Source organism: Kitasatospora griseola, assembly GCF_014648555.1.
GTDB classification, from domain to species: domain Bacteria; phylum Actinomycetota; class Actinomycetes; order Streptomycetales; family Streptomycetaceae; genus Kitasatospora; species Kitasatospora griseola.
Map to the genome: position 1 here is coordinate 17,875 of NZ_BMRI01000035.1, position 46,637 is coordinate 64,511.

A 46,637-nucleotide genomic window follows, 5' to 3' on the forward strand; every position below is an offset into this window, starting at 1 on the left:
TGGTGCAGCTGCTGCACCGGCAACTCGCGGGCTGACGGCCTCGACGCAAGAGCCATCGAACCATCCACCGATAACCAGGAGATCACCATGAAGTTCGCCTCCCCCAACCAGCTCGCCGAGGCCTACGTCGACCTGTGGAACGAGCGCGACGCGAAGGTGATGGCGGAGAAGGTCAAGGCGCTGTACTCCGACGACGCCTTCTACGTCTTCTACCGGCGCGACCCGTTCGTCGGCCACGAGGCGCTCACCGAGCAGGTCCTGTACACCCAGGGCATCTACTTCCCGCTGGGCTACCGCTTCGTCTCCGCGTACAACGCGGTGGGCCACCACAACCTGGTGCGCTTCAACTGGAACATGGTCCACACCGAGACCGGCGACATCCAGATGGCCGGCCAGGACACCCTGATCCTCGACGAGGACGGCCGGATCAAGGCCGACTACCAGTTCCACGAGAAGATCCCGACCGCCTTCGTCTACAACGACGGCTTCGACGAGACCGGTCGCGTCACCAAGGCGGCCAAGCCGACCCTGGTCACGCAGCAGGGCTGACTCTCCCCGCAGCAGGCCTGACCCTCCCCGCGTCACGGCCCAGCACGACGACCCCGCAGGCCCGGTCCGCCGGCCCTGCGGGGTCGTCGTGCTGCCACCACCGGTGCACACTCCCGGATCCCTGCGGTGACGGGCCGTCGGGCACGCGGAAAGGGGCGCCCGGCCAGGCCGGGCGCCCCTTTCCGCGTTCGCGGTCGAGAGCCTGTCAGTTCGCCTTTCCGGCCGCGCGGAGCGTCTCGTCGAGGGCGACCCGGATCGCGGCGATGGTGCGGTCCATGTCCTGCGCCGTGGTCCGCCAGGAGGTGATCGAGACGCGCATGGCGACCCGTCCGCCCCAGACCGTCTCACCGAACCAGCACTCGCCGCCGGCCTGGAGCCGGGCGATCACGCCGCGGGTGATCGCGTCGTCGTCGCCGAACCGGACCAGGACCTGGTTGAGCACGACCTCGTTGACGATCTCGACCTGCGACTCGCCGTCGAAGGCCTGGACGAACCGCTGGGCGTGGTCGCAGCAGCCCTCGATCATCTCGGCCACGCCGGACCGGCCGAGGCTGCGCAGGGCCGCCCACACCGGCAGGCTGCGGGCGCGCCGGGACAGCTCGGGCACCCACTCGATGCTGTCCCGCTCCCCCGGGGTGCCCGGCGGCAGGTAGTCGGCGCGGGTGTGCAGCATCGCGGACTGGTGCGCCTGCGGGTGCGCGACGAACACCAGGCCGCAGTCGTAGGGGACGTTGAGCCACTTGTGCGCGTCGGTCGCCCAGGAGTCCGCGCGCTCCACGCCGGCCACCAGGTGGCGCAGCTTGGGGCTCGCCGCCGCCCAGAGGCCGAACGCGCCGTCCACGTGGACCCAGGCGTCGTGCCGGTGGGCCACCTCGCAGATCTCCGCGATCGGGTCGATGGCGCCGGAGTTGACGTCGCCGGCCTGCGCGATGACGATGGTCGGCCCGTCGAGGCCGGCGAGCAGGCCCTCGAGTTCGCCGGCCTGCAGCCGGCCCTCGGCGTCCGCGGGCACCACGTGCAGCTGCTCCGTGCCGAAGCCCAGGTAGCGCAGCGCGAGGTCGACGGTGAGGTGCCGCTGGGCGCCGACGACGATGTTCAGGGTCGGCGCGGTCTGCAGGCCGAACCGTTCGACGTCCCAGCCCGCCCGGGCCAGTACGTGGTGGCGGGCCGCGGCCAGCGCGGTCATGTGCGCCATCGCGCAGCCGGTGGGGAATCCGACCGTGGTCCCCGCGGGCAGGCCGAACAGGTCGACGAGCCAGCCGGCGGCGACGTGCTCGGCGGTGGCCACGGCCGGCCCGAGGTCGAAGATCCCGGCGTTCTGGTCCCAGGCGGTGGCGATCCAGTCCGCGGCGACGGCCACGGGCAGCGTTCCACCGACGACGTACCCGAAGTAGCGCGGTCCCGAGCTGGCGACCACCCCGCCCTCGGCCGCCGCGCGGGCGAGCAGGCCGATCGTCTCCAGGGGGGCCGTCGAGGCGCCGGGCAGCGGGCCGCCCAGCAGCTTCATCAGATCGTCGGCTCCCGCGGTGGCGCCGACGTGCCGTTCGGACAGGCTGTCCAGGTAGTTCATCGCCTGGGCGGCCGCGTGGGTGAGGAACGCCCTTTCATCGTGATTCATTTCACCAAAAGTAATGACCGACGCTGACCGCACGCTGACGGATTGGTCCGGCACGGAATACCAGGATCAGCTGAGCGTCAGGAAGGCGTCAGTCGGCCGCTGACATAATCATGAACCGTCGCCGACTGTCCAGATTTGTCTCCGGATTTGAGGGGGAAGGCCACCAATGCGATTTCTGACGTCCGCGCGAGAGGCGTGCGAGAAATTCCAACCGAATCTTGCAGCGGCGCTGGAGGCCATACCGCTGGCCGAGCGCGAGGCCGCCGACAGCCAGGTCGTGGAGATATTCCGCGCCCACGGCGGGGCCGGTCTCCTGGTGCCCGCCGAATTCGGCGGCCAGGCCGCCGGCCCGCTCGAAGCGGTCCGCGTCCAGCGGATGCTCGGTGCGCTCTCGCCGTCGCTGGGCGTGGCCACCGTCATGCACCACTTCACGGTGGCCATGCTGTTCAAGCTCGCCGAGACGGCCGACCGGCTCACCGCGGAGCAGCGCAAGCTGCTCGGCTCGGTCGCCACGGACGGGCTGCTGCTCTCCTCCGCCTGGGCCGAGGGCCGGACCGACCAGAACATCCTGCTGCCCTCGGTGGTGGCCGAGCGCACCAGTGACGGCGGCTACCGGGTCAACGGCGTGAAGAAGCCGTGCAGCCTGTCCCGCTCGATGGACCTGCTGACCGCCAGCGTCGCGGTCACCGACGACGAGGGCCACGGGCACCTCGCCCTGCTGCTGATCCCGGCCGACTCCGCCGGCATCACCGTGGAGCCCTTCTGGGCCACGCCCGCCCTGGCCGCGTCGCAGAGCGACCTGGTCCGGCTGACGGACGTGCTGGTGCCGGAGGAGCTGGTGATCAGCAGCACGCCGGACGACCTCCACCGGCTCGACGACCTGCAGACCAACGGCTTCACCTGGTTCGAGCTGCTGGCCACCTCGGCCTACACCGGCGTGGCGGCGACGCTGGTGAGCCGCGTGCTGGAGCAGAAGCGGGGCAGCGAGAGCGACCGCGCCGCGCTGTCGGTCCGGCTCCAGGCGGCGATCGACCTCCAGGAGGGGGCCGCCCGCGCCATCGCCGCCGGCGTGCAGGGCGACGAGGCCGTCGCCCTGGTCCTGGTCGCGCGCTACGCGACGCAGGACCTGCTGGCCGCGACGGTGGACGCCGCCACCGAGATGCTCGGCGGCATGGCCTTCATCGGCTCCCCCGACGTCGCGTACCTGGCCTCGGTGATCCGGGCGCTGGCCTTCCACCCGCCGTCCCGCGGCAGCCTCGCCACCGAGCTGGTCGAGTACTTCGAAGGCAATGCCCTGCGGCTGTCCTGAAAACCCAGTCAACCGTCGGCCTCGGCCGCCCGGGAGGAAATCGTGGACCAGAGAAATCCGTTCGAGTCGCCGAATACGTTCAAGCTGCACCGCGCGGAGTACCTCGTCGGTTTCGCGCTGTCGATCGTCCTGATCATCGTGCACTTCGGGGAGATTCGCTGGATCCCCTTCGTGGCGCTGTTCGCGTACATCGACCTGATCGGATACATTCCGGGCGCCATCGCCTTCCGGCGGAGCGCGGACGGGCGTATTCCCAAGACGTACTACGTGCTGTACAACACCATGCACAGCCTGATCACCCAGACCGTGGTCATCGGCCTCTGGCTCTGGCTGGTGGGGCCGGAGTGGGCGCTGCTGGCGATCCCGTTCCACGTGCTCGGCGACCGCGGCCTGTTCGGCAACTTCCTGAAGCCGTTCGGCCTCCCGTTCGAGCCCGCCACCGACCCGTTCTACCCGAAGCTGGCCGCGCGGCTGAGCGCCCGCGCCCAGGGCGTCGGCGGGCTCGTGCCGGGCCCGGGCGCGGCCGACGAGTCGGACGCCCTCGTGCAGGAGGCCGGTCGGTGAACCCCGTCCCGGGGAGCGGTCGACCGACCCTTCCCCCAGACGATCGGATCGCCGGCCAGGACGAGAGCCGCCGGGCGCTGCGCCGCTTCGCCTCGGGCGTCACGGTCCTGACCGTGAGCGACGGCACGGTGCGGCACGGCACCACGGTGAGCGCGCTCGTACCGATCTCCCGGGACCCGCTCGTCCTGGGCGTGTGCCTGCGGACGCCGTCCACGTTTACTGCACTTGCCCGAAAAGTGGGTGCGTTTTCAGTCAATGTTCTGTCCACCGAACAGGCCACGGTGGCAAGGACGTTCGGCTCCTCGCGCGGTCGCGGGGACGACCAGTTCGCCGGAGTGGACTGGACGGCCGACCCGCTCACGGGCGCACCGCTGATCGGCGGCAGTCTCGCCCACCTGGCCTGCAACCTGACGGGCTGTCAGCTGATCGGCGACCACCACCTGATCATCGCCGAGGTCCTGTCCGGCCTGGCCGACGACGGAGCTCCGCTGCTCACGTTCGCCGGCGGGCTCCGCGACGAGGGGCTCGAGAACTTCCACACCACCCAGCTGTGACGACGAAGGAGTAGAGATGACGAACGGCATTCCGGTCGAGGCCGACTGGCACGACGCCCCCGGCCTGCTCGAAGGCGCCGGCTCGCTGCCGCTGACCCTCGAACAGTGCGACCTGGGCTACTGGTTCAGCGCGGTGGCCCAGGGCACCCTGGCCGGCCGCCCGCGGGGCTACTCCGCGGACGTCGTCACCCCCGAGTACATGCGGGAGCCCGGTCCGCTGCGCGAGGCGCTGCGCCTGGAGCTGGCGTACCGCGCCCTGGACGAGGAGGCCGCCACCAAGGTGCTGGCCGACTACGTGGCCACCGCGCCCGGCGTCAAGGAGCTGGAGTTCTTCTCCACCCAGCTGCTGGACGAGGCCCGGCACCACATGATCTTCCGGGACCACCTGCTCAACCTGGGCCTCCCCAAGGAAGGCCTGATGGACTGGATCCGCACCGTCGGCGCGGACTACGAGAAGCAGGTGCTGCGGCCGATCAAGGAGTTCGCGCAGCAGATCACCCGCACCGAGGGCGACTTCATCGGCGGCGTGGTGGCGTTCGCCATCATCATCGAGGGCGTGCTGGCCGCGTCCACCGAGCTCAGCGAGCGCAAGTGGGGCGTGCTCGACCCGGTGGCCGGCGAGATCGCCCGTGGCGCCGCGATCGACGAGATCCGGCACCTCGCCGTGGGCAGCTCGATCGTGCGCGAGCACCTGATCAAGCACCCCGAGGAGCGCGAGCACGTGATCGGCATCCTGCACCGCGGCCGCGAGCTGTGGGGCGAGATCAACGACCGCGAGTTCGTCATGCACCGCGAGGAGCTGTTCCAGGAGGGCATGCTCCAGCGCCGTGACGTGCTGGAAGGCTTCGAGCTCTTCCCCGGCACCATGCTGCTGGACACCACCGCGCAGTCCCGCTGGGACCTGGCGGCCAAGTGGAACGACGAACTGGCCGAATCTCGCCTGCGGTATATGGGGATTCCCGAGGCGATTGACCTCCTGCGTGCACAGGCACCCCGCATCCTGTAGACAGAGTGGCGAATGGGCCGAGCCGGACCGGCCCGGCCCGTTCGAATTGATGGGCAGCATCTGAGGAGGAATAGATGGGTATTCAGGTCAGCAACGTCTGCATCGACACCAACGACCTGAAGCGGGCCACGGAATTCTGGCAGGCGGCCACCGGCTTCTCGGTGTCCTCCGCGGACGATTCCACCGTGTACTTCGATGCCTCCGAGAAGGGCACTGCCGCGATTTCCCTGCAGCTCGTTCCCGAGCAGCGCGAGGGCAAGAACCGGCTGCACCTGGACTTCTCCACCGCCGACCTCGACGGTGAGGTCGCGCGCCTGAAGGAGCTCGGCGCCACCGAGGTCCAGGCCTACGACGGCTGGGTGGTCCTGAAGGACCTCGACGGCAACGAGTTCTGTATCTGCGCGGCCTGACGACAGCGCAACCACGGCGGCGGCAATCCGGTTCCTCCGGATTGCCGCCGCCGTGTTCGGCCCACGGGCCGGCCGGGGCGGACGAGGCGTGCGCCGGGGAGGACGAGGGGATCCACAGGACATGAAGCACGGGTTCACACTTTTCGACACCGCGATCGGCGAGTGCGGGATCGCCTGGAACGAGCGCGGCGTGGTCTGCGTGGCACTGCCGGGCGACGACCGGGAGAGAACCCGCGAGCACGCGGCCCGGGCCGTACCGGGAGCGGCCGAGGCGACGCCGCCGCCCCCCGTGCGGGCCGCGGCCGCCGACATCGCGCTCCACCTGCGGGGCGGCGACAGCGACCTGGCGGCCATCGGCCTGGACATGTCCGGCGTGTCGCCCTTCCACCGGCAGGTGTACGAGCTCGCGCGGTCGATCCCGCCCGGCCGGACCCTCACCTACGGCGAGGTCGCCGAGCAGCTCGGCCGCCCGGGCGCCGCCCGCGCCGTCGGCCAGGCGCTCGGCCGCAACCCCTTCGCCGTCGTCGTCCCCTGCCACCGCGTGGTCGCGGCCGGCGGCAGGCCCGGCGGTTTCTCGGCGAGCGGCGGGGTGACCACCAAGCTGGGCCTGCTGGCGCTCGAACGCGCCGCCGAGGCCGGGGCGCTGCCGACCGGCCCGGCGCCCGGCGGGTTCCGCTTCGACCCCGCCGCGGCCGTCGCCTACCTGCGCGGCTCGGACCCCGGCCTGGCCGGGGTGATCGACGCCGTCGGCCCCTTCGCGATGGAGCTCAACGCGACGGCGAGCGTCTTCTCCGCCCTCGCGGAGGCCATCGTGTTCCAGCAGCTGTCGACCAAGGCCGCGGCCACCATCCACGGCCGGCTGTGCGCGCTGCTGCTCCCCGGGCCGGGCCTCGTGCTGCGCCCCGAGCACGTGCTCGGCGCCACCGACGAGCAGCTGCGGTCGGTCGGCCTGTCCCGGCCGAAGATCGCCGCCCTCCGCGACCTCGCGCACAAGGTCGACTCCGGCGCGCTGCCGGAGCTGGAGGCGATCGGCGCGATGGAGGACGAGGGGGTCGTCGCCTGCCTGTCGTCGGTGCGCGGGATCGGCCGCTGGTCGGCGCAGATGTTCCTGATGTTCCGGCTGGGCCGCGCCGACGTGCTGCCGGTGGACGACCTCGGGCTGCGCAGCGGCTTCGCGCGGGTGTTCCGCCTCGCCGAGCAGGCGTCGCGTCAGCAGATCGAGGAGCGGGCCGCGCTCTGGCGCCCGTACCGGTCGGTGGCGACGTGGTACTTCTGGCAGTCCTTGGAACTCACCGAGCGGGGGCTCCCGGTCTGAGTCCGGAAGCCCCCGCTCGGGTCCCACGCCGGCGCCCTCGGGCGCCGGCGTGCTGTTTGCTACTGGGCGGCCAGCAGCGCGTCGAGCGCGGCGAGCGCCTCGTCCGCGAGCGCCCCGGTCTCCCGGTCGTCGGGCGCCGCGGCCACGGCGCCGAACATTTCGAAGACTCGCTGCCCCGCGGCGTCGATCTCCTCGGACATCTGGACCTCCTCCTGGGTTGGTCGGTCGGTGTGACCTTCTCGATCCGGTCTGCGGCTCCCGCCGGTGCGGGAGCCCGCCGTCAGACCGCGTTGCAGGCGCGGAAGATGTGGACCAGCGACGGGATGCTCGCGCCGTGCTGGAAGGCGATGTTCTCCGGGAGGACGATGCCCGGCGCCCACTTCTGCTTGTAGGCGAGCTGGGTCTGCGCCGGGTAGACGGCGGCGCCGTTCTCCCACAGGTGGCTCATGAACCAGTGGAACGCCTCGCTGTGCCCGGGCAGCTGCGGCCGCTTGTCCAGCGAGGTGAACGGCGTGAACCCGAAGTGCAGGAACTTCACGCCCTCCGCGGTGAAGACGTCGATGGCGGTCTTGTTGATCGCCTCCATCACCCCGGGCGGCCCGCTGGGAAGGCGGCGGGTCAGGTCGTGCAGCCAGCCGGGCTGCGCGCCGTAGACCGGCGAGTAGGTGATGTAGCCCGCCAGCTTGCCGTCCAGGATGCCGACGAAGAGCCGGCGCATCGACTGGTAGTGGCCGCCGTACTGGCCGACCAGGAACTCGAGCTGCTTGACGCCCTCGCCCTTGGTGCCGAGCCAGCTGGCGTCGAGGGCGCGCATCTGGTCCTCCCAGTCGTCCAGCGGCACCTCGCGGACCTCCAGGCCGCTGCGCAGGGAGCGGGCGATCTTGTTGCGCAGCTGCATGAACGCGGTGCCGCGCAGCGAGAAGGTGCTCAGGTCGATGGCGTACGAGGCGCCCATCTGGTTGATCGTGAAGCCCTGTTCGAGATACGGCTCGGCGTCCGCGTCCTGGACCTGCACGGCGACGATCGTCCGGTCCTGTTCGGCGGCGAACGCCACGAAGTCCTTCAGCAGCGCGGCCCTGGACTCGGCCGGTGCGAACGGGCCGCCGAACTGCACGAGGTAGCGGCCGGTCGGCCGGTAGACGATGACGCCCGGTGAACTCGGCGAACTGAAGTAGCTGTTCCCGCTGTTGACTGCGAGAAATGCGCTCGGGTTGTCCGCGACGGTGTATTTCTGAATTGCCTCGAGCGCCTTGTCCGACTCTGCATAATTATCGGCCATGCCGCTTCCGCCCTTCAAAGCTGGGATGCGTTACGAGTTTTCCACCAGTTATCGCACAGCCCCGAAGAGCACAGCAAGAGTTTCCGGAGGTCAACCTGGTCAGTTATGCATCAGCGGCCCGTCAGGTGCATTCGCCTACGGTGAGCTGGTCGATACCGCGAGTGGAATGTTTCCGGCCCGGTGAGGGCCCGGTCGAGCGAGTCGGCACCGGTCGACCAGATTAATCCGACGGAAGGCAGTGGGGCATGACGGAGAATGACGGGGGCCGTCGGTCCATGGAGGGCACGGACCTGGATCCGGGAGCGCTGGTCGCCGAGGCACGTCGCCTCCAGGGCGACGAGGAGACCCCGCTGGGCTTCCTCCCGGAACTGGAGCAGCTGGCCGGCGCGATCGACGCCGAGGCCGGGCTGCACCGGCAGGGCCGGGAGCGGGCCCGGGCCGCGCTGGTGGCCTCCCTGGTCACCCAGCTGCGGGTCCGGCGGATGACGCGGGAGGTCCCCGGGCTGGACCAGGTGCAGGTGCAGCCGGTGTTCATCACGGGCCTGCTGCGGACCGGCACCACTTTCCTCCAGCACCTGCTGGCCCAGCATCCGGACCTGCGCTCGCCGGCGCTCTGGGAGACCATGGCGCCCGGCTCGTCCGCGCCGGACGAGGAGCTGGTGGCCGCCTGCGAGGCGTACATCGCCGAGTACTACCGCGCGGCTCCGGACTTCCGGTCGATCCACCTGCTCCAGTCGCACCTGCCGGAGGAGTGCCACCGGCTGACCGCCAACTCCTTCCGCCACTTCATCTACGCGCTGCGCTACCGGATCCCGGGCTACGCCCAGTGGCTGCGCGAGCAGTCGATGGTCCCGGCGTACGCCTTCCACCAGGAGCAGCTGCGGACGGTGCTGTGGCGCCGGCCCGGCGCGCCGGTCCTGCTGAAGTGCCCGTCGCACCTGTGGTACGGCGACGACCTGGCCAAGGTCTACCCGGACGCGAAGCTGATCCGCCTACACCGCGACCCGTCCGTCGCGGTGCCCAGCGTGTGCAGCCTGACGGCCACAGTGCGGGCCGCGCGCAGCGACACGGTGGACCGCGAGGAGATCGGCAGCTACTGGCTGGACAGCGCCGCCGAGGCGCTGAACGGCCTGAAGCAGGGCCAGAGTTCGACCAGCACGCCGCCGCTGGACCTGCGCTTCCGGGACGTCGTCGGCGATCCGCTGGGGACCGCCGAGCGGGTCTGCGACTACATCGGCGTGCCGCTGACGGCGGAGGCCCGGCGGCGGATGACGGCCTTCATGGCCGCCGAGAACGACGCGACGACCGGCAAGCACCGCTACACCCCGCAAGAGTTCGGCCTCACCGAGCAAGGAATCAAGGAGCGGTTCGCCCCTTATCTCACCGAGTTCAGTCTGTGATCGCCACCATGCCAGGGGAGTTGACACTGTGACCACGACCGAGTCCACCTTCGAGAGCCGGGCCCGTGAGAACATCGCGGCCAGCAACCAGTACGCCGGGGAGAACCCCGTTCGCATCGGGATCATCACCCCGCTGAACGAGCCCGGCGACCCGACCGCCGGCGAGCTCGTCACCCGCGGAGCGGTCCTGGGCGCCGAGTACGTGCGCGAGCACGGCGGCACCCGCGGCGGCCGGCAGATCGAGTTCGTCCTCTACGACGACCAGGCCACGGCCGCCGAGGAGGGCATGGCCAAGTCCTCGGCCGCGCAGATGACCAAGCTGGCGCTGGTGGACGACGTGGTGGCCGCCATGGGGCAGTGGCACCTGCGGACCACCCCGTGGGTGGTCGACGTGGCCGAGCGCTACAACCTGCCGATCTTCGTCGAGAACGGCCACAGCCTGATCACCGCGCAGAAGCGCCGCAACGTGTTCCGCTCGTACTTCTCGATCGCCGACCGCGTGCCGGTGATGCTGGACTTCGCGGCCTCGATCGGCATGAAGCGGATCGGCCTGCTCGCGGCGGACACCGTGTTCGGCGGTCAGATGGCCGACACCCTGGTCGAGTACGGCACCCAGCGGCACGGCATGGAGTTCCTTCGGTTCGACTTCCCCCAGGACGACACCACCGACTTCCGCGAGCAGCTGCGCGCCATCAAGGCGTTCGAGCCCGACCTGTTCATCAACGGCGCGGTCATCAAGACCAACTACATGATCATCGAGCAGGCCCGGGAGGTCGGCCTGCGGCCGAGCACCCCGATGATGGTCACCTTCGGCTTCCCGCTGCGCTCGGACGACTTCTGGCGCCTCACCGGCGAGGAGGGCGTCGGCACCATGTGGCCGGCCATGCGCTACCGCCCGTCCTGGGACGGCCTGACCGACCTGGCGCACTGGTTCATCGACCGGTACGTCGAGCGCTACGGCACCTTCCCGCCGGACACCGCGCTCACCCACTTCACCGACGTCACCATCATCGCCAAGGCGCTCGACGCCGCCCGCTCGGACAGCCGCGAGGACCTCCTGGACGCCCTGGAGGCCATGGAGTTCGAGACCTGGCGCGGTCCGCTGCGCTTCGAGCGCGGCCCCGCCCACTGGCACCACAACGCCCCGGAGCTGCAGCTCCTCCAGTACCAGAAGCACGGCCAGAGCTTCGACGACTCGGCGATCATCTACCCGCCGTCGCTGGCGACCGCCGAGTACCTTCCGCCGTCCACCCCATCCGCGGGCTGATCCCCGCGCCTAAGGGCCAAGGAGTCCCACCATGGCGAACGCCGTGACCACCCCGGGCGGGCCGGACCGACCGCGCACCGTCGCCCACACGCTGGCGGCCAGCCTGCACCTGCACGGCGTCGACCGGGTGTTCTGCGTCGCTGGGGAGAGCTATCTCCCCCTGCTCGACGCGCTGTACGACATGCCCGAGGTCGATGTGGTGACCTGTCGGCACGAGGGCTCCGCCGCCTTCATGGCGGTGGCCGACGCCAAGCTGACCGGGCGGGCGGGTGTCTGCCTGGTCAGCCGCGGGCCCGGCGCCACCAACGCCGCGATCGCGGTGCACGCCGCCGCGGAGGACGCGACGCCGCTGGTGCTGATCGTCGGTGACGTCCCGCTGGCCGAGACGGACCGCGAACCCTTCCAGGGGATCGACCTGGGCCGGCACCTGGGCGGCATGGCCAAGGCGGTCTGGCGGCTGCACGAGCCCGCCGCCACGGCCGAGTTCGTGGCCCGGGCCGTGCAGGTCGCCGAGTCCGGCACCCCGGGGCCGGTGGTCATCGCCGTCCCCGAGGACGTCTGGTCGCTGCCCGACCCGCGGGCCGTCCCGTCGCGGCGCACCGTGCACGGCGCGTCCGTGCCGGACCGGGAGAGCAGCCGCCGGATCCAGGAGCTGCTCGCCGAGGCCCGGCGTCCGCTGATCCTCGCCGGTGCCCGGCTGGAGGGCCCGCAGGGCCGCCGGCTGCTGCGCGAGGTCGCGGAGGCGCACCGGATCCCGGTGATCACCAGCAACAAGAACCAGCACCTGCTGCCCAACCGGCACCCGGCCTTCGCCGGCCACCTGCACAACAACACCCAGCCGAGCCAACTCGCCGAACTGGAACGGGCCGACCTGGTGCTGGCGGTGGGGACCAGGCTGGACACCAGCACCACCGGGCGGCGCTTCCCGACGCCCGGCCCGCACCAGCGCCTGATCCACGTCCACCCGGACCAGGCCCGGATCGGCCTGTTCCACCAGCCCACCGTCGGCGTCGCCGCGGACCCGACGGCCTTCCTGCGCGAGCTGGTCGACCTCCCCCCGTCCGACCCGGACGGCGGGCGCGAGCAGTGGATGGCCGACCTGCACCGGATCGAGGAGCAGAAGGCCCGCTGGGAGCCGGTCGAGTCGCCCGACGGCGTGGTGTTCGGCGCGGTCGTCGCGGCCCTGGACGAACTCACCAACGGTGAGGTCACCGTGGTCGTCGACTCCGGGACGTTCACCAGCTGGACGTACCGCTACCTGAGGTTCGGCGAGGAGGGCCGGCTGCTCGGGATCTCGTCCAGCTCGATGGGCTTCGCCGTCGGAGCGGCCGTGAGCGCCGCGCTGCGCGGCGACCGGGTGCCCACCGTCGCCGTCGTCGGCGACGGCGGATTCCTCATGAACGGCGGCGAGTTGATGACCGCGTGCGCCCGGAAGCTGCCCGTCGTCTACATCGTCTCGAACAACAACTGCTACGGCACGATCCGGATGCACCAGGACCGGCACTACCCCGGCCGGACGATCGCCACCGGCCTGGCGAACCCGGACTTCGCGGCGCTCGCCGAGTCCTTCGGCGCCCTGGGCCTGACCGTGGACAGCCCGGCGGCGGTCCGTCCGGCGCTGGCCAAGGCGCTGGCCGCCGGGGGCCCGGTCGTGGTCGAGATCCGCACCAGTCTGCTGCACGCCAACCCGTACCGGCGGATCACGCCGCCGGCGACGGAGAACCGCACCGAGGAACAGCGAGAGGGGGGCCAGGGCGATGCCGTGGCATGAGTCGGTGGTGGAGCTGATCGGCGACACGCCGCTGGTACGGCTGCACCGGGTGAGCGAGGGGCTGGCCCCGACGATCGTGGCCAAGCTGGAGTCCTTCAACCCGGGCGGTTCGGCCAAGGACCGGATCGCCCTGCGGATGATCCGGGACGCCGAGCAGCGGGGGCTGCTGGCGCCGGGCGGCACCATTGTGGAACCCACCTCGGGCAACACCGGGGTCGGCCTCGCCCTGGTCGCCCAACAGCGCGGGTACCGCTGCGTGTTCACCTGCCCGGACAAGGTCTCCACGGACAAGATCTCGCTGCTGCGGGCGTACGGGGCCGAGGTCCACGTGTGCCCGGCCGCGGTGCCGGTCGACCACCCGTCGTCCTACCGGAGCACCGCCGCGCGGCTGGCCGCCGAGATCCCCGGCGCGTTCTCCCCCAACCAGTACGCGAACGCGGCCAACCCGCAGTCCCACTACCACACCACCGGGCCGGAGATCTGGGCGCAGACCGAGGGCCGGATCACCCACTTCGTCGCCGGCGTCGGCACCGGGGGCTCCATCTCCGGCACCGGCCGCTACCTGAAGGAGGTCTCCGGCGGGCGGGTCCGCATCGTCGGCGCCGACCCCTACGGCTCCGTCTACTCCGGCGGCGAGGGCCGTCCGTACGTGGTCGAGGGCGTCGGCCAGCCGTCCATCCCCGGGTCCTTCGACCCGGAGGCGGTCGACCGGATCCTCGCCGTGACGGACCGGGACTCCATCGCGCTGACCAGGCGGCTGGCCCGCGAGGAGGGCATCCTCACCGGCGGCTCGGGCGGCATGGCGGTGGCCGCGGCCCTCGACCTGGCCCGCGACCTGGGCCCCGAGGACCTCGTCGTCGTCCTGGTCCCCGACTCCGGGCGCGGCTACCTGTCGAAGATCTTCAACGACGAGTGGACCGAGCGCTTCGGCTTCACCGACGCGGCCGGGGAGGGCCTGCGGGTCGGCGAGCTGCTGTCCCGGCCCGGCCACTCCCGTCCGCTGGTCTTCGTCGACCCGCGCGAACGCGTGGCGAGCGCGGCCAAGCTGATGCGCGAGCAGGGGCTCTCCCACCTCCTCGTCGCCTCCGCGCAGGCGCCGGTGCGCCTGCCGGAGATCCTCGGCGCGCTGACCGAGTCCGATCTCGCCGCGGGCGTCGCCCAGGGCCTGATCGGCCCGGACGACGAGGTGGGGCTGCGCATGTCCGCCCCGTTGCCGCCGGTCGGCGTCGGCCAGCGGCTGTCCGACGTGATCGGCGTCCTGCGGGACTCCGGCGCCGCGGTCGTCGTGGACGCCGGACTCCCCCGCGCCGTGATCACCGTCAACGACCTCCTGGCCCTTCTCGCGTGACCGGCGGCAGGCCGGCGAAGAGAGGAAGATCATGACAGAGACGCTCAGCTACCAGGACCCCCTGACCGGCGCACGCGGCTGGCTGGCCTACGACGGCGGCACCGCGCGGCTGGCGGCCGGCGGCTGCCGGATGAGGCCCGGCCTCAGCGGGGCCGAACTCGGCGCGCTGGCCGCCCGGATGACGCTCAAGCAGCAGGTGCTCGGCCTGAACGTCCAGGGCGCCAAGTGCGGACTCGACCACGACCCGCGCGCGGCCGACGCCGAGCAGGTGCTGAGCGGGTTCCTCGGCTTCCTCGCCGAGGAGCTGCGCACCCGCTTCAGCATGGGCTCCGACATGGGCACCGACTGGAACCAGCTCCAGCGCCTGGCGGCCGGGCACGGCCTCCCGTCCGTCAAGTACGCCGTCAAGAACGCCCAGGGCCTGAGCGACGACGAGTTCCTGGTCCGGATGTCCCGACTCAAGGACCGGGTGGGCTTCCTGACGCTCAGTCAGCGCCGGGCCGGCCACATCCTCGGCCACGCGGCGATCGGCGCCGCCCGCGCCGCCCACCGCACCGGCCCGCTCACCGTGGCCCTGCAGGGCTTCGGCACGCTCGGCCGCGCCGCCGCGCACGCCTTCCTCGACGAGGGGGTGCGGCTGGTGGCCGTCGCGGACGAGCACGGCGCGATCGCGTCCCCCGGCGGCCTCGACCTGTCCCGTCTGCTCGCGAGCGCGCCGGGCTCCCCGGTGCCCGGGCTCGACCCGGCCCTCGCGCTGCCCTCGCGCGAGTCGCTGTTCGACGTGGAGGCGGACGTGCTGGTCCTGGCGGCCGGGGCCGACGCGTTCGACGCGGACCGCGCCGCCCGGCTGCGCTGCGCGGCGGTCGCCGTGGGCGCCAACCTCGGCCTGAGCGACGCGGTGGAGCGGGCGCTGCACCTGCACGGCGTGCTGGTCGTCCCCGACTTCATCGGCGGGATCGGCGGGTCCGCCTCGATGGAGGTCCTGTTCGGCCCGAAGCAGGCCCCGACCGCGGAGCAGGTGCTCAGCCGGTCCGCCCACCTGACCCGCCAGCTCGTCGACGAGCTGTTCCAGTCCGCCCGGCTCCGGGGCCTGACCCCGCGCGACGCCGCCATGGAGCTGGCCGCCCGCACCAAGGTCGACCCGGACGCGCCCGCCTACGGCCACTGCCCGTACCTCACGCTCAGCGACATCCGCGCCTGAACATCCCCGCCCCGGGAGCCGGACCTCCGCTCCCGGGGAGCCGTCGGGTGAACGACCCGGCACGCCGTACCCGCCCTCCTGGCCGCCACACCCTACGGAGCCCAACGATGAGCACCCACACCCACGACGCCGTCACCACCGAGTCCTGTCGCCACGACCGCGGCCACATCACCGACTCCCGCTTCTACGGCAACCGCTACGCCACGCCCGACAGCCGCCGCATCTTCTGCGACGTCTGCCGCAACCAGCGCTGGCTGGACATCGAGGCCGCGCTGGCCCTGGCCCAGGGCGAACTCGGCCTGATCCCGCAGGACATGGCCGAGAAGATCGCCGCGTCCGCCAAGCTGGAGCTCCTCGACCTGGACGCCGTCCAGGAGTCGATCGAGGACTCCGGGCACTCCCTCGTCGGCCTGCTGCGCGTCTTCGAGACCGTCTGCGGCCCGGAGGCCGGCCAGTACATCCACTACGGCGCCACCACCCAGGACATCCAGGACACCGCGCAGAGCCTGGAGATCCGCGACGTGCTGGACGTCCTCGAACCCCAGGTCGCCCGGCTCATCGACTGCCTGTCCGGTCTGGCCGCCGAGCACGCCGAGACCGTGATGCTGGGCCGCACCCACGCCCAGCCGGCCCTGCCGATCGGCTTCGGCCTGAAGGTCTCCGGCTGGACCGACGAACTGCTGCGCCACCGCGACCGGCTGACCGCGCTCCGCGAGCGGGCCGTGGCGGCCCAACTGTTCGGCGGCGCGGGCAGCATGGCGGGCTTCGGCGAGCTCGGGCCGGCGCTGCTGGACCGGTTCGCCGACCGGCTCGGCCTGAAGGTGCCGACCACCGTGTGGCACGCCGCCCGGGACCGCCCGGTCGAGTTCGTCACGGTGCTGGCCATGGTCACCGGCACCCTCGGCCGCATCGCCGACGAGATCCGGACCCTGTCCCGGCCCGAGTTCGGCGAGGTCTCGGAGGCCTGGCGGCCGGGCAAGGTCGGCAGCAGCACCATGCCGCACAAGCGCAACCCCGAGCGCGCCGAGCAGATCGTCGTCATGGCCCGGCTGGCGAGCGGGCAGGCCGCCGCCGCGCTCGCCGCCCTGATCGGCGACCACGAGCGCGACTCCCGGGCGCTGCGCATCGAGTGGGCAGTAGTGCCCGACATCGCCCACTACTGCCTGGCCGCCTGCACGATGATGCTGGAGAGCGTCACCGGGCTGATCGTCCACACCGACCGGATGCGGGCCAACGCCGAGGCCGTCGCGGACAAGATCATGTCCGAGCGGCTGATGCTGGCCCTGGGTCAGCAGATCGGCAAGCAGCGGGCGCACGAGGCCGTCTACGACCTGACCCAGCAGGCCCAGCAGGAGGGCCGGCCGGTGCGGACCCTCCTGGCGGAGCACCCCCGGATCAGCGGCCTGTTCAGCGCCGCGGAGCTGGCCGAGATCTTCAACCCGGACGGCTACCTCGGCTCCTCCGCCACGCTCGCCGCCCGGGTGGTCGCCGAGGCCCACAAGTCGCTCGGGTCACTGGACGCCCGGTGACCCCTCCGGCCGTGCGGGACAGGTCAGCCGCGGCCCGTGACGGCGCCGCCGTTGACCTGGAGCACCTGGCCGGTGGTGAACCCGCCGCCGGGGCCCGCCAGGTAGAGCACGGCCGCGGCGACCTCCTCGACGGTTCCGCCGCGGCCCACCGGGGCCTGGCGGGACCGGTCGGCGTGGAACTCGTCGGACATCCGGTCGCCGTAGAACTCGGTGCCCCCGATGTATCCGGGCGCGACCACGTTCACGGTGATCCCCTCCGGCGCGACCTTCAGCGCGAGCTCGGAGGACCACGGGTGCAGCGCGGCCTTCGCTCCGCCGTACGAGCCGGAGCCGCGCAGCGCCGCGACCGAGCCGACGGTGACGATCCGGCCGCCCGGGCGGGCCATCACCGGCAGCAGGGCCTGCGTCAGCAGCACGACGGGCAGCACGTTGCCGGTGAAGTTGGCCAGCCAGTCCCGGCGGATCTGCCCGAGGTCCTCCGACGGCTGCGGCGCGAGGTTTCCGCCGGCGTTGTTGACCAGCACGTCGACGGGCCGGCCGGCCGCGGCGAGGCCGTCGGCGATCCGGGCCACGTCCGCGGGCTCGGCCAGGTCGGCCGTCAGCGACCGGACCTGCTTCCCGCCCGCGGCTTCGTTCAGTTCCGCCACCGCGGCGTCCAGGACCTCGGCGCGCCGACCCAGCAGCAGCACCTCCGCCCCCTCGGCCACGAGTGCCGCGGCCACCGCCTTGCCGATCCCGGTGCCACCCCCGGAGACCACCGCAAACCTGCTCATCGCCCGAACCTCCCCCACGCTGTGTCCCCCGTGGCGCAGGCCCGTGGGGGCCCATCGCCGGAGGCTGACATCCGTTACCGATCCCGGCCTCTGCCCATCCGAACGGAGAACTGGCTATGAGGCGCTGGATTAGCGTCTATTCGATCACTGTACTGGTGCCGGTGGCCGCCGCGGTGGCTCTTCTGCTGACCCACCACGCGGGCGGGGCCACCGCCAAGGCCGCGGCCCATCCGGCCGGCGCCGGCGGACCGTTGTTCCGCCTGCTCATCGCCGCCTCCGTGGTGATCGCCGTCGCCGCCCTCGGCGGCGCAGTGGCCCGGCGGTGCGGCCAACCGGCCGTCGTGGGCGAGCTGGTGGCCGGTTTCGTGCTGGGTCCGTCCGTGCTGGGCGCCCTCGCACCGCAGGTGCAGCACTCGCTGTTCCCCGCTTCGGTCCTGCCGCAGCTGGACCTGCTGGCCCAACTCGGCGTGGTCTTCTTCATGTTCCTGGTCGGCGCCGAACTGCCGTCCGGACTGCTCCGCCGGAGCACCCGCACCGGTCTCGTCATCGGGCACGCGTCGACCGCGATCCCGTTCCTCATCGGCATCTCGATGGCGCTGTGGCTCTACCACCGCTACCCGTCCAACGGGGCCGGCATGACGGCCTACCTGCTGTTCATCGGGCTCTCCTTCGCCATCACCGCGTTCCCGGTGCTGGCCAGGATCCTGGCCGAACGGCGCATGCTGCACAGCCCGCTGGGCGTGACGGGCATGGCGGCCGCCGGGATCGGCGACGCCACCGGCTGGAGCCTGCTGGTGGTGGTCATCGCCATCGTGCGCGGCACCTCGGTGACGTCCGCGGTCCTGGCGGTCGCCTACATGGCGGCCTTCGTGGTGATCATGATGCTGATCGTCCGGCCGCTGCTGGCGCGCACCCTGCAATGGGCGGACCGCCGCCCGTCCGTGCGCGACGGGGTCTCCGCCGGGCTGATCTGCCTGGTCCTGGTGAGCGCGCTCGCCACCGACCGGATGGGCGTCCACACCATCTTCGGCGCGTTCATGGCCGGCGTGGTGATGCCCCGCCAGTCGCCGCTGTTCCGCGAGATGGCCGGCAAGATCCAGGGCATCACGGTCTGGGTGATGCTGCCGCTGTTCTTCGCCATCGTCGGTCTCCGGACCCAGCTGAACACGCTCAGCGGCACGACCGCGTGGCTGACCTGCCTCGCGGTCCTCGTGGTGGCCGTCGTGGCGAAGTTCGGCAGCGGCACCGTGGCGGCGCTCGCAGTGGGCGGCCACAGCCGGCGGGAGTCCCTGGCGATCGGCGCGATGATGAACTGCCGCGGGCTCACCGAGCTCATCGTGCTCAACCTCGGCGTCGAACTCGGCGTGCTCACACCCGCGTTGTTCGCCATGTTCGTCTGCATGGCGCTGGTCACCACGGCGATGACCGGGCCGATCCTGCGCCGGGTCGTGCCGAAGCAGCAGCCGCCCGCGGCGACGCCCGACGGACCCGCTTCCACATCCCTCGCGAAGGAGGACCTCGATGCCCCGCTCCTCAGCTGACCGGACGGCCGCGGACCCGCGCGCGGCATCGGACACCGAGCACCTGGCCGCCCTGGAGGCCGAGGCGATCTTCATCCTCCGCGAGGTCGTCGCGGAGGCCGAGCGCCCGGGCCTGCTGTTCTCCGGCGGCAAGGACTCGATCGTGATGCTCCGCCTGGCCCAGAAGGCCTTCGCCCCCGCCAGGATCCCGTTCCCGCTGGTGCACGTGGACACCGGCCACAACTTCGACGAGGTGCTGGACCTCCGGGACAAGCTGGTCGCCGAACTCGACGCGCAGCTGATCGTCGGAAGCGTGCAGGAGGGGATCGACTCGGGGCTCGTCGTCGAACCCCGGTCGGGCATGCGCAACGCGATCCAGACGCCCGTGCTGCTCCAGACCGCGGAACGGCACCGCCTCAACGCGCTCTTCGGCGGCGCCCGCCGCGACGAGGAGAAGGCCCGGGCCAAGGAACGGGTCGTCAGTTTCCGCGACGAGTTCGGCCAGTGGGACCCGAAGCGGCAGCGTCCCGAGCTCTGGTCGCTGTACAACCCGTCGGTGCGCCCCGGCGAGTCCATCCGGGTGTTCCCGCTGTCGAACTGGACCGAGGTCGACATCTGGAACTACATCGCCCGGGAGGAGATCGAGCTGCCGGCGCTGTACTACGCCCACGACCGCACGGTGGTGAGCCGCGACGGCATGCTCTACGGCGTGCACAAGCACCTCCCGGTGCGGCCCGGCGAGGAGCCGTTCACGGCGCGGGTGCGGTACCGCACGATCGGCGACGCCTCCTGCACGGCCGCCGTCGTCTCCGACGCGACCACGCCCGAGGACGTCATCGAGGAGCTGCTCAGCACCAGGCTGACCGAGCGCGGCGCCACCCGCGGCGACGACAAGGTCAGCGAGTCCGCCATGGAAGATCGCAAGCGTGAGGGGTACTTCTGATGAGCATGTTGCGATTCGCCACGGCCGGTTCCGTCGACGACGGCAAGTCCACGCTCATCGGCCGTCTGCTCTACGACACCAAGTCGCTGTTCGACGACCAGCTGGCCGCCGTGGAGGCGGTGTCGCACGCCCGCGGCGACGACTACACCGATCTGTCGCTGCTCACCGACGGCCTGCGGGCCGAGCGCGAGCAGGGCATCACCATCGACGTCGCCTACCGCTACTTCTCCACCCCCAAGCGGAAGTTCATCGTCGCCGACACCCCGGGGCACAGCCAGTACACCCGGAACATGGTCACCGGGGCGTCGACGGCCGATCTCGCGCTCATCCTGGCCGACGCCCGCAAGGGCCTGGTGGAGCAGAGCCGTCGGCACGCCATCCTCTGCACCCTGCTGGGCGTCGAGCACCTGGTCCTGTGCGTGAACAAGATGGACCTGGTCGGGTTCGACCGCGACCGCTTCGAGGAGATCCGCGCCGAATTCACGGAGTACGCGCGGCAGATCGGCACCAAGCGGGTCACCGTGCTCCCCGTGTCGGCGCTGCGGGGCGACAACGTGGTGAACCGGTCGGAGAACATGCCGTGGTACGACGGGCCGCCCCTGCTGGAGCTGCTGGAGAGCGCGCCCGCGGGGTCGGCCGACCTCGGGACCGGGACGCGGTTCCCGGTGCAGTACGTGATCCGCCCGCAGTCCGTCACGGTCACCGACCACCGCAGCTACGCCGGCCAGGTCGCCGGCGGCGTCCTGCGGACCGGCGACGAGGTGCTGGTCATGCCGTCGCGGACCACCACCACCGTCACCCGGATCGACTCGCCGTCCGGCCCGGTCACCGAGGCCCGGCCGCCGATGTCGGTGACCGTCCAGCTCTCCGACAAGCTCGACGTCTCCCGGGGCGACCTGCTCTGCCCGCCGCAGGACGTGCCGACCGTCGCCGGCGAACTGGAGGCCCTCGTCTGCTGGATGGACGAAACGGCGCCACTCGTCCCGCAGCAGCGCTACGTGCTCAAGCACACGACGCGCCGCGTCCGGGCGAGCGTCGAGGCGATCGACCACCAGCTCGACATCAACACCCTGCACGAGACGCCGGCGGCTGAGCTGACCTGCAATCAGATCGGCCGGGTCAGGTTCCGCCTCACCGCGCCGCTGGTCTTCGACGAGTACCGCCGGAACCGGACGCTCGGCGGGTTCATCCTGATCGACGAGTCGACCAACCACACCGTGGGCGCCGGAATCATCGTGTGACCCCACGCCCTCGGCCCGGTCCGGCCGGCACCTGCGGGTTCCGGGCCCCGGACCGGGCCGAGTGGCGCGAGGATCCGCACCGCGCCACCCGGCCGCGGGCCTCCGTGCGCCGCTACTGGCGCTCGGTGCGCAGCAGTTGGAGCTGGGCCAGGTACCGCGCGTACGTCGCGCCGAGCGGCAGCAGCGCCATCCGGAGCCGCTCGTCGGTGAACTTCCCCTGCGCGCACAGCGATTCCAGGTGGTCCGCGGCGAGCCGCGAGCGGGTGCAGGCCACCTGCCAGGTGTCGAACACGTCCGCTTCGCCGTTCCGGTGCCGCGGCTGCTCGTTCCGCACGACCATGCCCACATGCCGGTGGACGCAGTCGGACCAGTCGAATTCGTAGTTGGTCAATTCGCGGAGAATCCCCGCGATGGTCACCCGCGACCACGGAACGAGTCGCTCGTCCAACTCGGATTCCGAGAACTCACGGCAGTACTCCCCGAGGGACATTCTGTGGAAAACAACCTGATCCCGCAGGATCTCCGTGTCTTCCTCCAGCCGGAATTCCCCTCCATCAGCTGCCATGACGTACCTCCTCCGGACCAGTTCGACCAGTCGCCATCCAGCCCGTGGCGGCCGGCCGGGGGGCGTCCGGCCGCCAGGGGCAGCTCCAGGTGCCCGGCCGCGCAATCCCGCGCCCAGCACGGTTCAATCGTGTCAGATCCGCCATGGCCGCACTGGCAAGAATCCGACAGGACCCCTGGTATAACCGGGGAAGGCGAACGGCCAAAGCAATACAGTTCGGACATCTCACTTCGACACGATCCATCCGCCGCTCGCCCATGTCGAGGCACCGAATTGCAACCCACCGGCCGGGGGCTCTACCGGAACTTCACATTCCGCTCGGACATCCTGATCTTCGATATCGGAACAGGAACGCAAAAACCCCAGGTCAGAAGCGATGACCTGGGGTTTCTTGGAGCCGCCTATGGGATTCGAACCCATGACCTACGCATTACGAGTGCGTTGCTCTGGCCAACTGAGCTAAGGCGGCACCGCTGCCAGGACAGACCGGCTGGTGGAACCAGGGTCGCATTGGCAACGCGGGTCAGTCTACACAGTTTCCGGGGTGGTCCGTACGCGGTGGTGGGGCGGGCCGGTCAGGCGGAGGAGACGGCGAGTTTCGCGGCGAAGCCGGCGAACAGGACGGCGACCGAGGAGGTGAGGCCGGCGGAGAGGCGCTTGCGGCGGCGGAAGGCGTTGGCGAGGGAGGTGCCGGCGAAGATCAGCAGCGAGAGGTAGAGGAAGGAGAAGGTCTGCAGGACGCCGCCGAGGAGGGCGAAGGAGAGGGCGGGGGCGCCGTAGTCGGTGTCCACGAACTGGGTGAAGAACGAGAGCAGGAACAGGATCGCCTTGGGGTTGAGCAGGCTGATGACCAGCGCGCGGCGGAACGGGCGCTCGGTGTCCTGCTCGGCGGAGGAATCGGAGTCGGCGCCGGTGACGACCGCCCGCTCGCGCCACATCTGCCGGGCAGCGCGCAGCATGCCGAGGCCTATCCAGAGCAGGTAGGCCGCGCCGCCGAACTTGACCACCGCGAAGACCGCGGGGTTGGCACGCAGCAGGGAGGCCGCGCCGAGGGAGGTGAGGCTGATCAGGGTGAGGTCGCCGAGGAAGACGCCGCAGGCGGCGCGGTAGCCGGTGCGGACGCCCTTGCGGGCGGCGACCGAGAGCACGTAGAGGGAGTTCGGTCCGGGCAGCAGGACGATGACCAGTGCGCCGAGGATGTAGGTGGTCAGGTCGTGGACGCCGAGCACGACGGTCTCCAAGGGTCCGGGAGGCAAGGAACGCCGAAGGGGCTGCGCCATGCTAGCGCCAGCCCCTTCACGCACAAACACTCCTGACAGATGGTCCCGTCATGCGGACCACGACGAGGGTCAGTCCGTGCAGACCTTCCCGTTGTCGGGCGCCGCCCCACTGAGCAGGTAGTGGTTCACCGCGTCGTCGATGCAGGTGTTGTGCCGCCCGTACGCGGTGTGCCCGTCGCCCTCGTAGGTGAGCAGTCGCCCGGACTCCAGCTGCCCGGCCAGGGACTTGGCCCAGGCGTAGGGGGTGGCCGGGTCGCGGGTGGTGCCGACCACGACGATCGGGTCGGCGCCGGCCGCCCGGACGGTGTGCGGGACGCCGGTGGGCTTGACCGGCCAGTACGCGCAGCCGAGTGCCATCCAGGCCATGTCGCGGCCGAAGTGCGGCGCGGCCTTCTCGAACGCCGGGATCGCGGCGGTGACCGCCGCCGGGTCGGTGAACGAGGCCGGCAGGTCGACGCAGTTGACGGCCATGTTGGCGTACATCAGGTTGTCGTAGCTGCCGTCGGCGTTGCGGCTGTAGTACTGGTCGGCGAGCTGCAGCAGCCCGCTGCCGCTGCCGTTCTGAGCGCTCGCCAGGGCCGCGCGCAGGTGCGGCCACAGGGCCTCGCTGTACATCGCCTCGGCGACGCCGGTGAGCGCCTGGGCCTCGGTGAGCGGACGGTCGGCGCCGGTGGACATCGGCTCCGCGTCGAGCTTCTTGAACAGGGCGGCGAGCTTGTCGCCGGCCTCCTGCTCGGTGCGGCCGACCGGGCAGTCGTCGCGCTTGACGCAGTCCTTGGCGAACGCCGTCCACGCGGTCTCGAAGCCGCCGGCCTGGGTCGTGTTGCCGGTGACGGCGTCCAGCGAGGGGTCCATCGCGCCGTCCAGCACCACCCTGCCGACCTTGCTCGGGAACAGCCCGGCGTAGGTCGCACCGAGGAAGGTGCCGTACGACTTGCCGACGTAGTTGAGCTTCCGGTCGCCGACCAGCGCCCGCAGCATGTCCATGTCCCGGGCCGCCTCGACGGTGGAGACGTGGCCGAGCAGCTCGCCCGCCCGGGCCGAGCAGCCCGCCGCGAACTCCTTGTCGACGGCCACCAGGGCGTCGATCTCGGACTGGTCGTCGGGGGTGACGTCGGCGGCCGCGTAGGCGTCCATCCGGTCGCCGCTCAGGCAGGTGATCGGCGCGGACCTGCCGACGCCGCGCGGGTCGAAGCCCACCAGGTCGTAGCTGGAGCGCACCCCGCCGTCGTAGCGCGACGCGACGCTCTGCACGTACTCGATCGCCGAGCCGCCGGGGCCGCCCGGGTTGAGCAGCAGCGAGCCCAGCCGGTGCCCCTGGTCGGCGGCGGGCTTGCGGATCGCGGACAGCTCCACGTCGTGGCCGTCACCGGGGTGGGCGTAGTCCAGCGGCACCTTGAAGGTGGTGCACTCGAAGTCCGTGGTGCACGGCTTCCAGCTCAGCTGCTGCGCGTAGTAGGGGGCGAGCCCGGCCGGCAGCTCGGTGGGCAGCGCCTCCAGCGGGGTGACGCCGTTCGCGGGGGCCGGCGCGTGGCTGCCGGGCGAGCCGCTCGCCGTGGGCGCCGGATGACCCGAGGTGCAGCCCGCCAGCAGCAGGGACGCGGCGGCGGCCACCGCGGCGGCGGACAGGAACCGGCGGGGCCGGGCGACTCTCATGAACGTGGGTCCTCTCCCCTGGAACGGGCCGGCCCACCGGCCGACCGACCCGGCCGTCGCCGGGAGGTCGAGCCTAGCCGTCGGAACGACACGCCCCGTGACCGCGGCCGCCGCGCCCGGGCCCCCGACCGCCACCCCGGAGGCTGATCATCACACCGCGGAACGCGTCGGTCGGCGGGCCCGGTTCAGGGCTTCGGCAGCTGCTCCGTCAGGTACTGCATCGCGACCCGGACCAGCCGCAGCTGCTCCCGGTCCGCCGAGTAGTCCTGGACCAGGTCGGAGATCCGCACCTCCGCCCGCGCCCCGGCGTCCCGCAGCGCCGTCTGCACCTCCCGGGCCGAGGCCAGGCCGTCCGTGTCCCGCTTCGCCGCGGCCAGCAGCAGCCGCGGCGCCGTCCCGGCCGAGGCCTCGCCCGCGGCGGCCGCCAGCGCCCGCCCGTCGTACCGGCCGGACACGGCCGCGGCCGCCCCGTACAGGTCCGGGCGGGTCAGTCCGGCCGCGGCCGCGCACGGCGCGCCGTCGTCCACGCCCAGCACGGCCCAGCCGTCGGGGCCGGCCGGACGGGTGCGGAAGACCGCGCCGACCGCCGCGCGCAGCGCCTGGTCGTCGGCGACCGCCTGCGGGACGGCGGTCACCAGGTCGCACGGGTGGCCGGTGCCGCTCGGGGCCTCGGGGGCGACCAGCACGAACGGGCGGGCCCGGCCGAGCTCGACGGCCGACGCCGCGCCGTCGAACACGTCCGGCAGGTCCTGGTCGGCGGTCCGCCCGGCCGTCCCGGAGTGCACCACGACCACCGGGAACCGGGCCGCCGGCTCCTGCCGGTACTCGGCGGGCAGCCACACCCGCACCGCGCGCGGCCGCCCGTCCGGACCGGGCACCTCGCCCTGCAGCAGCTCACCGCCCGCCGGACGGCCCACGTTGCTGAACAGCACCTCCACCGGCGCGGGCGCGGGCGGCGCCGCGGCGGGCCGCTCCGTGCCGACCGCCGCCACCGCCTGCCGCACCGCCACCCGGCCGGGCCGCAGGCCCGCCAGCACCGCCACCCCGAGCGCGCTCACGCACATCAGGCACAGCACCGCCGCCCCGGCCCGGACCAGCACCGGACGCGCCTCCGCCGCCAGCTCGTACGTCTGCGCGGCCCGCAGGTCCCGCCAGCGCGACATCGCCGACCGGGCCAGCCAACTGCCCGCCACCACGGCCACCAGCAGCAACAGGACGAGGAGCGATCGGGGCATGGGGGACGCACCACCTCGGGGAAGGACCGGCCGGACGCGAGCGCGTGGCCAGTGCACAGGGTGCAAGACCGCACGCCCGCCGACCGCCGCGCGGTACGGGCGTCTCCCCACCTTCACTCGAACGAGCTAACGACAACCGGGCCCGAAGCCATCGGCCCGCACCGCCGACCGCCACCGGGCCGGCCTGCGTCGTCGACTGCCACCCGGCCGGCCTGCGGCATCGACTGTCACCGGGCCGGTCCGCGGCGCCGACCGCCCCGCAGGTCAGCCCGCCCGCAGCGCCACCGTCATCGCCTCGACCGCCAGCAGCGGGTCCACGTTCCGGTCCAGCGCCCGCCGGCAGGCCAGCACCGCCTCGATCCGGCGCAGCGTGTTCTCCGCGGCGCCCTCGCCGGCCACTCGCTGCACGGCCGGCCGCTGGTCCTCGTTGGCCAGCGCCCCGCCCGCGCCCAGCTGGACCGCCAGCACGTCCCGGTAGAAGCCCAGCAGGTCGCCGAGCGCCACGCCCAGCGTCTCCCGGCGGGTCCGGGTCGCCCGGCTCTTCTGTCGCTTCTCCAGTTCCTTCACCGCGCCCGCCATGCCGCGCGGCGCCCGGCTGCCCTCGGCCGCGCCGTACGCGGCCCGCAGGTCGTCGGTCTCCTTGGCGTCCTGGGTCTCGGCCAGCGCCTCGGCGTCGGCCTTCGCGGTGTCGACCAGCCGCTGCGCGGCGGCCAGGCAGCCGCCCAGGTCCGCGACCTCCAGCGGGATCCGCAGCACCTCGGCGCGGCGGGCCCGGGCCTGCTCGTCCACCGCGAGCCGCCGGGACCGGTCGATGTCGCCCTGCCCGGCCAGCGCGGCCAGCCGGGCCGCCCCGGGCTCCACCCCGTCGCGCCGGACCAGCATGTCGGCGACCGCCTCCGCGGGGGGCGTGCGCAGCACCAGCAGCCGGCAGCGCGAGCGGATGGTCGGCAGCACGTCCTGCACGGACGGCGCGCAGAGCAGCCACACCGTCCGCGGCGAGGGCTCCTCGACGCCCTTCAGCAGCGCGTTCGCGGCCGCCTCGGTGAGGCGGTGCGCGGCGTCCACCAGGATCACCGACCAACGGCCGCCGGTCGGGTAGCTCGCCGCCCGCAGCACCAGGTCGCGCATGTCGCCGACGCCGATCGACAGGCCGTCGGTGCGCACCTGCTTGACGTCGGCGTGGCTGCCGGAGAGCACGGTGTGGCAGCCGTCGCAGAACCCGCAGCCGGGGGTTCCGCCCAGGTCCAGGTCCGGGCTGGTGCACTGGAGCGACGCCGCGAAGGCGCGGGCCGCCGTCACCTGCCCCGCGCCGGGCGGGCCGGTGAACAGCCAGGCGTGCGTCATCAGCGAGGCGTTGCCCGCGGGGGCCTCCCCGCGGCCCGCCAGCACAGAGGCCCGGGCCGCCCGCGCGGCCGCCTGCAACTGTTCGACCACCCGGTCCTGTCCGACCAGGTCGTCCCACACACTCACGCCGCGCTCCTCCTCGCCGTCACCGACCCGACGAGCCTAACGCCGGACGGGGACAGCCCGGCCCGCACAGCGGACGGCCCGGGCCGTCCAGTGACAACCCGGGCCGTTCGACAGCGGCGGCAGCAGCGCCGACGGTCAGTCCTTGCGGCGGAGCCAGCCCCGCTTCGGCTGCTCGTCCTGCTCCGGCTGCTCGGGGGCCTCGGCCTCCCAGCGCGCCCACTCCTCGCGGGAGCCGAGCAGGCTGTCGGTCAGGCTGGGCAGGTCGTCGAGCGGGGTCTCCTCCGCCCAGTCCGGCCGGGGGCGCAGCTCACGGGTGCGCGAGGAGTCGTCCTCGTCGCGGAACAGCCCGGGCGGCACCTGCTTGGCCTCGGGCCCGGCCTCCGGCCTGGCCCCGGCCTCCGGCTTGGCCCCGGGAGCGGGCTTGGGCGCGGGGGTCGGCTTGGGCGCGGGGGTCGGCTCGGGCTTGGGGGCGGGGGACGGCTCGGGGGCCGGCTCGGCCTTGGGCAGCACCGCGGTCTCGTCGTCCGCGACCTTCGGCAGCACGGCGGTCTCGTCGAGCACCGGCTTCGGCAGCTCCCGGGTGGTCTCGCTGTCGGACTCGGCGTCCTCGACCTTGGGGAGCACCGCGGTCCGGTCCGCCTCGGCCTCGGCGGCCTTCCGGGCGTCCTCGGCCCGCTGCAGCGCTTCCTCGGCGCGGCGCCGCTGCTCCTCCCGCTGCAGGTCGCGCTGGCGCTGGAGCTCGACCCGGGCGGCCTCCTCCGCGGCGGCCTTGCGCGCGGCGGCGGCCTCGGCGGCGAGGCGGGCCTGCTCGGCGGCCTGCCGCTTCGCCTCCTCCTCGGCCTTGCGGGCGGCTTCCGCCTCGGCGGCGCGGCGGGCTTCCTCGGCGGCCCTGCGTTCCTGCTCGGCCTTGACGCGGGCGGCCTCCTCGGCGGCCAGGCGGTCCTTCTCGGCCTGCTCGGCGCGGAGCTCCTCCAGCAGCGCGAGCCGCTTGCGCTCGGCCTCCTCGGCGGCCTTGCGGGCGGCCTCGGCCTCGGCGGCGCGCCGGGCGGCCTCCTCGCGGGCCTTGCGCTCCTGCTCGGCCTTGGCGACCTTCTCCTGGTCGGAGAGCGGCAGCTCGCGGTCGAGGCGGTGCCGGACGGCGGTGGTGACGGCGGCGGGCGCCTGGCTGCCGTCGACGACCAGGTAGCGGGCCGGGTCGGCGGCGGCCAGCGCGAGGAACCCGGAGCGGACCCGCTGGTGGAACTCGGTGGGCTCGGACTCCAGCCGGTCGAGCGCCTCGGTGAAACGATCCCGCGCGGCGGTGGGGTCGACGTCGAGGACGACGGTCAGGTCGGGCACCAGTCCGCCGGTGGCCCAGCGGGAGATCCGGGCGACCTCGGTGGCCGCCAGGTCGCGGCCGGCGCCCTGGTAGGCGATGGAGGAGTCCATGTAGCGGTCGGTGATGACCACGGCGCCGCGCTCCAGGGCCGGCCGGATCACGTTCTCGACGTGCTCGGCCCGGTCGGCGGCGTAGATCAGCGCCTCGGCGCGGTGCGACAGGCCGGTGTTGCCGACGTCCAGGACGAGGGCGCGCAGGCGCTGCCCGATCGGGGAGCCGCCGGGTTCGCGGGTGACGACGACCTCGTGGCCCTTGGCGCGGATCCATTCGGCGAGGGCCTGCGCCTGGGTGGACTTGCCGGCCCCGTCGCCGCCCTCCAGGGCGATGAAGTAGCCCTTGCCGGCCACCCGGTGCGGCGCGGCCCCGGCGCCGCCGCGGACGGCCTGCACGAGCTCGCGGCCGAACGGGACGATGCCACGCTGGTCGTCGGTCTTCAGCAGGACGACGGCGGCGAGCACCAGAGTGAGCAGTCCGGCGGTGGAGACGGCGAGCGCGGCGCCGCCGTGGATGAAGGTGAAGCTGCCGGTGCCGACGTGGCCGAGCGAGACCTCGCCGTAGCCGGCGGCCAGCAGTGGCATGCCGACCAGGGCGACGGCGACGACCACCCGCAGCACCGCGTACAGGTGCTCGGTGACCTTGCCGAGGCGGATCTCCTCGATCTCCTGGGCGAGCAGTCCGCGCCCGGTGGCGATGACCACGCCGGCGGCGAGGCCGGCCAGCACGGTGAACAGCAGCACCAGGACGAAGTCGAGGACCAGTCCGGCGAGGATCAGCGCCACGCCGGCGGTGACCAGGCCGAGGGCGAGCAGCCGGCGGCGGGACAGGCCGGGCAGGGTGGCGCGGCTGAGCCGGATGCCGACGGCGGGCGCGCCGGCGGCGGCGAGCACCAGCAGGCCGTAGCCGATCGGGCCGGCCAGGTGTTCGGTGGCGGTGAGCAGTCCGAGCGCGGCGACGCCGGCCATCGCGGCGTAGGCGGCGGCGATCGAGAAGGTGAAGTAGGGGGCGGAGCCGGTGCGGCCCTTCTTGAGGGACGGTCCGGGCGTCGCGTCGGTGGGGGCGCGCAGGCCCTGCAGCGGGGAGCGCGGCGCGGTGTTGGCGCCCGCCGGCAGCTCCTGGAAGTACAGCAGCCCGGCGTTGACGACGAACAGCGCGGCGGCGCCGAGCGCGGCGACGGTGAGCTGGTGGCCGCGCAGCCAGTGCAGGCCGACCGCGGCGAGCACGTTGTTGACCAGCGTGAAGCCGATCAGCCCGGTGGCGGCCAGCGGCAGCGCTGCCCAACCGGTGCGCAGGTCGAGGGTGCGGACGGCGTCCAGCGAGGCGGCGGCCGGCGGGCCGGTCTGCTCGGGGACGGCCAGCAGCGCGGGGACGGCGGCGGACTTGCCGATGGTCCAGATCCGTTCGGCGGCGCCGGCCAGGAACACCGAGCCGAGCAGCAGCCAGGTGGCGGAGCCGGGCGACCAGACCACCCACCAGGGGGCGAGGCCGATCAGCAGGGCGCGGGCCAGGTCCGCGCCGAGCAGGCTCCAGCGCCGGTCGATCCGGCCGCCGACCAGGGCGTGCACCGGACCGAGCAGGGCGGCCCCGAACAGGGCGGAGGCGAGCAGTCGGGCCGCGAACAGGGCGGCGACGGCCAGCGCGATCGACCGGTAGCCGTGCCCGAACTGCCCGCCGAGCACGGTGGCGACCACGGTGAGCGGGACGAACACCAGGACCGACAGCCGGTCGGCGGTGCCGCCGAGCAGCTGGGTGGTCCAGAGTTTCCGGTAGGGCCGCAGCCGGAGCAGCGCGCGGGCCCGTTCGCCGGGTGTCCCGGCGGGGGCGACCTCGGGGAGGCCGCTCGCGGCGGCGCGTGCGGTGGGGGGCGGCTCCTCGCTCGTCATACCGTCAGCGTAGCGAGTGCACGGCCCCGACCTTAACGGGCCCGCCCGGATTCGAACAGGCCCGTTACGCAGTGTCCGTCAGCTCTCCTCGGATGTGTTCTCCGCGGCGGGCTTCTCGGCCGCCGCGGTCTTCGCCGCGGTGGTCTTCTTGGCTGCCGTGGTCTTCTTCACCGCGGTAGTCTTCTTGGCCGCCGTCTTCTTGGCCGCTGCGGTCTTGGTCGCCGTGGTCTTCTTGGCGGCCGTGGCGGTCTTCTTCGCGGGGGCCTTCTTGGCGGCCTTCTTCACCGGTCCGCGGGCGCGCTTCTCGGCGAGCAGCTCGAACGCCCGCTCCGGGGTGATGGTCTCCACCTCGTCGTCCTTGCGGAGCGTCGCGTTGGTCTCCCCGTCGGTGACGTACGGACCGAACCGGCCGTCCTTGACCACCACCGGCTTCTCGCTGACCGGGTCGTTGCCGAGCTCCTTCAGCGGGGCGGCCGCGGCGGCCCGGCCGCGCTGCTTGGGCTGGGCGTAGATCGCCAGCGCCTCGTCCAGGGTGATGCTGAGCAGCTGGTCCTCGCTGGTCAGCGAGCGCGAGTCGGTGCCGCGCTTGAGGTACGGGCCGTAGCGGCCGTTCTGCGCGGTGATCTCGTTGCCCTCGGCGTCGGCGCCGACCACCCGGGGCAGCGAGAGCAGGCGCAGCGCGTCCTCAAGGGTGACGGTGTCCAGGTCCATGGACTTGAACAGCGACGCGGTGCGCGGCTTGACGGCGTTCTTGCCGGTCTTCGGGGTGCCCTCGGGGAGCACCTCGGTGACGTACGGGCCGAACCGGCCGGCCTTGGCGACCAGCGGGTTGCCGCTGATCGGGTCGGTGCCGAGCTCGCGCTCGCCGCTGGGCTTGGCGAACAGCTCCTCGGCGAGTTCGACGGTCAGCTCGTCCGGCGGCAGCTCGTCGGGGACGTCGGCGCGCTGGCCGGGCTCGCCCTCGACGGCGGTGGGGCGCTCCACGTACGGGCCGTAGCGGCCGACCCGGAGCACGATGCCGTCGCCGATCGGGAAGGAGCTGATCTCCCGGGCGTCGATCGCGCCGAGGTCGGTGACCAGTTCCTTCAGGCCGCCGAGGTGGTCGCCGTCGCCGTTGCCCGCGTCCGCGGCGCCGACGGCGGCGCCGGTGGCCTCGCCCTCGCCGAAGTAGAAGCGCTTGAGCCACGGCACGGACTCGGCCTGGCCGGCCGCGATCCGGTCGAGGTCGTCCTCCATCTTCGCGGTGAAGTCGTAGTCGACCAGCCGGCCGAAGTGCTTCTCCAGCAGGTTGACCACGGCGAAGGAGAGGAACGAGGGCACCAGGGCGGTGCCCTTCTTGAACACGTACTTGCGGTTGATGATCGTGTCGATGATCGACGCGTACGTGGACGGGCGGCCGATCTCGCGGTCTTCCAGCTCCTTGACCAGCGAGGCCTCGGTGTAGCGGGCCGGCGGCTTGGTGGCGTGGCCCTCGGGGGTCAGCCGGTCGGCGGCCAGCGGGTCGCCCTCGGAGACCTGCGGCAGGCGGCGCTCCCGGTCGTCCAGCTCGGCGTTCGGGTCGTCGGCGCCCTCGACGTAGGCCTTCAGGAAGCCGTGGAAGGTGATGATCTTGCCGGAGGCGGAGAACTCGGCGTCCCGGCCGTCGGCGGAACGGCCGCCGACCTTGACGGTGACGGACTGGCCGACCGCGTCCTTCATCTGGGAGGCGACAGTGCGCATCCAGATCAGCTCGTACAGCCGGAAGTCGTCGCCGGCCAGCCCGGTCTCGGCGGGCGTGCGGAACCGGTCGCCGGACGGGCGGATCGCCTCGTGCGCCTCCTGCGCGTTCTTCACCTTGGAGGCGTAGGTGCGCGGCGCGGCCGGCAGGTAGTCGGCCCCGTACAGCTGGGTGACCTGGGCGCGGGCGGCGGTGACGGCGGTGTCCGACAGCGTGGTCGAGTCGGTGCGCATATAGGTGATGAAGCCGTTCTCGTACAGCTTCTGCGCGACCTGCATGGTCCGCTTGGCGCCGAAGCCCAGCTTGCGGCTGGCCTCCTGCTGCAGCGTGGTGGTGCGGAACGGCGCGTACGGGGAGCGGCGGTACGGCTTGGACTCGACGCTGCGGACGCTGAACGCGGTCTGCTCCAGCGCGGCGGCCAGCGTGCGGGCGGCCTGCTCGTCCAGGTGCAGGGTGTTGGCGGCGGACTTCAGCCGGCCGTCGGTGCCGAAGTCGCGACCGGTGGCGACCCGCTTGCCGTCGACCGAGATCAGCCGGGCGCCGAAGGTCTCCGGGTTGGCGGCGTCGGCGGCCGTGCGACCGGTGCCGAAGGTGCCGACCAGGTCCCAGTACGAGGCGGAGGTGAAGGCGATCCGCTCACGCTCGCGCTCGACCACCAGGCGGGTGGCGACCGACTGGACACGGCCTGCCGACAGCTTCGGCATGACCTTCTTCCACAGCACCGGGGAGACCTCGTAGCCGTAGAGGCGGTCCAGGATGCGGCGGGTCTCCTGCGCGTCGACCAGGCGCTTGTTCAGGTGCCGCGGGTTGCGCACGGCCTCCTGGATGGCGTCCTTGGTGATCTCGTGGAAGACCATCCGGTGCACCGGCACCTTGGGCTTCAGCACTTCCTGCAGGTGCCACGCGATGGCCTCGCCCTCGCGGTCCTCATCGGTGGCCAGGAAGAGCTCGTCGGACTCCTTGAGCAGCGACTTCAGCTTCGTGACCTGGGACTTCTTGTCCGGGTTGACCACGTAGATCGGAGCGAAGTCATGATCCACGTCGACCCCGAGACGACGCACCTCGCCGGTGTACTCGTCCGGAACCTCGGCGGCCGTGCCGGGCAGGTCGCGGATGTGACCGACACTGGCCTCGACGATGTAGCCGGGCCCGAGGTAGCCCTTGATCGTCTTGGCCTTGGCCGGCGACTCGACGATGACGAGTCGCTTGCCGTGCGCGGTCTCGCTGCTCGGGGACACCTTCGCTCTTCTCTCCCGGTCGTTTACCAAAGCTCCTGGGCAGTCGCACAAGCGACGGTCCCACCAGCGGAGTGTGACCGTACCCTGGCCACCCTTGTCAAACGGACGGATGCCGCTTTTTCACCGGCAAGGCCGACCGACGCCACTCGAACGGTAACCCGATGGCCGGTCCCGGGGCATGTCTTTCCCGGGCAAGCAGGCCTTCCGCCCGATCCGGCCCACGCACTCCGCGCGCCGCCCGGGCGAGTTTCCCCGAGGCCCGGACGCCGCGGAAACAGGACCGGACGGCGGCGGGAGACGGAGCGGAACAGTGCGCTCCGTAACCGGACGGGCCGCGCCGGGGCGGCGGATGCGGGCGATCGGGGTCGGGGTCGGGCTCGGCCGACGCAGGCTTCGCCGGGGGCGTGTCTGCCCGACCCGGGTGCGTTCGGCGCCGGTTCGCTCAGCGAAGGGCGAGCGCGAGCAGGGTCAGGCCGCCCGCCAGCGCCGAGGTCCCGAGGAGCGCCCAGAACAGGTCCGCGGGCAGCGAGGGCAGCTCCTCGTGGGCGGCCAGCACCACCCGGGACGGCCGCCGCGGGTCGTAGGCGACCTGGACGGCCGCGCCGGCGGCCAGCCGCGGCGGGCGGCGCAGCGGGGTGTGCCCGCGCGGGCGGGACAGCACCAGGCGGCCCACCGGGTCGGGGCGCAGCTCGTGGACGGTGCCGAGTCCGGCGTCGGTCGGCCCGCCGACGGTGTCCACGGGGTAGGAGAGCAACGGGCTGCTGTCCATCGCGTCGGCCCGGGCCCGGTCGGCGACCACCTGGGCGGTGGCGGGCACGCCGTGGCGGCGCAGGTGGTGGCGAAGGCGCAGTTCCACGGCGCACCACAGCAGCAGCGCGCTCCCGAAGGCCACCAGGACCGCCCCGCCCACCAGCGTCGTCGGCGTCTCCACCCGGTCCCCCCCTGCACTGCCCACAGCCTGTGGACAGCACCCTGGCAGCCGGTGGACAACCCGCGGCGGACACCGGGCATCCGACGGGCCACGCACGGGGAACGCCCGAGTGAACGCGGCCGCCGAAGGCTCCGGCTCCCGGGTGTTCAACGCGGCCGGGCCGCGATGGTCACCCGGGAGTCCCGGCACGCCCGTCCACCCACCGGGTGATCAATGTCACCGCCGGGGCGGCATCCGATTCGACGCGATTCGACGTGGTTCAACGGCGACGGGCCCAGGAGTCGTGTCCGCCGCGGTCGTGTCAGCGGACCGGCTCGATGAACCCCTGCTCGGTGAGCAGCCGCAGCGACTCGGGCACCCGGGCCCGCAGCTGCGCCGCGTCCTCGCCGAGCAGTTGGGCGATCGCGTCGACGATCTCCCCGGCGGCCAGCGTGCCGTCGCAGACGCCGACGAAGCCCGCGCCGACGGTGTCCACCTTGGTGGCGCGCCGCATGCCCCGGTTGTGGCGGAGCACCACGTGCTCGGGGTCCTCGGAGCCGGGTGCGCCGATCTGCTCCTGCACCACCTCGTCGGCGAGCAGGTAGCGGGCGGCCAGTAGTCCGGCGTCGTCGTGGCCGCGCAGGAAGTCCTGGCGGGCGAACCACTCCTCGATGTGCGGGCCGAGCGGCTGCTCCACCGGGTGCGGCCACTCCTCGATCCGCACCACCGGGTCGGCCGCACCGGACGCCCGCAGGGTGATCCAGCCGAAGCCGATGCCCTCCACGCCGGCCGCCTCGAAGCTGTCCAGCCACTCCTCGTACCTGGCCCGGTACTCGTCGCCGCGGTGGTCGCCGCCGTCGCGCAGCCACAGCTCGGCGTACTGGGCGACGTCCTGCACCTCGCGCTGCACCACCCAGGCGTCCAGGCCGGTGCCGGCCACCCAGCCGGCCAGCCGGTCGTGCCAGTCCTCGCCCTTGACGTGCTGCCAGTTCGCCAGCAGCTGGCAGTAGCCGCCGGGCTCCAGGTGGGCGGCGGCGCCGCGCACCACGCTGCGGCACAGCTCGTCGCCGGCCATTCCGCCGTCCCGGTAGGTGAACCGGCCGGCCGGGGAGATCACGAACGGCGGGTTGGAAACGATCAGGTCGAAGCGCCGCTCGCCGATCGGCTCGTACAGGCTGCCCTCGGCGGTGGTCACGTTGTCGAAGCCGGACAGCGCGGCGGTCAGCCGGGTGAAGTGCAGGGCCCGCGGGTTGAGGTCGGTGGCGGTGACCCGCTGGGCGTGCCGGGCGGCGTGCAGCGCCTGCACACCGGAGCCGGAGCCCAGGTCCAGCACCTCGCGGACCGGTCGACGCACCGTCAGGTTGGCCAGCGTGGTGGACGCGCCGCCCACCCCGAGCACCAGGTCGCGGCGCTCGATGCCGGCGTCCGTCCGCCCGGAGCCGATGCCGCCCGCGCCGCCGACGGCGCAGCCGAGGTCGGACACCACCCAGGCGTCCGCGCTGGGCAGGCCGGCCACCTCGTCGGCGTACGGCCGCACGTCCACGGTGGCGCGCAGCTCGGCGCCGTCGCGCACCAGCCAGCCGTCCGCCAGCAGGCCCTCGACGGGCAGGGCGGCCGCGGCGGCGCTCTCCGGCACCGGTTGCTGCAGCAGGAACAGCCGCACCAGGGTCTCCAGCGGCGAGCCGCCGCGGGTCGCCCGCAGCGCCGGAACGGCCTCGCTGCGGGCCAGCGCCGCGTACGCGGCCGGGCCGAGCAGGTCGAGCAATCCGTCGGCGGTGAAGGAGGCCTTGAGCAGCGCCTCCCGCAGTTCCGCCGTCCGGCCGGAATCAAGAACGGGGCTGTTCGTCACCCCGCCATTCTCCCCCGCCGACCGGCCCCGCCCGGCCACCGCACCCGGCGACGGGCCGACCGGACGTCAGCTCTTGCTCGGGGAGGGCGATCCGGCGCCCTGGTCCGGCGCGTTGCTCTGGGTTCCGCCGGACGGGTTGGCGCCGGCCGACGGACTGGCGCTTCCGGACGGAGCGGCGGCGGGCGCGCCGGCGGCGGCCGCCTTGCAGCCGGGCTGCTTCTTGATCGCGTCGCCTAGGTCGCCGCTCTGCAGGGTGGCGAGCGCGCCGGTGGACACCTGGGACAGCCGCTGCACCTGGTCGCCGACGCTGCGCAGGCCGTCCGCGAACTTGGCCTGGTCGGCGTTGGTCAGGCCGTCCAGCTTCTTCTGCGCGTCCAGGTAGCCCTGCGCGACCTGCTTCAGCTCGTTGACGGCGTCCTGCTGGACCTTCACCCCGCTGTCGATCTTCGGCGCACCGGCCTTCTCCACCGCGTCCGCCAGCTGCTGGTTGGTGGCGGCCAGCGCGGCCAGGTCGGTGGACAGCCGCTTCTGCAGGTCGACGGGGGACTCGCCCTCCTTGACGTTCCCGGTGTCGGCGAGCGCCGTCCGGGACTGCGCGATCGGGTCCCGCGCGGCATCGCAGACGTTCTTCGCCCAGCCGTCGAGCTTCGCCGAGTCGTCGGCGGAACAGCCGACGGCGGCGAGCGCAAGCAGCGCGCCGAGCGCGGAGACGGTGACCAGTCGCTTCTTCACCGGGGCCCTTTCGGTCGCTGACACCCGGTCCCGGGCATCGACCAGCGAACCTACACGGCCGCCCGCATCGGGGTGCCGGGAAGGCCGCGGCCCCGGGCATCCGCCCAGCTCAGCGCGGCCCGCAGCCTCTCGGTGGGGACGCGTGGGCGGGGTGCGGCGAGCGGACGGGCTCGGGCAGGTTGGAGCGAGCCGGGGCGCTCTCAGGCGTCGGCGGAGGCCGGGGCGACCGGCCAGCTCATCCGGATCACGCCGCCGTCCGCGCCGTTGCCGACCTCGACGTCCTCCACCAGGCCGGTGATGACCGCCAGGCCGAGCGCGTCCTCGTCCTCCGGGCCGCCGCCCCCGGCGCCGGCGGCCTGCGCCGGGCCGGCCTCGTCGGCGACCTCGATGAGAAAGCGCTTCTCCTGCTCGGTCAGCGCGACCCGGACCGCACCGTCCACGCCGCTGCGCTGGTGCAGCGCCACCGCGCGGGAGCAGGCCTCGCCCACGGCGAGTCGCAACTCGTCGAGCACCGACTCGTCCACCCCCGCGCGTCTGGCCACCGCGGCGGCCACCAGCCGGGCGGTGCGGACGTGCTCGGGCAGTGCGCTGAATCGAAGTTCGACGGTTGCCATGTCTCCCCTCCGGGGTTGCTCCCCACCGCCGGGCACACCGGCCCGCACGGCGGAGGCGGGAACACCGACCACGCCGGCCGGGCAGGGCTCATCGCCCGGCCGACCGGCGGCGGTCGATCGAGAAGATTCGGTCGGAACGGCGGACCGACGGAACGTCAGTCGGTCGCCGAGACGGCGTCGTCCACCGAGTTGTGGATCGGGAAGACCTTGGTCAGACCGGTGATCCGGAAGATCTTCAGGATGTGCTCCTGGTTGCACACCAGGCGCAGCGAACCCTCGTGCGCACGCACCCGCTTCAGGCCGCCGACCAGCACACCGAGGCCGGTGGAGTCGAGGAAGTCCACGCCCTCCATGTCCACGACCAAGTGGTAGTTGCCGTCGTTGACGAGCTCGACAAGCTGCTCGCGCAGCTTGGGGGCGGTGTACACATCGATCTCGCCGCCAACCTCGACGACCGTGCGATCGCCGACAGTACGGGTCGACAGGGACAGGTCCACGGAACCTCCAGCACCTTGCCTTGCTACGTCATTGCGATCTTCAGCCCAAGGGCTGCGACCACATGGTCACACGCCCAGGGCGCGGCAAACCGTCAGGTCGGAGCCTCGGTGTTGCGGCCCTCGGCCGTGCGGCCGTCACGGGCTTCATTCAACCACTTGCGACCATGGGCGCACGATGGTTAACAGCGATTCTCCGTCACGCCGGTGACACACTGGGTCTTCATGCCGCCCCGTCACCACCAGCCCGAGGCCCTGCTCGCAAGCCTTTCCACCGAGCGCGGCAGGTCGGATCGCCTCACCCATACGGAGCAATTGCCCGCGCGCGAGGCGCGCTACGCCCCTTGGCCGGAAGGAATCCGCCAGGAGGTGGTCGCGGCCGCCGCCGAGCTCGGCGTGCTGCTGCCCTGGGCGCACCAGGCCGAGGCCATGGACCTGGCCGCGGCCGGGCGGACCACGGTGATCGCGACCGGCACCGCCTCGGGCAAGTCGCTGGGCTATCTGGCCCCCGTCCTGAGCGAGCTGCTCACCGGCACCGAGGCCCGCAACGGGCGCGGCGCCACCGCGCTGTACCTCGCCCCGACCAAGGCGCTGGCCGCCGACCAGCGCCGCCGCGCCGCCGAACTCGTCCCCGACCGGGTCCGGGTGGCGCTCTACGACGGCGACACGCCGCCGCAGGAGCGCGAGTGGGTCCGCCAGTACGCCTCGTACGTGCTGACCAACCCCGACATGCTGCACCGGGGGATACTCCCCGCCCACCCGCGCTGGTCGTCCTTCCTGAAGGCGCTGAAGTACGTGGTGATCGACGAGTGCCACACCTACCGCGGCGTGTTCGGCTCGCACGTCGCCCAGGTGCTGCGCCGGCTGCGGCGGCTGTGCGCCCGCTACGGGGCCTCGCCGACCTTCCTGCTGGCCTCCGCCACCACCGCCGAGCCGGCCGTCACCGCGCAACGGCTCACCGGGCTGCCCGCCACGGCCGTCACCGAGGACTGCTCGCCGCGCGGCCCGCTGGTGTTCGCGCTGTGGGAGCCGCCGCTGACCGAGAACGTCGGCGAGCACGGCGCGCCCGTCCGCCGCTCCGCCACCGCGGAGGCCGGCTACCTGCTCACCGACCTGGTCCACGACGGCACCCGGACCGTGGTCTTCGTCCGCTCCCGCCGGGCGGCCGAGCTGGTCGCCCTGCAGGCCCAGGAGCAGCTCGGCCACCCGCTCGCCGCCCGGGTCGCCGCCTACCGCGGCGGCTACCTGGCCGAGGAGCGCCGCGCCCTGGAGCGCGACCTGCACACCGGCCGACTGCTCGGTCTGGCCTCCACCTCCGCACTGGAACTCGGCGTGGACGTCTCCGGCCTGGACGCCGTCCTGCTGGCCGGCTACCCCGGCACCCGGGCCTCGCTCTGGCAGCAGGCCGGCCGCGCCGGACGGGAGGGCCAGGGCGCGCTGGCGGTGCTGATCGCCCGCGACGACCCGCTGGACACCTACCTGGTCCACCACCCCGACGCGCTGTTCGCCACACCGGTGGAGGCGACCGTCCTCGACCCCGACAACCCGCACGTGCTCGCCCCGCACCTGTGCGCGGCCGCCGCGGAACTGCCGCTCACCGACGCCGACCTGGAGCTCTTCGGCCCGTCCAGCGAGCCGCTGCTCCCGGTGCTGGAGCGCCGCGGGCTGCTGCGCCGCCGGAGCGACGGCTCCTGGTACTGGACCCGCCGGGAGCGCGCCGTGGACGGCGTCGACCTGCGCGGCAGCGGCGGCAGCCCCGTGCAGATCGTCGAGGCGGACACCGGGCGGCTGCTCGGCACCGTCGACGCCGAGGCCGCGCACACCACCGTGCACACCGGCGCCGTCCACCTGCACCAGGGGCGCACCTACCTGGTCCGCGAGTTCGACCTGGAGTCCTCTGTCGCCCTGGTCTCCCCCGCGAATCCGCCGTACACCACCTCCGCGCGGGACGTCACCTCGATCTCGATCCTGTCCACCGACACCACCGAGGAGTGGGGCGAGGCCCAGCTCAGCTTCGGCTCGGTGGAGGTGGTCAACCAGGTTGTCGGCTATCTGCGCAAGCGGATCTCCACCGGCGAGATCCTCGGCGAGAGCAAGCTCGACCTGCCGCCCCGCACCCTGCGCACCCGGGCCGTCTGGTGGTCCGTCACCGAGGACCAACTCCTCGACGCGACCATCCCGTTCGACCAACTCCCCGGAGCGGCCCACGCCGCCGAACACGCCTCGATCGGCCTCCTTCCGCTGTTCGCCACCTGCGACCGCTGGGACATCGGCGGCGTCTCCGTCCCGCTGCACCCCGACACCGGGCTCCCCACCGTCTTCGTCTACGACGGCCACTCCGGCGGCGCGGGCTTCGCCGAACGCGGCTTCCACCGCGCCGTGGAGTGGCTGACCGCGACCCGGGACGCCATCGCCGCCTGCGAGTGCGACCGCGGCTGCCCGTCCTGCGTCCAGTCCCCCAAGTGCGGCAACGGCAACGAACCCCTCGACAAGGCCGCCGCGATCCGCCTCCTCACCACCCTCCTCGCCCACGCCCCCAACCGGCCGGACCCGGCCGACCCGGCCGACCCGGCCGACGCGGTCGGCTCCCCCGGCGCTTCCGGCGCTCCGGGCTCCCCCGGCGCTTCCGACGACGGCTCGACCGGCCCGGCCGATGGTGCGGCTGATGACGCGGCCGGTGACGCGACCGGCTGATGGCGCGTCCGTTTCGGCGGCGCTGTCGCCCCAGGCCCACAGCGGGCCGGCCCGGGACCGGGCTCGGGCCGGCCCGAGTGGGACGGGCAGGCCGCGAATCGGGACCTGGACGACCACCTCCACGGCGTCCTCGCCCGGCAGGACGCGACAGGAGACGAGCTCGGCGTGCTCCTGGGCCTGCGTCAGCCCGGCCGCCCGGCCGCAGCCGCCGTCCGGGTCGAGCAGCAGCCGCTGAGCGGCGGCCAGCGCGGCCAGGTCCGCCGCCGACTCGGCGCGGTGGCGGGCCACCACCACCTGGCCGACCATCAGGCAGGCCGAGAACACCACCGTCCCCAGCATGCCCAGGGCGACCAGCCACACCGTCGCCGACCCGCGGTCGGGCGAGCCCTCTCCGCCGGGCTGCTCGTGCTGCCTCATGGCGGTTACCTCCTCTCGGATCTCAGCTGTCTTCGATCAGCACGTCCTCCCGGGCGCTCACCGCGGTGGCGGTGAGGCGGACCGACAGGACGGTGGCAAGGCGACCCGGACCGGGGCACGGGGCCTCGACGGTGACTCGGGCGGTGGTGGCGTTCAGGGCGACCGTGACCTTGGCACCCGGCGGGGCGGCTGCCGCGGCGACCGACGCGGCGTCGGTGTCCCCTCGGGCGGCGGCCCGGGCGCCGGCCCGGGCCGCGTCCACACAGCGGATCTGGGCACCGGCGGCGACCACGCCCCAGATCAACATGGCCGTGAGCAGCACCAGGGCGGGCAGGGCCACCGCCGTCTCGGCGGTGACCATCCCCGAGTCCGGCGACCTGGCGCGACCGGCCCGGCGTTCACGCCGCATGAAGGGCCCGGTCGAGGATCTCCGACAGTGCGCCGGAGACCGTGCCGCTGGTCACCACCTTGTAGAGCACCGCCGCGAAGGCGCAGGCCGCCACCGTGCCGATCGCGTACTCGGCGGTGCTCATTCCGGCGTCCGGCGGCCCCTCCGCCATCGTCCGGTACCGGTGGCGCAGCCAGTCGCCGAGCCCGCGGGCGACGCGCACCGCGGATGCCGGTCGGACCGGCAGGGAGAGAGTCGTCATTGGTGAAGTCCCTTCGTAGGAGTGGCGATTCGTTCGACGGGTGCGGATCAGAGCCGCTGGGAGAAGGTGCCGGTCAGGCCCATCACCACCGGCACGACGCCGATCAGCACGAACGCGGGCAGGAAGCAGAGCCCGAGCGGTGCGGTCGCCAGCACGCCGGCCCGGCGGACCCGCGCGTGCGCCGCCCGGGCGGCCGCCGCCCGTTGGGACTGGGCGAGGCCGACGAGCGCGGTGGCCGGTGGCGCGCCGCTGAGGGTGGTGCGGGCCAGGCAGCGGGCGAGCGGGGCCATCGGCGGGCAGTCGGCGGCCAGTTGCTCCCAGCAGCGCTCCGGGGAGGCGCCAAGGGAGAGCTGGGCCGCGACACCGGACAGGCGGTCCCGCATCGGTGACGGCACGCTGTCCGCGACCGCGAACGCCGCTCCGGCCGGGGAACCGCTCGACCCGAGGCAGGCCGCCAGCAGGTCGGCAGTCAGCGGCAGTTGGCGGACCAGCCAGTCCTGCTCCGCGGCCCGCCGACGTTCGCCGGGCGACCGGACCCTGGGCAGCCACCACCACCCCGCCCAGCCCACCAGCAACCCGACCGCCAGGCCTGCCCACCCGCCGACCAGCACCGCGGCGGACACCCCGAGCAGCACGGCCGACGGCCGGTCGCCGGCCAGCCATCGGATCGCCCGCCGCGCGGCCTCCTCGACCTGCGCGCCCCGGCCGTCCCGCGCAGGGTCGGCCGTCAACGCCGGAACGCAGTGCCCGGCCCGGCGTCGGACCGCCCGCCCCCGCACCACCGCCAGCACCTCACCGACCAGCCCCACGGCGGCCACCGGCACCAGGATCACCACGCCGCCCACCTCGCCTCCACCGAAATCTCCACGGAAACCTCCATCGAAACCGCCATCAGAACCGCCGTCGACTCGAACTCGGATCATTCGTCCCGCAGTTGGCGCGGCTCCCCCGCGCCGCCCACTGGGTCGCCCCGGACCCGGACCGGGCCGCCGCACCCGTTCACGCCCACTGGTCCGCCCGAACAGGCGGGTGGTCCCCCGTCAGGGGTGGCACGGCGGTGAGCCACCGGTCCCGACGGGTGCGGGAGATCCCGCACCCGGAGGAAGCCGCCGCTCCGGCCGGAGCGTGCCTGGCCGAGTCGGGCCCCTGCCGGACCCGGGCTGGGGCGTCCTCGGCCGCCCGGACGATCCGGGCGGTCCAGACGACGCCGGCGACCTCCAGGGCGGCCCCGGCGAGCAGGCTGAGCAGACCGGCCGGGGTGTGCAGCAGGACCTGCGCCGGGTGGGCGCCGAGTGCACTGCCCAGGCCCATGCCCACCGCGGGCAGGGCGGCCAGCACGATCACGGTGGTACGTGGACCGGCGAGTTCGCCCGCGATCTCCTCGGCAAGGGCGCGTTCGGCGCGCAGCGCGTCCGCGACCTGTTCCAGCCCGAACGCCAACCCGGTGCCGCTCTCGGTACTGACCCGCCAGCAGGCCGCGGCCGCCGCCGCGCCCTCCCCGCCGGGCAGTTCGGCCACCTGCCGGAGGGCGGCGGGCAGGTCCGCCCCGTAGCGACCCGCCGCCAGCCGGGCCGTCGGCTCGGGGCCGAGCCTGCGGGCCCAGTCGGGGGCGGACCGGGAGACCACCGAGTACATGGCCTGCTCGGGCGTCGCGCCGCTGCGCAGTTCGGCCGCGAGGCCGGCGCACAGGTCGATCACCGCTGCCGCCCGTTGCCGTGCCGCCCGGCCTGCGGCGTAGCGGGCACGCCACCGGCGGACCGGAACCACCGCACAGGCCGCCCCGATCAGCGGGAGCACCGAGGCGGTGCTCTGCCCGGCCGCCGCTCCGGCCGGGAGCAGCAGCAGTTCGGGCACCAGCCAGCGCGGTCGCCGTCGCCGCCACCCGGCCCGGACCCGTGCGAGCCGACCGTCCGGCCCCCGATGCCCGTTCAGCAGGCGTCGCAGCCGCCCGTCACCGCGTTGTCGACGCCGGGCCACCGTCAGCCAGGCCGCTCCGAGCAGCGCCGCCCCGAGCCCGGCAACCGCGCCCAGCAGGGTTGCCGCCCAGGTGGCGCCCCGGGCCGACGCCATCGCCGCAACGACCTCGAACTCCCCTGCCATCACGACCTCCTGACCTCGGAGCGCAGCAGCCGCCACGCCACCACCCCGATCACGCAGAGCCCGACCATCCACACCAACTCGATCTGACACAGCGTCATGACGCCTCCACTCGGGGTTCGCCGGCCGGCGCGTCAACCACGTCAACCGCGCCGGCCGGGTCGGCCTCGGAGGGTGCCTCGGGGTGCGGGGGCAGCTCGACGCCGCGTTCGGCGCAGAGCTCCCGCAGCCGGGCCCACCCGGGGCCGGGTCGGCTGCGCCCGTCACGGTCGAAGTGGACGGCGGTGGTGGTTGCGGTCAGCCCGTCCGGGTCGGCGGCCAGCAGGTGCAGGCCGGTGACCCGCCGGCGGCCGTCCGCACGATCGCGGCCGAGGTGGACGACGGCATCGAGGCCGGCCCGGAGCTGGCTGTGCAGCGACTGCCGGTCGAGGCCGGCGAGCGAGCCGAGGGCCTCCAGCCGGGCGGGCACGTCGGCGGCGGTGTTGGCGTGGACGGTGCCGCAGCCGCCTTCGTGGCCGGTGTTGAGGGCGGCCAGCAGGTCGACCACCTCGGCGCCGCGGACTTCGCCGACCACCAGCCGGTCGGGCCGCATCCGCAGTGCCTGCCGGACCAGGTCGCGCAGGGTCAGTTCGCCCAGCGACTCCTGGTTGGGCGGGCGCGACTGGAGCCTGACGACGTGCGGATGGTCCGGCCGGAGTTCGGCGGAGTCCTCGGCCAGCACGATGCGTTCGTTGGCCGGGACGAGCCCGAGCAGCGCGGCGAGCAGGGTGGTCTTGCCGCTGCCGGTGCCGCCGGAGATCAGCAGCGACAGCCGGGCCCGGAGCACGGCCGCCAGCAGGTCGGCGCCGGACGGCGGCAGGGCGCCGGCGGCCACCAGCTCGGCGAGGGTGAAGGGCGTGCTGCGGCAGGTGCGCAGCGAGATGTGGGTGCAGTCGGCGGCGATCGGCGGAAGGACGGCGTGCAATCGAGTGCCGTCCGACAGCCGGGCGTCCACCCAGGGCCGGGCGTCGTCCAGGCGGCGCCCGGCGGCGGTGGCCAGCCGGTGGGCGAGCCGGCGGACGGCGTCGGTGTTCGGGAAGCGCACCTGGGGTGCGCGCTCCAGGCCCTTGCCGCGGTCGATCCAGATCTGGTCGGGTCCGTTGACCAGGACGTCGGTGACGTCGGGCTCGGCCAGCAGCGGGTCGAGCGGCCCGGCGCCGACGATCTCGGCGCGCAGGCTGCGGACGGTGTTGAGCACGTCGGCCCCGCCCAGCGGCGGCCGGGCTGCGCGCAGCGCGGCCGCGACCGAGCCCGTGGTGGGCGCGGCGCCCGCCTCGGCGAGCCGGAGCCGGACGGCGTCGACGAGTTCGGCGGCGCCGTCGGCGGGCAGGCCGCCCGGCGGTCCGTTCCGTTCGGGGGCGGCCGGCGGCTTTCGGCGGACCAGATAGCGCACGGGCGGGCCGGCTTCGGTCGGGGCGACCTCCTCGGCGGGCCCCGGCGGGGCGCCGAGCAGGGCCCGGGCGCGAGGCACCGGGATGCGCCGATGGGTGCGGGTGACGGGCTGTCGGGCGGACGGCAGCTCACCGGTGCGGGGGTCGACGGCGTGGGTGTCGACGGCGTGCAGGCGGTTGGCCATGGGTTCTCCTCAGGCCGCCACGACGGGCGGCATCGCTTCGGTCAGGAATCGCCCGCAGAACCGGGCCAGCGGCCCGCCGTCCCGCAGGCCGGGCGGGGCGCCGCGTTCGGCGTCCAGGGCGAGGCCGGGCTCGGGGGCGAGCTCCCCGGCCAGGCGCAGGTGCAGGCCGCGCGCGACATCCGCGGCGGTGAGGCCGGACGGCCCGGGGGTGCGGACGACGGCGCGCAGGTCGGCGAGCCGTATCCGGACGGCTGCGGCGACCCGGTCGGCGGCGGCCAGCGCGCGCAGCTCGGCGGGGACCACGAGCAGCCCGGTGTCGGCCTGTTCGAGGGCCTGGGCGGCCGCTTCGTCGAGGTGTCTGGGCAGGTCCAGGACGACCAGCCCGCCGCGTCTGCGGGCCGCGGCCAGCACGCTGCGCATGGCTTCGGCGGGGATGGTCAGGATGTCCGAGCGGTCCCAGGACAGGGCGCTGAGGCGGTGTGGCTCGGGCAGCGCCTTGGCCAGCTCGGCACCGCTGATCCGGCCGCGCGAGGCGGCCAGGTCGGGCCA

At 73.3% G+C, this 46,637-nt stretch carries 39 protein-coding genes, 1 tRNA gene and 1 pseudogene; 17 read left to right on the forward strand and 24 right to left on the reverse strand.

Features of this window, described 5'->3' with window-relative positions:
- Window positions 1-87: 87 nt before the first annotated feature.
- Complete coding sequence (locus tag IEZ12_RS30465; RefSeq protein WP_189276589.1) at window positions 88-549, forward strand: nuclear transport factor 2 family protein; 462 nt, start codon at window positions 88-90, stop codon at window positions 547-549.
- Window positions 550-754: 205 nt separating this feature from the next.
- On the opposite strand, the gene IEZ12_RS30470 is transcribed toward IEZ12_RS30465, so the two are convergent.
- Complete coding sequence (locus IEZ12_RS30470; RefSeq protein WP_189276591.1) at window positions 755-2,167, reverse strand: pyridoxal phosphate-dependent decarboxylase family protein; 1,413 nt, start codon at window positions 2,165-2,167, stop codon at window positions 755-757.
- A 166-nt stretch (window positions 2,168-2,333) separates the two neighbouring features.
- Here IEZ12_RS30470 and IEZ12_RS30475 point away from each other — a divergent pair, with 166 nt between their 5' ends.
- From IEZ12_RS30475 to IEZ12_RS30500, 6 genes are all read left to right on the forward strand, one after another.
- On the forward strand, window positions 2,334-3,476 hold the full coding sequence (locus IEZ12_RS30475; RefSeq protein ID WP_189276593.1) for an acyl-CoA dehydrogenase family protein: 1,143 nt from the start codon (window positions 2,334-2,336) through the stop codon (window positions 3,474-3,476).
- A 42-nt stretch (window positions 3,477-3,518) separates the two neighbouring features.
- Window positions 3,519-4,040: a hypothetical protein gene (locus IEZ12_RS30480; protein WP_043915001.1), complete on the forward strand. Its 522-nt coding sequence runs from the start codon at window positions 3,519-3,521 to the stop codon at window positions 4,038-4,040.
- Entirely contained in the window at window positions 4,037-4,594 is a 558-nt protein-coding gene (locus IEZ12_RS30485) for a flavin reductase family protein (RefSeq protein WP_268250283.1), read from the forward strand. Before IEZ12_RS30480 ends, IEZ12_RS30485 begins: the two co-directional genes overlap by 4 nt.
- A 16-nt stretch (window positions 4,595-4,610) precedes the next feature.
- Window positions 4,611-5,600, forward strand: a complete 990-nt coding sequence (locus IEZ12_RS30490; RefSeq protein ID WP_189276595.1) for a VlmB-like protein — start codon at window positions 4,611-4,613, stop codon at window positions 5,598-5,600.
- Window positions 5,601-5,674: 74 nt separating this feature from the next.
- On the forward strand, window positions 5,675-6,010 hold the full coding sequence (locus IEZ12_RS30495) for a VOC family protein (RefSeq protein ID WP_189276597.1): 336 nt from the start codon (window positions 5,675-5,677) through the stop codon (window positions 6,008-6,010).
- 121 nt (window positions 6,011-6,131) lie between these two features.
- Window positions 6,132-7,325, forward strand: a complete 1,194-nt coding sequence (locus tag IEZ12_RS30500; RefSeq protein WP_189276599.1) for a methylated-DNA--[protein]-cysteine S-methyltransferase — start codon at window positions 6,132-6,134, stop codon at window positions 7,323-7,325.
- A 59-nt stretch (window positions 7,326-7,384) separates the two neighbouring features.
- Here the strand turns inward: IEZ12_RS30500 and IEZ12_RS30505 are convergent, their stop codons facing one another.
- Together IEZ12_RS30505 and IEZ12_RS30510 are read right to left on the reverse strand one after the other, a co-directional pair.
- Window positions 7,385-7,525 (reverse strand): hypothetical protein, encoded by a 141-nt coding sequence (locus tag IEZ12_RS30505; RefSeq protein ID WP_167349409.1) that lies wholly within the window; start codon window positions 7,523-7,525, stop codon window positions 7,385-7,387.
- An 80-nt stretch (window positions 7,526-7,605) separates the two neighbouring features.
- On the reverse strand, window positions 7,606-8,604 hold the full coding sequence (locus IEZ12_RS30510; RefSeq protein ID WP_052509654.1) for a bifunctional lysylphosphatidylglycerol flippase/synthetase MprF: 999 nt from the start codon (window positions 8,602-8,604) through the stop codon (window positions 7,606-7,608).
- 275 nt (window positions 8,605-8,879) lie between these two features.
- Between IEZ12_RS30510 and IEZ12_RS30515 the strand changes: the two genes are divergently transcribed.
- From IEZ12_RS30515 to IEZ12_RS30540, 6 genes are all read left to right on the forward strand, one after another.
- Window positions 8,880-10,004 carry a sulfotransferase family protein gene (locus tag IEZ12_RS30515; protein WP_189276601.1) on the forward strand — a complete coding sequence of 375 codons (1,125 nt, stop codon included), beginning with the start codon at window positions 8,880-8,882 and terminating at the stop codon, window positions 10,002-10,004.
- Between the two features lie 28 nt (window positions 10,005-10,032).
- On the forward strand, window positions 10,033-11,271 hold the full coding sequence (locus tag IEZ12_RS30520) for an ABC transporter substrate-binding protein (RefSeq protein ID WP_189276603.1): 1,239 nt from the start codon (window positions 10,033-10,035) through the stop codon (window positions 11,269-11,271).
- A 31-nt stretch (window positions 11,272-11,302) separates the two neighbouring features.
- Window positions 11,303-13,042 carry a thiamine pyrophosphate-dependent enzyme gene (locus IEZ12_RS30525; RefSeq protein ID WP_189276605.1) on the forward strand — a complete coding sequence of 580 codons (1,740 nt, stop codon included), beginning with the start codon at window positions 11,303-11,305 and terminating at the stop codon, window positions 13,040-13,042.
- Window positions 13,029-14,390 (forward strand): cystathionine beta-synthase, encoded by a 1,362-nt coding sequence (locus IEZ12_RS30530; RefSeq protein ID WP_043915011.1) that lies wholly within the window; start codon window positions 13,029-13,031, stop codon window positions 14,388-14,390. The genes IEZ12_RS30525 and IEZ12_RS30530 overlap by 14 nt, the downstream gene beginning before the upstream one ends.
- Window positions 14,391-14,421: 31 nt before the next feature.
- Window positions 14,422-15,591 carry a Glu/Leu/Phe/Val dehydrogenase dimerization domain-containing protein gene (locus tag IEZ12_RS30535; protein WP_189276607.1) on the forward strand — a complete coding sequence of 390 codons (1,170 nt, stop codon included), beginning with the start codon at window positions 14,422-14,424 and terminating at the stop codon, window positions 15,589-15,591.
- Between the two features lie 107 nt (window positions 15,592-15,698).
- Entirely contained in the window at window positions 15,699-17,120 is a 1,422-nt protein-coding gene (locus tag IEZ12_RS30540; RefSeq protein WP_189276609.1) for a class-II fumarase/aspartase family protein, read from the forward strand.
- 23 nt (window positions 17,121-17,143) lie between these two features.
- On the opposite strand, the gene IEZ12_RS30545 is transcribed toward IEZ12_RS30540, so the two are convergent.
- Entirely contained in the window at window positions 17,144-17,893 is a 750-nt protein-coding gene (locus IEZ12_RS30545) for an SDR family NAD(P)-dependent oxidoreductase (protein ID WP_100588202.1), read from the reverse strand.
- Window positions 17,894-18,009: 116 nt separating this feature from the next.
- On the opposite strand from IEZ12_RS30545, the gene IEZ12_RS30550 reads away from it, so the two are divergent.
- The 3 genes from IEZ12_RS30550 to IEZ12_RS30560 are packed head-to-tail and all read left to right on the forward strand — an operon-like array spanning window position 18,010 to window position 21,597.
- Window positions 18,010-19,434 (forward strand): cation:proton antiporter domain-containing protein, encoded by a 1,425-nt coding sequence (locus IEZ12_RS30550; RefSeq protein WP_189276611.1) that lies wholly within the window; start codon window positions 18,010-18,012, stop codon window positions 19,432-19,434.
- Window positions 19,415-20,356 carry a sulfate adenylyltransferase subunit CysD gene (gene cysD / locus IEZ12_RS30555; RefSeq protein ID WP_189276613.1) on the forward strand — a complete coding sequence of 314 codons (942 nt, stop codon included), beginning with the start codon at window positions 19,415-19,417 and terminating at the stop codon, window positions 20,354-20,356. Before IEZ12_RS30550 ends, cysD begins: the two co-directional genes overlap by 20 nt.
- The gene (locus tag IEZ12_RS30560) at window positions 20,356-21,597 is read left to right on the forward strand and encodes a sulfate adenylyltransferase subunit 1 (RefSeq protein WP_189276620.1); all 1,242 of its coding nucleotides are present in this window, start codon (window positions 20,356-20,358) and stop codon (window positions 21,595-21,597) included. The genes cysD and IEZ12_RS30560 overlap by 1 nt, the downstream gene beginning before the upstream one ends.
- A gap of 112 nt (window positions 21,598-21,709) precedes the next feature.
- Here the strand turns inward: IEZ12_RS30560 and IEZ12_RS30565 are convergent, their stop codons facing one another.
- The 13 genes from IEZ12_RS30565 to IEZ12_RS30625 form a co-directional block, all read right to left on the reverse strand.
- Window positions 21,710-21,988, reverse strand: coding sequence for a hypothetical protein (locus IEZ12_RS30565; RefSeq protein WP_189276622.1), 279 nt, complete (start codon window positions 21,986-21,988; stop codon window positions 21,710-21,712).
- Window positions 21,989-22,554: 566 nt separating this feature from the next.
- A tRNA-Thr gene (locus IEZ12_RS30570) sits at window positions 22,555-22,631 on the reverse strand.
- A gap of 106 nt (window positions 22,632-22,737) precedes the next feature.
- The gene (gene leuE / locus IEZ12_RS30575; RefSeq protein WP_189276705.1) at window positions 22,738-23,391 is read right to left on the reverse strand and encodes a leucine efflux protein LeuE; all 654 of its coding nucleotides are present in this window, start codon (window positions 23,389-23,391) and stop codon (window positions 22,738-22,740) included.
- A 120-nt stretch (window positions 23,392-23,511) separates the two neighbouring features.
- Window positions 23,512-25,098 (reverse strand): alpha/beta hydrolase, encoded by a 1,587-nt coding sequence (locus tag IEZ12_RS30580; RefSeq protein ID WP_189276632.1) that lies wholly within the window; start codon window positions 25,096-25,098, stop codon window positions 23,512-23,514.
- Between the two features lie 185 nt (window positions 25,099-25,283).
- Entirely contained in the window at window positions 25,284-26,333 is a 1,050-nt protein-coding gene (locus IEZ12_RS30585; protein WP_189276634.1) for an alpha/beta hydrolase, read from the reverse strand.
- A gap of 264 nt (window positions 26,334-26,597) precedes the next feature.
- Complete coding sequence (locus IEZ12_RS30590) at window positions 26,598-27,803, reverse strand: DNA polymerase III subunit delta' (protein ID WP_189276636.1); 1,206 nt, start codon at window positions 27,801-27,803, stop codon at window positions 26,598-26,600.
- A 135-nt stretch (window positions 27,804-27,938) separates the two neighbouring features.
- Window positions 27,939-31,061 (reverse strand): dTMP kinase, encoded by a 3,123-nt coding sequence (tmk, locus tag IEZ12_RS40195; protein WP_189276638.1) that lies wholly within the window; start codon window positions 31,059-31,061, stop codon window positions 27,939-27,941.
- Window positions 31,062-31,139: 78 nt separating this feature from the next.
- Window positions 31,140-34,016 (reverse strand): type I DNA topoisomerase, encoded by a 2,877-nt coding sequence (gene topA / locus IEZ12_RS30600; protein ID WP_189276640.1) that lies wholly within the window; start codon window positions 34,014-34,016, stop codon window positions 31,140-31,142.
- A gap of 442 nt (window positions 34,017-34,458) precedes the next feature.
- On the reverse strand, window positions 34,459-34,947 hold the full coding sequence (locus IEZ12_RS30605) for a DUF3592 domain-containing protein (RefSeq protein ID WP_100588193.1): 489 nt from the start codon (window positions 34,945-34,947) through the stop codon (window positions 34,459-34,461).
- A 301-nt stretch (window positions 34,948-35,248) separates the two neighbouring features.
- Window positions 35,249-36,775: a DUF7059 domain-containing protein gene (locus IEZ12_RS30610; protein WP_189276642.1), complete on the reverse strand. Its 1,527-nt coding sequence runs from the start codon at window positions 36,773-36,775 to the stop codon at window positions 35,249-35,251.
- Window positions 36,776-36,841: 66 nt separating this feature from the next.
- A complete protein-coding gene (locus tag IEZ12_RS30615) occupies window positions 36,842-37,507 on the reverse strand; it encodes a small secreted protein (RefSeq protein ID WP_189276644.1) in 666 nt (221 codons plus the stop codon).
- Between the two features lie 200 nt (window positions 37,508-37,707).
- Window positions 37,708-38,121: an ATP-binding protein gene (locus tag IEZ12_RS30620; protein WP_043915040.1), complete on the reverse strand. Its 414-nt coding sequence runs from the start codon at window positions 38,119-38,121 to the stop codon at window positions 37,708-37,710.
- A 155-nt stretch (window positions 38,122-38,276) separates the two neighbouring features.
- Window positions 38,277-38,618: an STAS domain-containing protein gene (locus IEZ12_RS30625; RefSeq protein WP_189276645.1), complete on the reverse strand. Its 342-nt coding sequence runs from the start codon at window positions 38,616-38,618 to the stop codon at window positions 38,277-38,279.
- 222 nt (window positions 38,619-38,840) lie between these two features.
- Here IEZ12_RS30625 and sftH point away from each other — a divergent pair, with 222 nt between their 5' ends.
- Entirely contained in the window at window positions 38,841-41,309 is a 2,469-nt protein-coding gene (gene sftH, locus IEZ12_RS30630) for a DEAD/DEAH box helicase (protein ID WP_189276647.1), read from the forward strand.
- Between the two features lie 102 nt (window positions 41,310-41,411).
- On the opposite strand, the pseudogene IEZ12_RS39370 reads toward sftH, so the two are convergent.
- From IEZ12_RS39370 to ssd, 7 genes and pseudogenes are all read right to left on the reverse strand, one after another.
- Window positions 41,412-41,726, reverse strand: a pseudogene (locus IEZ12_RS39370) (Rv3654c family TadE-like protein); the annotation flags it as partial.
- A gap of 22 nt (window positions 41,727-41,748) precedes the next feature.
- Window positions 41,749-42,087 carry a TadE family type IV pilus minor pilin gene (locus tag IEZ12_RS30640; RefSeq protein WP_229848332.1) on the reverse strand — a complete coding sequence of 113 codons (339 nt, stop codon included), beginning with the start codon at window positions 42,085-42,087 and terminating at the stop codon, window positions 41,749-41,751.
- A gap of 37 nt (window positions 42,088-42,124) precedes the next feature.
- Window positions 42,125-42,376, reverse strand: coding sequence for a DUF4244 domain-containing protein (locus IEZ12_RS30645; RefSeq protein ID WP_189276651.1), 252 nt, complete (start codon window positions 42,374-42,376; stop codon window positions 42,125-42,127).
- Between the two features lie 47 nt (window positions 42,377-42,423).
- Window positions 42,424-43,212, reverse strand: coding sequence for a type II secretion system F family protein (locus tag IEZ12_RS30650; protein WP_189276659.1), 789 nt, complete (start codon window positions 43,210-43,212; stop codon window positions 42,424-42,426).
- A gap of 163 nt (window positions 43,213-43,375) precedes the next feature.
- On the reverse strand, window positions 43,376-44,476 hold the full coding sequence (locus IEZ12_RS30655; RefSeq protein WP_189276668.1) for a type II secretion system F family protein: 1,101 nt from the start codon (window positions 44,474-44,476) through the stop codon (window positions 43,376-43,378).
- Window positions 44,477-44,570: 94 nt separating this feature from the next.
- Window positions 44,571-46,088, reverse strand: a complete 1,518-nt coding sequence (locus tag IEZ12_RS30660; protein WP_229848334.1) for a TadA family conjugal transfer-associated ATPase — start codon at window positions 46,086-46,088, stop codon at window positions 44,571-44,573.
- Between the two features lie 9 nt (window positions 46,089-46,097).
- Window positions 46,098-46,637: septum site-determining protein Ssd (gene ssd, locus IEZ12_RS39375; protein ID WP_373295548.1), on the reverse strand; the 540-nt coding region annotated here is incomplete at its 5' end.

Coding starts and splice junctions, on each gene's coding strand:
- IEZ12_RS30465 (WP_189276589.1), top strand. CDS start 88: ATGAAGTTCGCCTCCCCCAACCAGCTCGCCGAGGCCTACGTCGACCTG.
- IEZ12_RS30470 (WP_189276591.1), bottom strand. CDS start 2,167: ATGAATCACGATGAAAGGGCGTTCCTCACCCACGCGGCCGCCCAGGCG.
- IEZ12_RS30475 (WP_189276593.1), top strand. CDS start 2,334: ATGCGATTTCTGACGTCCGCGCGAGAGGCGTGCGAGAAATTCCAACCG.
- IEZ12_RS30490 (WP_189276595.1), top strand. CDS start 4,611: ATGACGAACGGCATTCCGGTCGAGGCCGACTGGCACGACGCCCCCGGC.
- IEZ12_RS30495 (WP_189276597.1), top strand. CDS start 5,675: ATGGGTATTCAGGTCAGCAACGTCTGCATCGACACCAACGACCTGAAG.
- IEZ12_RS30500 (WP_189276599.1), top strand. CDS start 6,132: ATGAAGCACGGGTTCACACTTTTCGACACCGCGATCGGCGAGTGCGGG.
- IEZ12_RS30505 (WP_167349409.1), bottom strand. CDS start 7,525: ATGTCCGAGGAGATCGACGCCGCGGGGCAGCGAGTCTTCGAAATGTTC.
- IEZ12_RS30510 (WP_052509654.1), bottom strand. CDS start 8,604: ATGGCCGATAATTATGCAGAGTCGGACAAGGCGCTCGAGGCAATTCAG.
- IEZ12_RS30515 (WP_189276601.1), top strand. CDS start 8,880: ATGGAGGGCACGGACCTGGATCCGGGAGCGCTGGTCGCCGAGGCACGT.
- IEZ12_RS30525 (WP_189276605.1), top strand. CDS start 11,303: ATGGCGAACGCCGTGACCACCCCGGGCGGGCCGGACCGACCGCGCACC.
- IEZ12_RS30530 (WP_043915011.1), top strand. CDS start 13,029: ATGCCGTGGCATGAGTCGGTGGTGGAGCTGATCGGCGACACGCCGCTG.
- IEZ12_RS30535 (WP_189276607.1), top strand. CDS start 14,422: ATGACAGAGACGCTCAGCTACCAGGACCCCCTGACCGGCGCACGCGGC.
- IEZ12_RS30540 (WP_189276609.1), top strand. CDS start 15,699: ATGAGCACCCACACCCACGACGCCGTCACCACCGAGTCCTGTCGCCAC.
- IEZ12_RS30545 (WP_100588202.1), bottom strand. CDS start 17,893: ATGAGCAGGTTTGCGGTGGTCTCCGGGGGTGGCACCGGGATCGGCAAG.
- IEZ12_RS30550 (WP_189276611.1), top strand. CDS start 18,010: ATGAGGCGCTGGATTAGCGTCTATTCGATCACTGTACTGGTGCCGGTG.
- cysD (WP_189276613.1), top strand. CDS start 19,415: ATGCCCCGCTCCTCAGCTGACCGGACGGCCGCGGACCCGCGCGCGGCA.
- IEZ12_RS30560 (WP_189276620.1), top strand. CDS start 20,356: ATGAGCATGTTGCGATTCGCCACGGCCGGTTCCGTCGACGACGGCAAG.
- IEZ12_RS30580 (WP_189276632.1), bottom strand. CDS start 25,098: ATGAGAGTCGCCCGGCCCCGCCGGTTCCTGTCCGCCGCCGCGGTGGCC.
- IEZ12_RS30585 (WP_189276634.1), bottom strand. CDS start 26,333: ATGCCCCGATCGCTCCTCGTCCTGTTGCTGCTGGTGGCCGTGGTGGCG.
- tmk (WP_189276638.1), bottom strand. CDS start 31,061: ATGACGAGCGAGGAGCCGCCCCCCACCGCACGCGCCGCCGCGAGCGGC.
- IEZ12_RS30620 (WP_043915040.1), bottom strand. CDS start 38,121: ATGGCAACCGTCGAACTTCGATTCAGCGCACTGCCCGAGCACGTCCGC.
- sftH (WP_189276647.1), top strand. CDS start 38,841: ATGCCGCCCCGTCACCACCAGCCCGAGGCCCTGCTCGCAAGCCTTTCC.
- IEZ12_RS30640 (WP_229848332.1), bottom strand. CDS start 42,087: ATGGTCACCGCCGAGACGGCGGTGGCCCTGCCCGCCCTGGTGCTGCTC.
- IEZ12_RS30645 (WP_189276651.1), bottom strand. CDS start 42,376: ATGACGACTCTCTCCCTGCCGGTCCGACCGGCATCCGCGGTGCGCGTC.
- IEZ12_RS30655 (WP_189276668.1), bottom strand. CDS start 44,476: ATGGCAGGGGAGTTCGAGGTCGTTGCGGCGATGGCGTCGGCCCGGGGC.
- IEZ12_RS30660 (WP_229848334.1), bottom strand. CDS start 46,088: ATGGCCAACCGCCTGCACGCCGTCGACACCCACGCCGTCGACCCCCGC.